We start from the raw sequence: 57,671 nt of genomic DNA on the forward strand, positions 1-57,671 counted from the left end.
CAGATATGCGAGATTCTATTTCTTTTGATCCTCGTGCATTTTGCGGATCAATTCATCAATCTTACTGCCGTACGCTACCGATTCATCACGTTTAAAAAACAATTCCGGGGTCTTGTAAAGTGACAGACGCGTTCCAAGTTCTTTGCGGACAAGACCAGTTGCCTTGTCCAAACCTTGTTGCGTTTTTTCGCGATCGCTGGCAAGTTCCGATAAGGTGCTGTAATAGATGGTTGCTTGTTGCAAGTCACCGGTGATTTCCACATCCGTTATGTTCACATTCGCAACACGCGGATCTTTTACACGCTTAGCCAGGATATCATTCACTTCGCGTTGAATTTCTTGTTTGATTCTTCCTGCTCTGAAATTAGCCATTTCGGTTCACCTCTCACTAGTTCGATTGCTGTCGAGTATTATTTTTTGATTTCAACCATATGGTACGCTTCGATGACGTCATCGATGCGGATATCGTTGTAATCTTCGATCATCACACCACATTCAAAGCCTTTTTTAACTTCTTTGGCATCATCCTTGAATCGCTTCAAGCTGGCAAGTTTGCCGTCGAAAATGACGATGTTGTCTCGGATGATACGGATACTGCTGTTTCTTCCGATATAGCCGTCGGTCACGAACGCGCCACCGATTGTACCGACTTTAGATACTTTATAGGTCTCGCGGATAAGCGCTTGACCGGTTACTTGCTCTTCAAATTCAGGATCCAGCATCCCTTTCATCGCTGTTTCGATTTCATCGATGGCGTTGTAGATGATGCGGTGCAGACGGATGTCCACATTTTCGCTTTCAGCTTGGATCTTCGCTTGAGGAGTCGGGCGGACGTTGAAACCAATCATGATCGCATTGCTGGCTGCAGCCAAAGTAACATCACTTTCGTTGATTGCACCCGCTGCCGAGTGGACGATTTTGACGCGTACACCCTCAACCTCGATCTTTTGCAAGCTTGCTGCCAAGGCTTCAACTGAACCTTGTACGTCAGCTTTAATGATGACATTGACTTCCTTCAGTTCTCCGTCTTTCAAACTGGAGAACAAGTTATCCAAGGTCACGCGGTTTTGCGTTGAACGCTGCTCCATAAGGGCACGTTTCGCACGTTCTTCACCTGCTTGACGTGCAGTCTTCTCGTCTTCAAAGACGACAAAGTGATCACCCGCTTGCGGTGCTGCATTCAAGCCTGTAATTTCGACAGGCATGGCAGGTCCAGCCGTTTTTACGCGTCTGCCTTGATCGTTGGTCATTACACGGACACGTCCGTGTGTATTGCCGACTACAATCGGATCGCCGATTTTCAAAGTACCCGACTGAACCAATACGGTAGCGATCGGGCCTTTTGATTTATCCAAACGAGCTTCGATGACAGAACCGATAGCTAAACGATTCGGATTAGCTTTCAATTCCTGGACTTCAGCGACCAACAGAATCATTTCCAACAATTCATCGATACCTTGTCCGAACTTGGCCGAGATGTTGACGAAAATCGTTTCTCCGCCCCAAGCTTCAGGAACCAGACCTTGATCAGATAACTCCTGCATCACGCGATCTGGGTTTGCTGTCGGTTTATCGATTTTATTGACTGCAACAATGATAGGAACATCTGCCGCTTTTGCATGGTTGATTGCTTCGATAGTTTGCGGCATCACACCGTCGTCAGCTGCGACAACGATGATCGTGATGTCTGTGACATCCGCTCCGCGGGCACGCATTGTCGTAAAGGCAGCATGTCCAGGTGTATCCAAGAAAGTGATCGGTTTTCCGTCGATTTTGACCTGGTAAGCGCCGATATGCTGCGTGATTCCGCCTGCTTCGGTTTGAATTACGTTCGTGTTGCGCAGTGAGTCCAAAAGCGTCGTTTTACCGTGATCGACGTGACCCATGATTGTGACAACAGGTGGTCTTGAAACTAATTCTTCCGGATTCTCTTCCATTTCGAAATAGCTGTTCAAATCGGAAATATCCTGCACGATTTTTTCTTCAGCTTCGATGCCATAATCGGCAGCCAACAATTCCAAAGCGTCTTTTCCTAATGCCTGGTTTTGTGTGACCATGATGCCCATCAGGAATAACTTCTTGATGATTTCAGCCGGTTCGCGATGCAACTTTTTGGCAACTTCCATTACATTCATGCCGTCTGTATAGACGAAAGTTTCCGGTAACTCGCGGAATTTACGTGGCGGTACTGCCGGTCCTTGCTTCGTTGTGCCTTTTTTGAACTTCGACCGTTTATTTTTATTGTAGGGATTGTTGCCTCTCCCTTGATTTCCTTGGCTGCGTGGATTGGAACCGCCGGAATTTTGACCGTATGCTGGACGGTTTGATTTAGCTGGGGCATTAGTAGTGGAAGTAGTGTTTGCAGTTTTCTGCACTGGTTTGTCATTTGATTTGTTTGGCGAAACAGAGTCAACTCGATTCATTTTAGTATTTGGACGATTTTGTCCAGCTTGGCTTGTGGCTTGCGCCGGCCGTTTTGCATTTTTGTCTGTAGTAGTTTTTGCATGTCCTTTATTTTCGGAACCGTTGTTTTGATTCGAAGAAGGATTCGATGGTTTATTTTTCATGTCTGTGTTTTTCCTCAGTTCACTCTTATCAGTAGTTTTATGTATTTTTGTTGCAGGCGCCTTTTTGTTTTCTGCTGGTTGCTTTTTCTGTGTCGCATTGGATTGCTGTGCACTCGGCTTGGCAACCTGATTTTCAGCAGTGGAAGAGATGGATTGGTTCAACTTTTTGATGTCTCCGTCTTCCATGGTTGACATATGGCTATGATAATCGATCCCCAATTGTTTTGCTTTATCCAACACCGTTTTGCTTGATACCTTGTGTTCTTTTGCATATTCGTAGACACGTTTTTTTTCCATGTCATCACCTTCCTTATCTCATTACTTTGTTCCTTTCAGCCGCATGAAACTTTTGGCGAATCCTCTATCAGTCAAGGCGCAAATGGAACGGGACTTGCCTATTGCTTGACTGATTTGTTCCGAAGTGAAATGCACCAGGAACGGGACTTCATAGTAGCGGCATTTGTTTTCTAATTTTTCTTTGGTGTTAGTGCTGCAGTCTGTCGCACAAAGCACAAAGACTGCTTCATTTTTTTGGATGGACTTGATGGTCATTTCTTCACCTGTGATCAACTTGCCGGCGCGCAATGACAAACCCAGCAAATTCAACATCTTGTCTTCAGGTGTCATAGCAGGCTCCTTGCTTTTTGGTGTTCGACATAATCGAACAACTCCTGATAGAACGCATCACTGATCGCGATCTCAAGGTGTTTTTCCAAAATATGCTGTTTCCAGGCCTTCTGTACCAATGCAGGTTCCATAGAGACATAGGCTCCTCGGCCATTCATGCGGCCTGTGGGATCGATGGCTATTTCACCTGCTTGATTTTTTACGATGCGGACTAATTCTTTTTTTGGCTTCATCTCATTGGAGACGACGCATTTCCGCATCGGAATTTTTCTTGTCTTCATAAACTTTCACCTCACTGATTAGTCTTGAAGGTCCTTTGTTAATTCATCATAGCTTTCTTCCGGATCTGTCTCGACTTCCGATATCAATTGCTCGACATCTTCAGGATCAAGGATTTTTTCATCATCTTCGTATTCTTCCGTGTAATCCGTATCTTCCGTTGGGACAGCAATGTCATCAGCAACTTCCTCTGCCGTGAAAATTTTGTCCAAGCCAGCGAAAGAATGAAGCGTGTCAGCATCGTCTTCATCGGATGCAACTTTTTGGGCACCGGATTCCATCAATAACTTATTATACTCCGTTTCGGACTTAATATCGATTTTATAGCCTGTCAATTTAGCCGCTAAGCGTGCATTTTGACCTTTCTTACCGATTGCCAGTGATAGTTGATAATCAGGAACGATCACTGTGCAACTGCCGTCTGCTTGATGGAAATCAACGTTCACGACTTGTGCCGGATTCAACGCATTTCCGATGTAGATCGATGGATCTTCGTTCCACTCAACGATATCCATGTTCTCTCCGCGCAATTCGTTTACGATCGCTTGGACACGCTGGCCTCTTGGTCCTACGCAGGTGCCGACAGGGTCGACGTTTTTATCGCGGGAGCGCACGGCTACTTTTGACCGGTCTCCGGCTTCACGGGCGATCGAGACGATTTCGACTACTCCGTCGAAGATTTCCGGAACTTCTTGTTCGAACAAGCGCTTCAGCAAGTCGGGATGGCTACGACTGACAAAAACCTGTGGCCCTTTTGAAGTGTTCTCGACTTTTGTGACGTAAACTTTGATGCGGTCATGCGGCTGGAACGTTTCATTCGGTATTTGTTCCTGCTTGGATAATACTGCTTCAATTTTTCCAAGGCTCACATAAATATAGCGGCTATCCATTCTTTCGACGACACCCGTCAAAATATCATTTTCATAAGCGATGAATTGATTGTAGACGATGCTGCGCTCCGCCTCACGGATGCGTTGCATGATGACTTGTTTGGCTGTTTGAGCGGCAATCCGTCCAAAATCTTTCGGAGTAACCTCAAAACGGATCTTATCGCCTAGTTCGTAAGCTTTGTTGATCTGCAGAGCATCCTCCAAACTTACTTCCAAAGTCGAATCGAACACCATATCCACTACTTCTTTAACTGCGTAAACATGGATGTCCCCTTTTTTAGTATCAAATTCCACTTCAACGTTTTGGGCTTGTCCGTAATTACGTTTGTAAGCAGACACAAGCGCAGCTTCCAACGCACTGATGACAATCTCTTTTGAAATACCTTTGTCTTTTTCCAACACTTCAAGAGCACTTAACATTTCTTTGCTCATATTACTCGTTCACTCCTATCTCAAAAAATGATTAAAATTGGATAGCCAATCTTGCGTTTGCGATCTGTTTTCTTTCGATTTCGATATCTTTTGTTCTGGTTTTGATTCTGATCGTCAATACAACGGAGTCATCGTTTACTTCCTTCAACGTTCCTTCATAGAATTTCTCGCCATCTATTGCTTGATAGAAGGACAGATGCACGTATTTGCCGATTGCATTCTGCATATCTGCTTCCGTCTTCAATGGACGTTCTGCACCTGGCGAGGACACCTCCAGGAAATATGCCTGAGGGATCGGATCTGGATCAATAGCGTCCAGTGCTTCACTGACTTTTTCGCTGATCAATGCACACTCTTCAATATCGATGCCGCCTGGCTTATCTATATAAATTCTGAGAAACCAGTTTTTCCCTTCCTTCAAAAACTCCATATCCACTAATTCTAAATTCTGTTCATCAACTATTGGTTGAACCACTACACGAACTTCATCTACTACACGACTCACAGAAATCCTCCTTTATCAATCCTACACCACTGTCATACATTGGCTGACTGCGTAAAAAGAGTGAGCGTTTCCGCTCACTCCTTCCGACGACTTATTCTTTTATAATCATACACCATTGTGTCAGTAAATGCAAGGACCTACCAACCTAACGGCTTTGGAATAGCCTTTCCTTAAAAATCAAATAAAGAAAGTTGATTTTCATCGGGTAAGTTTTTCAACACTCCGTTTTCATTCATGTAATCAATGATTGTCTTTGAAACTTTCCCTCTTGTCGCCAAATCTTCTTTGGATAAGAACGGTTGGTTTTCCCTGGCTTGAACAATCTGGTTCGCCACGTTGCCGCCTAGTCCCGGAATAGCCCGGAACGGCGCAATCAGCGTATCCCCCTCGATCACGAAATTATTCGCGTGCGATTTGTCAAGATCGACCATTTTGAAATTGAAGCCGCGCTCCACCATCTCGTTCGCCAATTCCAGTACGGTAAGCAAACTTTTTTCCTTGACTGAAGCTTCCAACCCTTTATCCATGATTTCTTTCATGCGGGTCTTGATCATTTCTTTCCCTTGCGTCATCGCGACTAAATCGAAATCCTGCGCGCGCACGGAGAAGAAAGCACAATAATAACGGATCGGTTGGTGCACTTTGAAATAAGCGACGCGCAAAGCCATCAATACATATGCCGCAGCATGGGCTTTCGGGAACATATATTTGATCTTCAGGCACGATTGGATATACCATTCAGGTATTTCTTTTGCCCGCATCTCCGCCTGCCAATCGTCTGGGATCCCTTTCCCTTTCCGGACACTTTCCATGATTTTGAAGGCCAAACCATCATCCATACCGTGATGGATCAGATAGACCATGATGTCATCACGACAACCGATAACATCCGCCAGCGGGATATTGTTCTCGCGGATGAGTGTTTCGGCATTGCCCAAATAAACATCTGTTCCGTGGGAAAGACCGGAAATCTGCAGCAATTCCGCAAATGTGTTCGGACTTGTCTGCTCCAGCATTCCCCGGACAAAGCGCGTCCCGAATTCGGGAATTCCGAGTGTACCGGTTTTACTGAATATTTGTTCAGGCGTGACACCCAATACATCAGTACTGCCGAAAATCTTCATGACATCCGGATCATTGGGTGGGATCGTCTGGGGATCGATTCCGGATAGATCTTGCAGCATCCGGATTACAGTCGGATCGTCGTGTCCCAGTATATCCAATTTCAGCACGTTATCATGGATAGAGTGGAAGTCAAAGTGGGTCGTTTTCCATTCAGAATCTTGGGCATCGGCCGGGAACTGGATAGGTGTAAAATCATAGACATCCATGTAGTCCGGAATGACGATGATACCGCCTGGATGCTGTCCCGTCGTCCTTTTTACTCCCGTGCAGCCTTTTGCCAACCGATCGATTTCCGCTGACGAGAATCTGAAATTGTGATCCCGCTCATAGGCTTTGACATAGCCAAAAGCTGTTTTATCAGCCACTGTACCGATTGTTCCGGCACGGTACACATATTCCTCACCGAAGAGCTCCTTGGTGTAAGCATGGGCGTGGGCTTGATATTCCCCTGAAAAGTTCAAGTCGATATCAGGTACCTTGTCCCCGTAGAATCCAAGGAAGGTTTCAAAAGGGATGTCGTGCCCGTCTCGGTCCATATCCGCTCCGCATTTCGGGCAGTCCTTCTTTTCCAAGTCGTAGCCGGAACCGATCGAGCCATCTTCATAGAAGTAGGAATATTTGCATTCCGGACACCGGTAATGCGGCGGTAAAGGATTGACTTCCGTTATACCGGTCATGGTGGCTACAAAACTTGAGCCAACCGAGCCCCGGGATCCAACCAGATAGCCGTCCTGGTTGCTTTTCAGAACCAGTTTTTGGGAAATCAGATAGATGACCGAGAAGCCGTTTCCGATGATCGAATTCAGTTCTTTTTCCAGCCTTTTTTCGACCAGTTCAGGGAGTTGTTCTCCGTAGAGGCGTTTGGCTTCATCATAGGAGAGCCTTGTGACTTCCTCATTCGCCCCCTCCATGTTCGGCGTGTACAACTGATCCTTGATTGGGATTATTTCATCGATGCTGTCGGCAATTTTTTGGGAATTAGATACAACGATCTCCTTGGCTTTTTCTTTGCCGAGGAAGGAGAAACAATCCAACATCTCGTCTGTCGTCCGGAAATGGGCTTCCGGCAGATGCAGGACTTTTCCTTGATTCACCTTCAAAGACCCAATCAATATTTCCCGGTAGATGGCGTCTTCCTTGTTCAAGTAATGCACATTCCCGGTTGCGACGACCGTCTTGCCCAATTCATCGCCGATGGCAACGATTTGAGAGATGATCTCTTCCAGATCGCTTTCATTCTTGACCAGTTCTCTTGTGATGAGCGGCGCATAGACCTCTTTGGGCATCACTTCGATGTAATCGTAGAACTTGGCTTTCGCCTTTGCAACCTCTGCCCCTTTTTGCATCATCGCCTCAAATATTTCGCCTTCGCTGCAGGCGGAGCCGATCAATAAGTTTTCCCGGGATGCTTGCAGAACGCTGCGCGGCAGACGCGGTGTCCGGTAATAATAATCAATATTAGAAGCAGAAATGATTTTGAAAAGGTCCTTCAGCCCATCCTGGTTTTTTGCCAAAATCGTTGCATGGAACGGCCGCGCTCGTTTGTATGAATCGCCGCCGCCGATGTATTTGTTCAGTTCATCATGAAATAGAATGTTGTGTTCTTCGCGGGCTTCCTTCAGGAATATCCAGCAGAGGGCGCCGGTTGTTTCGGAATCATAAACGGCCCGGTGATGCTGTTCCAAACCGACACCATAGCGTTTCGCCAACGTATTCAAACGATGGGATTTCAATTGCGGGTGCAAGAAACGGGACATCTCCAAGGTATCGATTACAGGTTGTGGCGCTTCGGCCATACCATAGCGTTCATAGCTGTTGTTCAAAAAGCCCATGTCAAAGCTGGCATTGTGGGCTACAAGAATGGTCCCCTCGGCGAATGCAGCGAACTCCTCGAGCACCGTTTTTTCCGGCTTGGAATCGCGGACCATATCATCGGTTATGCCCGTCAATTGGATGGTCGTCTGCGATAACGGATGGCCCGGATTGATGAATTCTTCGAATGTTTCGATGACATTTCCTTTGTACATTTTTACGCCAGCCAGCTCGATGATCGTGTCGTAAACTGCCGATAACCCCGTTGTTTCAACGTCGAATACGACATAGGTCGCTTCACTTAGATCCTCATGGACCGGATTATAGGCTATCGGAACGCCGTCATCGACGACATATGCTTCAATTCCGTACAATATTTTTACGTTATTCGCTTTTCCGGCTGCGTGAGCATCCGGATAGCCTTGCGCAGCAGCATGGTCGGTCAGAGCGATGGCCTTATGTCCCCATTTTGCCGCTTGTTTGACAAAATCACCGATCCCATTGGTGGCATCCATCTGACTCATATTTGAATGCAGGTGCAATTCCACCCTTTTTTCGTCTTCAGGCGCACGATCTTTCCGTTCCGCATGAGCAACTTCGTTCACGTCTCGGCCGTTCACAACCAGATCCCGCATGAAAGTGTCTTCTTGGACACTCCCGCGCACGCGCACCCAGATTCCTTTTTTGACAAGCTCAAAGTTCTGTTCATCCGTTTCATTCGACGAAAACAGTTTTACCGAAAAGGAAGAGGTATAATCCGTCATTTTAAATACGAGCAGTTTCCGCCCGGACCGCAATTCGCGGATTTCACTGTCGAAAATATAGCCTTCAATGACCACCGAACGCTCTTCTTCGGTGATTGAGGCCATCTGCTTGATTTCTTCCTTGCTGGAAATCTGTCTGCCGATCAGCAAGGGGCCGTTATTGCTGCCTTTAGATTGTGAGCCGTCGCTGCGCTGTCTATCCTGCTGATTTTGTTTGATGGCTTCCTCTGCTTGTTTGACCAACATTTCATCCTGTTCTTGTTTTCGGGCCAGATATTGTGCCATTCTGGCTTCGGATGCTGCCTCGTCCACTTCGATTGTGATCTGGAAACTCGGAAATCCCAAGACCAGGTAATTCTGTTGGATAATGGACAAGTAGTTGTCTGCCAAATGATTTTTGGTGATTTCGTTTTCAACACTGATAACGACTTTATTGTCCAAAACAACGGGTGTATGTTTGGCAAAAAGACTCAGAACCAGTGGTGATGATATATTGCTACGTTGGACGACTGTTTCCCAATAGTCCAAGATGCTCTCATTCGTCAAAATCGGTTTCCTGGTTTTGATCTGAAAATCGATTGTGGCGATGGATTGGAATTTTATTTTCATGTGGTTCATCAAAGCAGTGAACACTTCGAAAGGCAGAACGTTATCAAAAACGAACTGAAATGACCATAATTTTGATTTTTTATGCACGATGACTTGTTCGATTTCCCCGTTTTCAAAATACGGTAGATACTCCGGCTGGTGATGCAAATTTATCTGTTCCAACATCTGCTGGAACAATTCATGTTTCGATAACGACATTTGATCTCTCCTTCTCAACTAACAAACAAAAAGATTCAAAGAATGAACGTTCCTTTCTTTGAATCTTCTTATTTTCTTCCTATCATTGGCCAAAGAAAAATCTTTGAATATCATTCCAAGTGACGATGACCATCAGCAGAAGCAACAGCCCCATTCCGATAGCCGTGATGATGCCTTCCTTCTCTGGATCCAACGGCTTGCCTCTGATTCCTTCAACTAGGTTCAGCAGTAGTTTCCCGCCATCCAATGCTGGAATCGGCAATAGATTCACGACTCCCAGATTGATGCTCAAATAGGCCAGAAAACTGAGTACGCTCAGAAAGCCATAATCAACGACTTGCTCGGTAGCCGCATAAATAGCGACAGGCCCGCCGAAGGAATCAGCCTGAAAGCCGGTCCTGAACATGGCAAAGACCAATCCGAAAATGGAAGTGGCAATCACCCAAAATTCTTTGAATCCGTAGCTGATTTTAGCCATCAGCGTGCGATCCATCGGGACAGCGACACCGATCAAACCGTACTCATTGCCTTGTTCATCAGTTTTCGTGTCAGGTGTGACGAGGACATCACGCGCTTCTTCTCCATCAGTCACGACTGTAAGTGTGATTTGGTTGCCCGGATTGGCTTGGATGGACGTAACCAGTTCCGTCCAGTCAGCGGTTGCATCACCATTAACAGCCAATACTTCGTCATTCTCCCGCAATCCGGCTGCTTCCGCCGGGCTGTCAGGTTGGATTTCTCCCAAGCGACTCTCGTTTACTGTAACGCCGCCTTGCACGAACGCAATCGCGATGAATACCGCGATACCCAAAATGAAATTATTCATCGGTCCGGCGAAGTTTGTCAGCATCCGTTTCAGCAAAGGCGCTGATTGGTATTGTACATCGATGGGAGCGATCTGAACTTCTGTTCCGTCGGTCTCGATGATTGTCGCATCGCGTTTTACTGCGTATCTAACGGGTTCTGAACTTCCCGGAATGATTCCTTTTATGAAAAGTGCGTGTTCCAGATCAGCCTCCAGTAATTCTATCGGCACAGCCTGCAAATGCTGTTTGTTGCTCAAATCTATTTGAATGACCTGTTGCTCTTCATCAAGGGTGATGTTAAGCGGCATACCCGGTTTCAACTCGGTGTCCTCATCCCCGATGCCGGCCATCCGCACATAACCACCGATGGGCAGCATCCGGATTGTGTAGGTTGTCCCGTTATTGCGATGAGAGAAGATTTTCGGTCCCATGCCGATTGCGAATTCACGAACCAGAATGCCAGCTTTTTTCGCAAAATAGAAATGGCCGAATTCGTGGATGATCACTAATATGCTGAACACGATGATGAACGTTATGATTGTCTGAAACATATAATCCCTCCCTTTTTGTAGCGTGTCTTCGCTTTGTTAAAAGATGAAATGCAGAAAAATATGGAACACCGGCATCACAAAAAGCGTGCTGTCAAAACGATCAAGCATGCCGCCGTGTCCGGGTAATATCTTCCCGGCATCCTTGACGCCAAAATAACGTTTGAATGCCGATTCTACCAAATCCCCCATCTGGCCACAGACCGAAAGTAAGGCTGCCAGCATGATCTGGAGTCCTAAAGATAACTCCAGCGGATTGTAGTAATGGAAAAATACGATGGCGATCAGCACAGCGGCTATCGAACCGCCGACAGATCCTTCGATTGTTTTATTTGGGCTGATAGCCGGAGCCAACTTGTTCTTGCCAATTTTTCTTCCGATCATGTATGCGCCGATATCCGTTCCCCAAATGATGAACAACACTAAGAGCACCATCCAAAAACCGATGTCCCTTGTCTGCATGAAATAATAAAATCCTCTCCCGACATAAAGGGAGGTCAGGACAGAAGCGGCTGCATCGTCGAAGGTAAAATCATTCCGCGAGAACACAGTAAAAATGAACAGTACCAACGCCTCCAGATAAATTAAAAGCATCGCATCGATGCCATCGGGGATGAACTGCAGATAAGATTCCGGCAACATCAATAATACGGTCGCCAAAGCAGTGATGATACCTTCCACACTGAAGATGGACAGCTTTTTCATCTTCAATAGTTCTTGAACAGCGATCAAACCGATTGCTGTCATGAGCAGTTGCAGCGGCAGTCCCCCAAGCCACAAGAATGGGATGAATACTGCGGCAGCCACTAGGCCTGTGATTACTCTTTCCTTCATAATATCCTCCCTATATGCCGCCGAAACGACGATTGCGATGCTGATATTCTGCTAAAGCCGCCCGCAAGCTGGCTATCGAAAAATCAGGCCAAAATTCTTCCGTAAAGTACATTTCGCTGTACGCTGCCTGCCACAGCAAGAAGTTGCTGAGACGGATTTCTCCACTGGTACGGATCAGCAAGTCAGGATCCTGCCATTCACCAAGACCGCTTGTGAATAGGTAACCAGAGAATACGTCATCAGTGATTGCGTCTGCCGAGAGTTTTCCTGCTGCGACATCGTGCGCAATCATCGTTGTAGCTTGAAGGATTTCAGCCCTGGAACCATAATTCAACGCAAAATTCAAAATAAGACCGGTATTGTCCTTTGTCTTTTCGATTGCATTTTGCACGACTTTAAGCGTCTTCTCGGGCAACTGATCGATCCAGCCGATGGTCGTCACTTTGATGTTGTTCTGCATCAACTCCGGCATAAAGACATCAAAAAAATCGATGGGCAATCCCATCAAAAAATTGACTTCGTCAGTCGGACGTTTCCAGTTTTCAGTCGAAAAGGCATACAGCGTCAATACCTTCACATTAAGGCGGCTTGCCTCTATGGTTATCTTTTTAACCGTATTCATACCCTCTTTGTGTCCGTAAACCCGTGGCATCAGTTTTTTCTTTGCCCAACGGCCGTTCCCATCCATAATGATGGCAACATGAGCTGGAATGATGCCATTTTCGTCAAACTGCAAATCTGTTTTTGGATTCTCACTCTTGAATAGAGCCATGCTTTATCCCTCACTTTTTCATAACTCTTTTTATTTTAACAAAAACCCGCCTGAATTCCTATGATTAACCGGAATTTATATAATTTTTAAAAAGAGCCAGGGCACAAATCATTCGAAATGATTTGTGCCCTGGCTGCTTTCCAACGAATGGAATGTTAAACGTCCAAAATTTCTTTTTCTTTGTCCGCCGTTATTTTGTCGATTTCTTTGGAAGATTTGTCGGTGAACTCTTGTACTTTCTTTTCATAAGTCCGTAACTCGTCTTCTGTGATTTCTTTGTTCTTTTCTGCTTTTTTCAACGCCTCGATGGCATCACGGCGAATATTGCGGATAGAAATCTTAGCTGCCTCGTTTTCTTTGCCCACAGTTTTTGCCAACTCTTTACGACGCTCTGAAGTCAATGCCGGAATCACCAAACGAATAACGTTGCCGTCATTGGCTGGGTTGATGCCCAAGTCGCTTTGGTAAATCGCGCGTTCGATATCACCGATACTGGATTTGTCGTAAGGTGTGACCAACAACATGCGTCCTTCAGGAATCGTGATGGATGCTAATTGATTCACTGGTGTGCTCGTTCCGTAGTATTCAACTTCGATACGATCCAATAAACTCGCATTCGCGCGGCCTGCTCGAATCGAGCCTAGTTCGCGGATCAGTGCAGCTTCCGTTTTTTTCATTCTGTCGATCGCATTATCAAGGATTTCTTTAACCATAATTATTTCCCCCTAACAGTCGTTCCGATATCTTCTCCCATTATAACACGGCGAATATTCCCTTGTCTGTTTAAGTTAAATACAACCAGCGGGATGTCGTTATCCATGCTTAATGAGCTTGCTGTAGTATCCATTACTTGCAATCCTTTGGAAATAACATCCAAATGAGTCAATTCAGAGAATTTAGTTGCATTCAAGTCCTTCATCGGATCGGATGAATAGACCCCATCAACATTGTTCTTAGCCATCAAAATAACATCAGCATTGATTTCAGCGGCACGAAGGGCTGCTGTCGTGTCAGTAGAGAAGTATGGATTGCCGGTACCGGCAGCAAATATCACTACGCGTCCTTTTTCAAGGTGACGGACAGCTCTTCTGCGGATATACGGTTCGGCAATTTGTCTCATTTCGATGGAAGTCTGAACACGGGTAGGAACCCCTTCATTCTCCAAGGCATCCTGAAGAGCCAGAGAATTCATGACAGTCGCAAGCATGCCCATATAGTCGGCTTGCGCTCTCTCCATACCCATTTCAGCGCCTGTCGTGCCGCGCCAAATATTGCCGCCGCCCACAACGATAGCTATCTCCACACCCAAGTCATGTACTTCTTTGATTTCTTTTACGATTTCTTCAATCGTCGGTGGGTTAATTCCGAAACCGGTGTCGCCCGCTAAAGCTTCACCACTTAGTTTTAAAACAACGCGTTTGTATTTTGGTTCACTCATTCTATATTTCCCTCCGTAATTGGCTGACCCCTGATTAATCAGGCTTATGACTATGATAAAAAAGCCCCAATTAAGGGGCAATTTTCATTATTTTTTAACTTGGCTCATTACTTCTTCTGCAAAGTCCACAGAGCGTTTCTCGATACCTTCGCCTACAGCGTAGCGAACGAATGATTTAACAACGCCGCCTTTTGAAGCAGCAAATTGTGAAACTGTTTGATCTGGATCTTTAACGAATGGTTGGTCGTTCAATGAAATTTCGCTCAAGAATTTGTTCAAACGGCCTACGATCATTTTTTCAACGATGTTAGCTGGTTTGCCTTCGTTCAAAGCTTGTTCAGTCAGAACTTTCTTTTCATGCTCAAGTTCTTCTGCGGAAACTTCGTCGCGAGAAACATATTTAGGATTGATGGCAGCGATGTGCATAGAAATATCTTTAGCAGCATCAGCATCCGTAGAGCCTTCCAAAACTGTCAATACAGCGATACGTCCGCCTTGGTGCAGGTATGCGCCGAAAGCATCAGCATCTGTTTTTTCAACGATAGCAAAGCGACGCAAAGTAATTTTTTCGCCGATTACAGTAGTAGCATTCAAGATGACATCGTTCAATGAGCCGTCTGCAGTTTCGATCGCTAAAGCAGCTTCCAACGTTTCTGGTTTGTTTTTAGCGATGATTGCTGTAATATCAGCTACCAAGTTTTGGAATTTGTCATTTTTCGCAACAAAGTCAGTTTCGGCATTGATTTCAGCGATAACAGCTGTATTTCCGTCAACATATACGTTTGCAAGTCCTTCAGCAGCGATACGGTCAGCTTTTTTGGCTGCTTTTGCCATACCATTTTCTCTTAGGTAGTCAACCGCTTTGTCCATGTCGCCATCGACTTCTACTAGAGCTCTTTTAGCATCCATCATGCCTACGCCTGTCATGTCGCGTAATTCTTTAACCATTTTTGCTGTTACTTGTGCCATTTTATGATTCCTCCTGAATATTCTTTTTCATAAAAAAAGCTGCCCCAAAGAGATAGAAAAGATGTCGGCTACCTAATTGGCTATATCTTTCTTCTTTTCTGAGACAGCTCATTGCTTCAAACTAAATAGGAAATATTATTCGTTGTCGCCTTCAACGACTTCAACGATTTCTTCTAATGAAGTTGCTTCGTCAGCTTCAGCCGCAAAAGTTTCTTCAACAGAAATTTCAGCTTGATCATTTCCTTGGTTGCCTTCGATGAAAGCATCAGCCATTTTAGCAGTGATCAATTTAACTGCACGGATAGCATCATCATTTGAAGGGATTACTACGTCGATTTCATCTGGATCACAGTTAGTGTCAACCATAGCGACGATAGGAATGTTCAATTTGTGCGCTTCTTGAACAGCGATTCTTTCTTTTCTTGGGTCAACGATGAACATTACATCCGGGATTCTAGGCATATCTTTGATACCGCCCAAGAATTTTTCCAAACGTTCTTGTTCTTTTTTCAAGATTGAAACTTCTTTTTTAGGAAGTAGTTCGAAAGTGCCGTCTTCAGACATTGCTTCGATTGATTTCAAACGTTTGATACGTTTTTGGATAGTATCCCAGTTAGTCAAAGTACCACCTAACCAACGGTGATTTACGAAGAACTGACCTGAACGGATAGCTTCGTCTTTAATTGAATCTTGCGCTTGTTTTTTAGTCCCTACGAATAAAGCTACGCCGCCTTCTTCAGCAACATTAAGCATATATTTGTATGCTTCGTCTACTAATTTTACGGTTTTTTGCAAGTCGATGATGTAGATACCGTTTCTCTCTGTAAAGATGTATCTCTTCATTTTTGGGTTCCAACGACGAGTCTGGTGACCGAAGTGTACGCCTGCTTCCAATAATTGTTTCATTGAAATTACTGCCATGTTTATTTCCTCCAAGTTTGTTTTTATTTTCCTCCCCCGATTTCTTCTACAGCAGAAACTCATCTTACGATAAGCAACGTCCGCCGTATCGATCAAGGTGTGAAATGTGGTTTTGCACCGTTGATAATTATATCGAATTACGCTGAAAGAAGCAAGCCTTTTTTCTGAAAATGAATAACAGAAACTTTTTTATAGGATATATCAGGATTGTATCCCCAGAATCTGCTTGATATCATCATTCGTCAACCGTTGTCTGTTGAGCGCTTCTTCCCCTTCCGATACGACCAACTGATCAAAGAGCATTTTTTTATCTTGCTGGAGTTGATTGATTTTCTCTTCGATGGTTCCCTCTGCAATGAAACGATACACTTGCACGTTTTTCTTTTGTCCGATGCGATGCGCTCTGCCTGCGGCTTGCTCTTCGACTGCCGGGTTCCACCACAGATCGAAAAGGATGACAGTGTCAGCGCCAGTCAGGTTCAGCCCGGTGCCGCCCGCCTTCAGTGAAATCAAAAAGACGTCCGTATTGCCTTCGTTGAACTGATTTACGAGCGTAATTCTTTCTGCAGGTGGGGTTTTTCCGCTGAGGTACAGATGACTTAAGTTTTCCTTGGCCAATTCCGCTTCAATCAACTTGAGCATGGAAGTGAACTGTGAAAAAACCAAAACATGCTGGTTGTTTTCTTGAGCATTCCTCAATATTTCGACCAGTTGCTCCAATTTTCCGGATCCTCCCTCATAAACCGGATCCACCAAACGGGGATCACAGCAAATTTGACGCAAACGAGTCAACCCGGCCAAGATTTCCATCCGGTTCCGTTGGAAATCCTCACTGTCATAATCAGATACCTTTTCCTGCAGTTGCTGCAGATAAGCCAAATACATGACTTTCTGTTCACGGTTTAGACTGCTGTATATGTCCGCTTCCGATTTCTCCGGCAGGTCGCCCAACACATCCGCCTTCAACCGCCGCAACATAAAGGGTTTGGCTGTTTTCGAAATATCTTCGAGTGGCATTTTTTTGAATTCCTGCAATTTTGGAAATAACCCAGGCAGGATCAATTGGAATATCGCCCAAAACTCCGTTACGCTGTTCTCGATCGGCGTACCGCTCAATGCTATGTTGACTCGGGCGTTCATTTTCGCAATGGCACGGAACGTCTTGGTGTTATAGTTATTGACGTACTGGGATTCATCCAGAATCATCGCATAGAAATCACACTTTTGATAAGATTCGATGTCCTGACGGAAACTTTGATAAGATGTGATTGCGATACCGCTCTCCGGCAGTTGGGACAATTGCTCTTCCCGTTCCTTTTTCACGCCGCTGATGACGCTGATCTGAAGCAAAGGTGCGAATTTCTGGAATTCGTACTTCCAGTTGTATATCAGCGAAGCCGGAGCGATCACGAGAGCAGGTTTATTTTCGTTTTTGCCTTCTTCTACTTCACTGAGCAAGAAGGTGATCAGCTGTAGCGTCTTACCGAGTCCCATTTCATCAGCCAAAATACCACCCAAACCATAGTTGGCAAGGAACTTTAGCCATTTGAAGCCGGTCGCTTGATAGGGACGCAAATCCGCTTGCAACGATTTCGGCAGTTCAGCGGGAAACTCATCCGGGTGCTTGATGAAATGATAAAGTTCATTAAGGAAAGCTTGACTGCCTACCTCAGGGTTCAAGTCATTGATTTCTTTTTCAAGCGTCAGGCTTTTTATCATCGGCATGGACAGAGTCCCCTCACGAACTTGTGACTCATCTTTGATCAACGAAAGGAAGCGATTCATCTCCCTCATTGTTTCCGTCTCCAAAGACAACATTCGCCCGTCCTCCGTCTTGTAATAGGCGTCATTTTTTTTTAAACTGTTCAGTAATTTGTCTATTTCATTATCCGAAATTCCGTCAACATCAAAACGAATATCCAAAAAAGAATCCCTTGTTCTGCGTTGGACTGAAGTTGACACGACTGTGTCCTCGACTACCAGGTTCTGCAGATCCGGACTTAATTCCACTTCAGCATAGCGGCGCAATGTTGGTACTTTTCTGTAAAGAAAGCTGAATAGGTCGATATCTTTTGCAGCCAGGAAAGATATTTGGTTCTCGATGATGTTGAATTCCAAAGCTTCCAACACCTGCAGGATTCTCTCTTCCGCTATTGTGTCTCTGATCAAGAATTGGGAAGCCGTTTTGGCGGCGTGGTTTTGATTGAAGACTGTTTCTCCGTATTTGAATAAAATTTCCCCTTTTATCCTTTTTGCCGGGCCGCGGAAATGGATTGAGACAGTCAATGGTTCATCAATGATGTTACGTTCCAGTTCATCGCTGAAGTGCACTGTTCCTATCTGTTTCAACAACGGGATAACGTAGGTCAGCAAATCCGATACATCGGACTCTTCGACTCCGATCACATCTGAGTCCTCAAAACGTTTCTCAAAAAATGAGAGGTATCCTAACAGTTTATGCTGTTGCGCACTGAGCGGATGGATTTTGTTGGCTTCGATTAACCAGTCGTACTCCAATAGATGAGTAATGTTGTCGCGCTGGATGCGAAGCTCTATTCCTCTGCCTTTTTTTCCCAACAGGAATTGATAACCCGGTTTTTCGGGACTGATCTGTACATCCGGATATGTATCATCACCGTCAATCCATTCCACCCTGCCGGTTTGGATTAAATCTTCCAAAAGGGAGTGCGCTGAACTCGGCGGAATAATCAGATAGGAATCTAATTTTCTGGCCGTGACATTCAACAATTGCTTGTTCAACGCCGCGGGTTGCTCTTCCAACAATTTATGCAGTCGATGGATGATGGCTTGGTCCGATTCTTGTATCTTCACAGACCGAAAGTCGATCGCATCTCCAAGACGGTAATCCCATTTTTCTTGTTTGGTGAATTGTTCCGTAAATTGTTCTATATTTGTAACCATATACGATTTATCAATCCCTGCACGCAAGGAAAGAGCTAATACATGTTCACCTGTGTTTTGCATCAGATTATTTGGTTTCATGCGGAGAATCTGCAGCGTATACTGCACTAAAAAATCAGCTCGGGTCGTCAGGCTCTGGGCACCTTTATTTTCTTGGAAGAAAATCTGCGTCAAGTCATTCACAAATTCCTGACCGGCCGTTTCTGCATCTACCTGAAACTGCTCTGCACTGCTTTCCGTCAAAATTCGGGTGCCGCATTTCTCCTTCAGATATAATTCAACAGCGATCGTATGCTTGCAATACTGATGGTTTTTCCAGTATTTACACTGGCATAGATCCTGTTCTCTGGCTGTACCATCTAAGGTGACATGATACATTTTACTGCCGAGCACTTCACAATGCCAAACCTGAGTGTGGAAATCCGGTTGCACGGATAGCACACGGTCCTCATTCACATATTCGCGTCCCTCTTGTATCAACTTGTCCGGCATACTCCATTTCACGCTATCACTTCCTCTGCTTCTTGCTGTCCACTCTTTATTGTACTGCAATTCCGTCGAAAAATATACCTTCCTCCCCATTGACGCTTGCCGGAGATGAATATTTAGCTTGAAATATTACACAAACTATCACATACTAATTAGCATAATGCTAAAGCAAAAGGAGACCTGTCATGTTTTTTAAAGCAATTGTTAACATTGTGAGATTTCTGGTCTGGATAGTGAACGGCAAGACCGAAATCCAAAACAAAGAGTACATTCCAAAGGATACAGTCTTCATCCTTGCAGCACCCCACAGAAGTCTGCTGGATCCAGTTTTTATTTCTTTTGGTGTTTACCCGCATATCTTTTCCTCAATGGCGAAGCAAGAGCTTTTCAAGGGGAAATTTATCACCTGGGTACTCACTCATATGAACGCGTTCCCTGTCAATCGTGAAAACCCGGGTCCGAGTGCACTGAAACAGCCTGTTTCCATCCTGAAAGAAGGAAAAACCAATCTGCTGATTTTTCCGACCGGATCGAGACATTCCACCGAAATCAAAGGTGGGACTTCATCCATAGCCAAATTGGCCAATGTACCGATCCTCCCAGTTGTCTATCAAGGCCCGCTCACATTCAAAGAACTTATTTTGAAACGCAAAAAAGCGACAGTCCGCTTCGGCAAGCCCATTTACCTGCCGAAGGAAAAGCGGATCTCCAGAGAAGAATTGGCGGCCTACGACGAATTGCTCGGGAGTACTTTCCGTCAGTTGGATCAGGAAATCGATCCGAACTTTGTGTATGTAGCGAAATAAATCAGCTGATGTTTGATGTCAAGTATGCAGCAGCTATCAAAAAAAACAGCACCGGAAAATTTCCGGTGCTGTTTTTTGGCATTGCTGCCGATTCGTTTGGTCAATCGTTCATTGACTGGAGCATGTACATGTCATAATAGGTTCCCCGCTTGGCGATCAGTTCTTCATGTGTGCCTCTTTCGATGACGCGCCCTTTGTCCAGCACTAGGATCAGGTGAGCATCCCTGATGGTCGACAAACGATGTGCGATCGCAATCGTTGTTCGGCCTTCACGCATCTTGCGCATGCTTTCTTGGATCAACAGCTCCGTTTCGGTGTCGATATTGGCTGTTGCCTCATCGAGGATGAGCACTTTTGGATCCCGTAAAATCGTACGGGCAAACGAAATCAATTGCCGCTCGCCGCTTGAATAGCTGGCTCCTCGTTCAATCACTTTTGCGTGGTAACCTCCGGGAAGCGACTCTATGAATGAATCGGCATGCACAAACGCAGCCGCAGCCTCTATATCCCGATCGGTGTAGTCCTTATTCATCAATCGGATATTATGCGAGATATCCCCGTAAAAAAGGAAAGAATCTTGAAGGACCAAACCTATTTTCGAACGAATTTCCTCGATTGGATATGCCTTTATCGATTTCCCATCAATCAAAATATCGCCCTTCTCGAATTCGTAAAAACGCAGCAACACATTGATGATCGAGCTTTTACCGCTGCCGGTATGCCCGACCAACGCTACCGTTTCACCCGGATTGGCTGTAAAGCTGATGCCTTTCAGCACATCCTGTTTCCCGTCATAAGAGAAAGATACATCTTTAAATTCGATTCTGCCCTGACTGATCTCCAATTCCGAATCTGCGGGTTGATTTGGCGCCAATTCGGCGTTATCCAATACACTCAGGACCCTGGAACTGGAGACGATACCGTCCTGAAGGGCGCTGAGGTTGTCCATCATCATTCCCATAGGACGGAAGAAATTTTGGATATAGGTAGTGAATGCATAGATGACCCCCAACTCCACAACGCCGTTCAAAGTCTGGTAGCCAAATAACCAAAGGACAATCGCCAAAGCAATTGCCTGCAATAGGTTGACGACCGGCATCAACATCAAAGCATTCATCTGGACCATCGCTACGCGACCTTTACTGTAATCATCATTGATTGCATCAAATTCTGCGCGCAGACGTTTTTCTTGGCGGAACTGCTGAATGATTGCCATACCGGAAATGGATTCATTTAATTTCGTATTCAGCTGGCTCAGTCTTTCACGCATCGTCCGGTAAACACGTGTGCTGTATTTTTGATAATACCAAATCAGACCTGCCATTATCGGGACAAAAACGATGAAGAGCAAGGAAATCTGCTTGTCCAATGTCCACATGGCGATGAACACGGTAATGATGCTGAAAATCCCTTCTGCCAAAGCCAAAAACACATTCCAGAATTCTTTGATGGTTTCTGTGTCATTGGTGACGCGAGACACAATCGAACCAGCTGGAGTTGTATCATAATAACGCATCCCCAATTGATTGATTTTACGGAAAACAGCATTTCGGATATTCTCGACAGTTTGTTCGGATGCCATGCTGAATATATAACGCTGCAGATAAGTGACTAACATCTTCAGCAGTATGGATCCCAGATAGGCCATCGCAAAAAACAGACTGATATTGGTCGTGACATCGCCCACAGCCAGATAATCATCCATATAAATTTGGATGATTCGCGGGGCCACAACATTCACCAACGATAACGCGATACTGAAAAGCAAGGCGATGAAAAATTGATAACGAAAAGGATGGGCAAATCGGAAAATTCTTTTGATTACCCGTAGCTGTTCCTTCAATGGGATTGTCTTAGACCATGCTGATCCACTCATGCTTCATCCTTCCCTTCCAATTTTGTTTCGAGTTGTTGTTTCTCATACATTCTTCGGTACCACCCGTTCAATTCCATTAACTCATGATGAGTCCCGCGTTCGACGATGCGTCCTTCATCAAGAACGATGATTTCATTCGCATGCATCACACTGCTGATCCGATGGGCTGCGATGATTGTTGTCTGATCGACTCGTTGTTGCTTGAGTCCCGTCAAGATTGCTTCTTCGGTTTTCGCGTCCACAGCAGATAAAGAATCATCCAAAATAAGCAGTTCTGGTTCGGTGACTAAGGCTCGCGCAATCGCTATCCGTTGTTTTTGCCCACCTGACAGAGAAACACCTCTCTCGCCGACCATCGTATCGTATCCAGCGGGGAAGCCAAGGATATCATGATGAATGGCCGTCAAGCGCGCTGCCTCCTCCACCTTTTGCTGGCTGATGGATGGATCAGCGAAACGGATATTTTCCCTGACGTCAGAAGAAAACAGAAAGTTGTCTTGGGGAACGTAACCGATTCCGCTCAGCAATGCATCCAATGAATAATCGCGAATATCGATCCCATTGTAGTTGATGCTGCCTGTATATTGGTCATACTCACGCAACAGCAGACGGAAAATCGTACTTTTGCCCGATCCAGTTCTGCCGACAATCCCTAACGTTTGCCCCCGCTTTAAATGGAAGGTGACATCATGGAGGCTAATTTCTTTGCTGTTTGGATAGTTGAATGAGGATACCTGAAAATCCAAATCGCCTGAAACCACAGTCCGGATGGCATTTTTCTGCTCCTGGATCGTTGATTTTTCCTTCAGAAGCTCATCAATCCTGCTATAACTGGCACTGCCTCGCTCAAGTACATTGAAAAGCCTACCCACTGCCAACATTGGCCACGCCATCATTCCGATGTAACTGATGAACGAAACCAACTGACCGATACTGATGCTGCCTTCCACGACAAAGCGACCTCCGAATATGATTGTCAGCGCAAATGAAAGTCCTAAAATAAGTTGGATAGCTGGATCAAATAAGGCATCAACCAGATAGACAGATTTATTTTTTGCAACGACATCTTTTGTCATTGCTTCGAAATCACGAATATCCTCTTCTTCTTCACCAAAAGTTTTGATGACTTTGACGCCGGATACGCTCTCTTGCGTTTTGTCATTCAAACTCGAGAAAGCGGCCTGTGCTTTGCGGAATCGTTTATGCATCTTTTGTCCGAGGATTCGTGACACCAACGTCAAAGCCGGCAATGGGATCATAGCAATGAGCGTCAAACGCCAATCGATCAAGAAGAACATCGTAAAGAGCGTGATCCCGCCTGAAGAAATTGAATCTGCCAATGTCAGGATACCTGCGCCGGCGACCATGCGGATGGCATTCAAATCATTCGTCGCATGCGCCATCAGATCGCCTGTCCTGTACTTTTGGAAGAAGACAGCATCCATTTCGGTGAAATGCTTGAACAATCTTGACCGAAGTATCTTTTCCAGTTCTGCTGAAGTTCCCCAAATCTTCATCCTCCAAATATAACGGAAGAGGTACTGCAGCACGCCCGCTATCAATATGATCACTGTCCACTTCCACAAAGAAGCCATCGTTAACGTGCCAAGTGCAATTTCATCGATAATGATTCCGACGATGCGCGGCGATACAACCTGAAGTATCGCCACAATGATCAGGAAAAAGACGCCCACAAAATAGGCTTTCCATTCCTGACGAAAAAACCAACTCAATTTTTTGAAAATACTCACGGATATTTCCCCTTTCTTGCGTTTATTCAGACAAAATAAAAATGTGGAACCGTAAAGATCCACATTTTGTATATTATTTCATTAGTCTATTTCTTTTTCTTTGTTGATTGTGCTTTCATCGAAGCCATAATTTGTTTAACTTTTCTTTCGGATGGTTTTTGACCCATCTGCATCATCATAGAACGCAACATTTCTTCATTGATCGGTGGATTTTCTTCAAAATATTTTACCATATAACGTCTTGCAAGGAAAAATCCGCCAACCGCTCCTATTACTATTCCTAAAATAACCATCATTACCCATGCTGTTGTTGACACGTATTCATCCCCCTTTCCAAAGCATTCATTCATTAATTGTACTAAAGATTATGAGAAAAAGAAATAGCAATCACGGATAAATTTAGCGATTTTTGGAAAACGCTTCAACATTTGCTGTATTTGTGGCAATACTAGGCATATTCTAACATAATTTTCAAAGAACATGCGAACATCTGTTTGATTTTTTGAGGGATTAATGGTATCCTAAACGATATAAATATAGGATTACGGAGATGATGATCTCATGGTTAAAAATAAAGATTCACGCCAAATTGAAGTGCTTCAATACATTTATGAAGAAGTCCAGGAAAAGGGCTACCCGCCGACCGTAAGGGAAATCGGAAATGCGGTAAAACTGTCATCTACATCTACGGTTCATGGCCATCTGTCGCGTCTTGAAAAAAATGGTTTTATCCAGCGGGATCCTACAAAACCCCGTGCGATAGAATTGACCCAAGCAGGTCTGGACAAATTGGGGATCCTATCAGATAAAATGCCGTTGTTGGGTACTGTCACAGCCGGAGCGCCCATACTTGCCGTAGAAGAAGCAACCGACTATTTCCCGGTTCCCCCGGATCTGCAATCCAATGCGGGATCTTTATTCATGTTGAAAATCCGCGGAGAAAGCATGATCGATGCCGGCATCTTCGATGGCGACTCCGTCATTGTCAGAAAACAGAACACGGCTGAAAACGGAGATATCGTCATAGCCATGACGGACGATGATGAAGCGACCTGCAAACGTTTCTACAAAGAAAATAACTACTATCGTCTGCAACCTGAAAATTCGAGCATGGATCCGATCATCCTGGATTCTGTCCTCATCCTGGGTAAAGTAGTCGGCCTGTACCGGAACCACATCATTTAAAGAACAGTCCTCCAACTGACGCAAAAAGGCTGCCAACCGGCAGCCTTTTTGCGTGTCTATGCTTATTTAGGATTACTTCTCTTAGTATTCCATCAGCGTGAAGATGTCATACCCTTGGATCAGATCTCTGCCCTTTAAATCCAGCAACTCGATCAAGAACGCCAAGCCCACAACTTCTCCGCCTAATTTTTCAACCAATTCTATAGTCGCGGCTGTAGTGCCGCCAGTAGCCAACAAATCATCACAGACCAGCACTTTATCGCCAGGCAAGATGGCATCTTGATGCAGTTGCAATGTCGCTTTCCCGTATTCCAGCCCGTAGGATACTTCAACTGTTTCGCGGGGCAATTTGCCTTTTTTGCGGGCCATCGCGAATCCGCAGCCTAATTCCACAGCCACAGGGCAACCGACCATGAAGCCACGCGCTTCAGGTCCGACTACTTTATCAACATTCAAGTCTTGAGCATATTTCACGATTTCCTTGATTGAATAACGATAGGCTTCGCCATTTGCCATCAAAGGGGAAATATCGCGGAAAATGATGCCTTGTTCCGGAAAATCTTTTACGTCAGCAATATATTTTTTTAAATCCATTTTTATGTTCCTCCTAATTATTGAACCATCATCTGTTCATTCAACCATTTTGTCAGTTGCGAAAACGGGCTGTAGATGAATATTTTTTCAGCTTCCATTTTCTGCAGGCGATCTTTGTATACTTGTGTATCAGCCAAAGCCCTTTTGACGGGATTCTTGACCTCATTGATGAAACCATTGTCTATTGTAACAAATCCCGCCTCCAAAAACACTTGAATCATGAAAATGGCAAGATTTTTCTTGATTTTTAAATATTCTGCCAAAGCATCTAATCGATTTCTCACGTCGATATCCTTATGCGAACGGATATACTGGTAAAATTTTGCAAACTGGTCTTTAGGAGGAACGCCATCTGCGTATACGCCATTCGATTCATGAGAGACGACATACACATTTTCGAACTGATTACTCTTCAGGAGATTCGCCAAAAGGTTCAGCTTCAAAGGACATTCGAAGAGCACGAGATTCTTGGCGCTGACGGCCTGCAAGGCATCCACTGTATTGTCTGTGAGCAAGGCCGCATTCGAACTGCTTGGAATACGCTCATAAAATTGTTTCATGATGTTGGAAGTCGAAAATAGATACAAGGCATCTTCCACAGCCAATACCGATTCTTGGATGACCGAACTCCTTTTGTCAAAAAACTGAACATGTTTATTTTTAATGTCCCTCAACTGCAGTTGAGGCTTCGCGCTGTCCCGCCAAACATTAATTGAAAGCTCGCCGATTAGGGAAACGACATCCGCCTCATTCAAATGATTGCTGATGCTCCCCTTATTGAAGCCGATCACATCCAGAAAGAGCTCCTTATCCTTAAGCTTGAACTTTAGATGCTTGTTGTCGGCACCGATTTGTCTGATGTCTGTCAAAGGTACATTTTGGAAGCCGAATATCGGCTTCGGATTGTCGGTACCATATGGTTTCAGCAACTCCAATTCCTTCAAAAACGGCAAGGTGACGTCAGCAAGCGGCAAGATGGCGTCTATATAAATGGATTCGCCCAGCACGATTGCATCATGATAGCGAGCAGCATAGTTGTTGATCTTTTCAGAGAAAGCGGCTAAATCAGCAGCAGGAAGACTCATGCCTGCTGCCATTTTGTGCCCACCGAACTTCGTAAGCGAATCCTTTGCATCTGCCAATGCAGCATAAATGTCCAACGCCTCGGTGCTGCGGGCTGACCCTTTCGCGATACCGGTTTTTTCGTCGATATTAAATAATACGGTTGGCCGTCCAAATTCCTCGACCAATTTGCTTGCCACGATTCCGAGAACGCCCTGATGCCAATTCTTGTGGCCTAACACAACAACGTCCGGCAAATTTTCATTCTTCGCCAATTGGATACGGGCTTCTTCATGGATGGACTGAACTATGTTTTGTCTCTCGACGTTTTTTTCCTGAATATAGGCAACCAATTCAGCAATTTTTTCTTCGTCGAATGACAGCATCAATTCAGCGCCCGGACCCGCATCTTCCAATCGACCGACTGCATTCAAACGTGGTCCGATGATGAAACCGATGCTCTCTTCGTCCAAAACAGCCGTATCTATTCCAGCGGCTTCCATCAATGCAGCCAACCCGAGCCGATGCGCTTGTTTCATGACTTGTAGTCCTTGTTTCACGATCCAGCGATTTTCGCCTGTCAAACTAACAAGGTCCGCAACAGTGCCGATAGCAGCCAGGTCAAGTGATTCAAAGGGCATTTCCCCCAGAAGGGCCGCCGCGATTTTTAGGGCGACGCCAGCTCCGGAAAGATCCGGGAAAGGATAGGACCCGGCAGGATGTTTCGGGTGGATGACAGCATATGCATCAGGTAAGACAGCCGGCAATTCATGGTGATCGGAAACAATGACGTCTACCCCCATTTTTTTTGCCATCGCTATTGGTTCGTGACCGGAAACTCCGTTATCGCAAGTCAGGATCAGTTGCGCCCCGTTTTCGATCAGTTTTTTGAATGCGGCGGCATTTGGGCCGTAACCATCCGTGAAGCGATTCGGCAAATAATAACCGACATTGCCTCCCAACACTTCAATGGTTTCCACGAGTATGCAAGTACTTGTGATGCCATCCGCATCGTAATCACCATAAACAACGATTTCTTCCCCTGATTCAATAGCTTCAGTCAAACGATGGACGGCTTTATCCATATCGTGCAGCAAATATGGATCATGGAATTCCATTTGGGTCCCTTCGACGAATGCTGTGATTTGTTCCTTTGTTTCAAGTCCGCGCTGCATGCACAGTAGGACGAACTTTTCTGATAAGCCCGTAGCCTGACTGATTCCCAGGCTTATAGATGCATCAATTTCTGATTTGCGTATTTTCCAATTCATCTTTGACGATAACAATTTACCGACTCCTTACTTTGTAAACTATATAGAAGCACTGCAGCCCCCTTAACCGAAAAAAGACTAGAAGCTAAACCCGTTCTAGTCTTTTCTTTCTAACTTGAAGTAGCCATCAAATGAATCTCCAGCTCTGTTTTTATCAAATTTTGCTCGGTTGATCTGGGTTACCAACAGTCAGCTTTTTTATCAACTCTTCTTCAAGCGAATTGATTTTGCTGTCTTTCTGGGATAACTGCATCCGCAGATCGCTCAGTTGCTGTTCGTATCCGGCTTTTGCAGTATCTACGGCTGTTTGGATCTCTTTGCTTTTTGCGTCGACTTCGGCACGCATCTGTTTGAACTCTTTGTTCTTCTTCGTCGCACTCCCTGTCGCAACCAATAAAGTGATGAGCGAGCCCATCAGAAGTGAAACAAGAATGACGATGATCAGAGGTCCATCCAAGACGGCGAACCCAAAATTGACCGGCACAGAATCAACGTTAAAAACGGCAAACAACACAATGATGATGATCAAAATAATACCTGCTACTAATCTCCATTGATTTTTCATTATAATCGCCCCACTCATTTTGATGTTTACACACTCTTATTATCATCTTTTTGCCGATGCATCGTCAACTTACAACCCTTGAGAACAATAGTGAGTATGTTCTCAAGGGTTCCGGCAATCATTTCATCAGAGCAATGTCGAACTCGTCATAGTCATTGACAAGTTTTGTATTCTGAAAGACTTTACGGGCATCCCGCTGCAGCTGATGCGCATTGCCGTTCAAGTAACGCGCACTGATGTGGGTCAAATAAAGTTGCTTTACGTTTGCTTCTTTTGCTACATTAGCGGCATCGATGCACGTTGAGTGGAAATAATCAGAAGCTATCGCTTGGTCTTCTTTCCCAAAGGTACTCTCATGAACCAACACATCGGCATCTCTGGCTAAAACGACTGTATTTTTCGTTCTTCTTGTGTCGCCTAAAATCGTTACGACGCGTCCTTTAGTTGTTTTTCCAATAAAGTCCAGTCCGTTGATGGTTCTTCCGTCAGGCAAAACAACAGTCTCGCCGTTCTTGAGTTTTCCATAGAGCGGTCCTGCGGGAACATCCATCTCTTTGAGTTTATCGGCCTGCAATTCTCCTGGATAGTCTGCTTCTTCAACACGGTATCCATACGAAATGATACCATGATTCAGCTTTGCACAACTGACGCGAAATTGCTCATCTTCAAACACAACGCCATCTTCCGTTATTTCGTGGAAAAAGATCGGATAGCGCAAGTGCGACTGGGATATACGCAGACTGGTCAAAACAAATTCCTTTATTCCGACAGGGCCATAAATGTTCAAGGGAGTATTGCCGCCTTGAAAAGCCCTACTGCTCAAAAAGCCAGGCAGTCCGAATATATGATCTCCATGCAGATGGGTGATGAAGATTTTTTCCACTTTCCTGGGTCGGATAGTTGTTTTGAGTACACGCTGCTGTGTACCCTCCCCGCAGTCAAAAAGCCAGATGGCATTGCGTTCATCCAACAGCTTCAATGCTATACTGGAAAGATTTCTGCTGGTGGAAGGAACACCTGCTCCTGTGCCTAAAAATTGAATTTTCATAATCAATTGCTCCCATTTTCATCATTTAATTCTTGATAGATTTGCTCTGCCACAAAAAGGGCTAATTGTTGAGCGCCAGTCGGATTCGGATGGACTTGGTCCTCCAGAAGCCAATCGCCATGCCCGCTGCTGTAGGCATTCCAATCCAGAAGATGGACATTGGAATGCGTGCTTTCGGCAAGTTCCAATTGCTCATTCACGCTGTCCTTCCAGATTCTCGGAACATTCGTGGTGAGAAAAAACAAATCCTTGGATGTCCCGATTTCCTCTATGAAGCGTTCTATTTGCGTACGGGTGAAAGTCCCGTTGGAACCAAGAAAGACAACAACCGTATCATGTAATTGCTCCCGTTTTTTTAAATCAGCAATCACCTCAGTAGTTTGGTAAAGCTGTCTGCTGACTGCACCTTCGACAACTGCCCGACCAAAAATTGTAACCAGCTGATCCGAAACCGAGAGCAACACAGAGTCGCCTATGAAGGTAATATCAGCATCATGGGCAAATAAAACTACCTCTCGTTCCAGCCCTTCAATATTGTTGATGGCCCTGCTGCGGGCGGAAGCATCACGATTGATTTCTTCCATCTTACTCTGGCTGGCTGCGATCTGCTCTCGCAATTCCTGCACATCGGCATTTTCGCCGGATTTTGCCTGGACCAAACCAGTCAGTGCAATCAGCAGCAGGCAAACACTGCCGGTTGCAAAGATTTTTTCCGAAAAATACCCGGTGAAACCGAGGGATCCTGAAAGTTTTCTTTTGGAAAAAGTATCCCCAAGACGCCAAGACGGCCCAAACGGTATTTTCCGCCGCTCTTTTTCGAATAGTTGGTAACCTATTTCGGAAAGACAGAGGATGAGTACCAGTTGGATCAAAACATGGCGACCGGGATCAACGCTTGTATCAACTACTTTTGCTTGATAAAGGGAAACGACCGGATAGTACCACAGATACAACAGGAAACTCCGCCTGCCGATCCACTGAAACGGCTTGAACCGCAGTATTTTTGAAATGAAATTTGCCGGATGTGCTGTTAAGACAACCGCAATGCCGATCATGACACTGTTGAGGAACATCCCGCCTCTGTAAGTGAATGCCTGACTATCCAACATGCTGCTGAACATGACGCCGAGAACAGCGTAGCTCAATAATCCGGCGAGCGTCAATCTTCGACCAATCTGCTTCGGCACCGGTTCGTCCAGCCTCTCCAACGGCCAGACAACCGAAAGCGCGCTGCCGATCATAAACGAAAATAAACGCGTATCCGTCCCGTAATAAACGCGTGAAGCGTCCTCTCCAGGTACGTACAACATCCCCATCGCAAGAGCAGAAACCAAAGAAAGTAAGACCGCTGTGTAGAGGATTATCCGTTTATCTTTGTACAACGCCAACAGCAACAACACAACCAGTGGCCAGATGATATAGAATTGGCTTATGACCGAAAGAAACCAGAGATGCATGAACGGTGACTGCACATAGAATTGTTCAAAATAAGAAGCTCCAACAGAAATTTGCCACCAGTTATTGAACATCCCTAATGAAGAAAGGATCCATGGCCGTAAATTCAGTAAGAGTCCTCTTTGGAACAAAGTGATATATGCGGTCACTACTATCATCATCGATAGCAACGGAAAGAAAAGCTTGTGGAACCTTCTGGACAAATAGCTCTTGTAAGCCAGTTTGCCCTTTTCGCTGTATTCTTTGATCACCGACGCTGTAACGAAAAATCCGGTCAGGATGAAAAAAATGTTAACTGCTAAGTAGCCACCGGGCAAAACATGAGGCATCAAATGATAGAAAATGATGGCAATAATCGCAAGCGCCCGCATCCCATCCAATGGAACGGAACGTTTTTGTACTGTCACGATAATTATCCCCCATTTATTGATACTGATGTTACTTTTTAATCGACGAACTCAAAATGGTAAGTCATGATGCGGACCATGTCGCCGTCTTTCGCTCCCTTGGCCCTCAGTTTTTCATCCACACCCATTTGGCGCAGTTGACGCGCGAAACGCATGATGCTTTCGTCATGAGCAAAATTGGTCATGTTGAATAATTTTTCCAGTCTTTCGCCACCCAAAACCCATGTGGAATCAGGATCGCGTCCGATAGTGAATTGTTCTTGATTTTCTTCGAATTTGTAAAGGACGGATGATTCGACTTCTTCTTCGTCGAATAATGGGAACTCCGGCGTTTCTTTCAGAACTTCTGCAGTGTAGTCCAACAATTCGGCTACGCCGGTCGTTGACCAAGCTGAAATCGGGAAAATTCTTGGCGCTTCGTCTTCGCCGAATTTTTCGGCGATTTTCTGTTTGAAGACTTCAAGATTTTCTTCCGCCTCCGCCACGTCCATTTTGTTGGCTACGATGACTGTCGGTCTTTCCAGCAAACGCAATTGGTAACTTTCCAATTCCTTATTGATTTTTTCATAGTCATCGAAAGGATCTCTGCCTTCCGTGCCGCCCATATCAATGACATGCAGAATGACTCTTGTGCGCTCGATGTGGCGCAAAAATTGGATCCCCAGACCTACGCCTTGGGACGCGCCCTCGATCAATCCAGGTAAATCGGCCATGACAAACTCTTCTCCACTGCGGGTTTGTACCATACCTAAATTGGGCACGAGCGTAGTGAAGTGATAAGCTGCGATTTTTGGTTTCGCTTTTGACACAATCGACAGCAATGTCGATTTACCGACTGACGGGAAGCCCACTAAACCGACGTCCGCGATGACTTTCAGCTCAAGCTCCAACTCCAGCTCTTGCCCGGGTTCACCATTTTCGGCGATTTCGGGTGCAGGGTTTCTCGCAGTGGCAAAACGGTTATTCCCGCGTCCGCCACGTCCACCTCTTGCGACTACAGCCTGTTGGCCAGCTTCAGTCAGATCAGCGATGAGTTCTTTTGTTTCCGCATTGCGCACAATCGTACCCGGCGGCACCCTGACTATCGTGTCTTTTGCTCCACGGCCGAACATACTCTTACTCATGCCGTTTTCACCGGGCTTGCCCCTGAAATTGCGGTTATAACGGAAATCCAACAACGTGCGCAGGCCTGGATCCACTTCGAAAATGATGCTTCCCCCACGACCGCCGTCGCCACCTGCAGGCCCCCCATCGGGAACATACTTTTCGCGACGGAAAGCTACCATACCATCGCCGCCTTTACCGGCTTTTACATGCACTTTTGCATGATCTAAAAACATTGACATCTTTTTTCCCCCTTGGAAAACTGTTCGGCACTCTATATGCCGAACAAAATGATTCGATTGGCCCAACATTTCCAAATGCGCTTCCGCAGACAAAAAGTAGGACCGTTATCTTTAACAAATAATTTGCGCTTCTTTTTTCTGAACCGCTCATTCTTCCCTCTTAATTTACCATATTAACCAAAAAACGAAAAGAAAATACAGTATGGGAGGTATTGATCCCGCCAGCGCTCGGCGAAAAACAAAATGATGGAGTCGGGAGTAAACAATGTTAGCCCCGCCTCCATCACTTCACTATTTAAGGATCAATTTTCTGACATCAGCAAACTGCATAATGCTCAACGTCAGGTTTCCGAGCGTGTTCAAACGGTTACTGCGGATCGCAATATCCTCGACCATTACCATGTTTTCATCGAAATAAGCTTCAATGTATGGCGCAATCGCAGCCAAGGCCGCATAATCCGCTTCCGGATCGCCGTGTGAAAGAGCCAAATCGAGATGGTTAATCTGTACGTACAGATTCTTTTCGCTGGCTGTTTCAAGAAGATCTTTCTGAACAGGAATCGATTCATCAGGATTCCCGGAAATGTTTACGACACGCGCAAGAGCTTCCATGATCGCCTTGAACGATGCCTCTTCACTGTGCGCCTGCAATACTTTTGCGTTTGCAAACAAAATGTTGACATCTTGTTCTCCGGATTGCAACACAGCTTCCACTATATCATATCGGATGCCGTAGTTTTGAAGTTTCTGTTGGATACGGGCTTTTGCAAAAACAGCAAGTTCATTCATTGTTTTGGAGAACGATTCTGTATCTTCAACCGCATACACCTCTACCAACAAGCTGGAGAGCAACTCTTCCAATGAAAACGACCATTGGTATTTTTCGATGATCTGAATGACCCCGATCATTTGACGGCGCAAAGCATAAGGATCATTCGATCCCGTCGGAACCATTCCTTGCAAGAAGAAGCTGATGATGCTGTCCAATTTGTCCGCCATCGCCAAAACTGCTCCGACTTGGGTCTCCGGCAATGCACCTTCACTGGACACAGGGAGATAGTGTTCGCGGATTGCGGTCGCTACTGCTGCGGTTTCGCCTTGTTGTAGCGCATAGACTTCACCCATGATCCCTTGCAATTCCGTAAATTCGGAAACCATATTGGTTACCAAATCAAATTTATAGATGGAAGCCGCACGTAACAATTGCGTTTTGTCATCCTCTGCCAAATCAAGCAAATCAGCAAGGTGAGCAGCAATTTTAGCTGTGTTGTCCATCTTATCATGAATGGACCCGATTTTCGAATGGAATGTGACTTTTTTTAATTTTTCGACCGACTGCGCAATAGTGATGCGTTGATCTTCGTTGAAGAAGAATAAGCCATCCTCAAGTCGTGCTGTCAGGACCTTTTCATTTCCTTTCTTAACGTTATCGATGAATGCGCCATTCCCGTTGCGTACGGATATGAAGTACGGCAACAGTTTCCCGGATTTATCCTTCACTTCGAAATAGCGTTGGTGGTCCTTCATCGATGTGATCAATACATCTGCCGGCAACGTCAAATATTTGCTGTCGTATTCCCCGAAAAAGGCAGTCGGGTATTCGACCAATGATGTAACTTCTTCCAACAAGGTTTCATCGTTAGGGATGATCCAGCCGTTTTCAGATTCAATCTGCTGGAATTGGGCACGGATCATGTTTTTTCTTTTGTCCTGGTCGGCGATGACGTGTTGTTCCGCTAATTTTTCTGCGTACTCACTTGCATGCGCAAGCATCACTTCTTTGCCCAAGAAACGATGTCCGCGCGTGGTCCGGCCTGAAACGACATCCAAAACTTGGAATGGGATGATTTCATCGTCAGCAAGGGCCGCAATCCAATGGATCGGTCGGATGTATTTGAAGTGATGGTTGCCCCAGTGCATCGAAACAGGGAAAGTCATCGACTCAACAACTGTGTTCAATTCCTTCAGGACTTCTGAGGAAGCTTGTCCGCTCGTTTCCTTCTTGACGAACACATACTCTACACCATTCAGTTCATCAAAGAAGATATCTTCAGGCGTCAATCCTTGCCCGCGGACAAAACCTAGTGCAGCTTTTGACCAGCTGCCGTCCGCCTGCAAAGCGATTTTTTTTGCGGGTCCTTTGACGATTTCAGCCAAATCCGCCTGTTTATCACTCACTCCGCTGGCGATGACCGCCAATCGTCTCGGTGTTGCATACATTTCGATTGCATCAAAGCTGATGCGGTTATCTTCCAAAAAAGCAATCATCTTTTCTTTCAGTTGGATACTGCTGCTGCGCACATATTTCGCAGGCATTTCTTCCAGTCCGATTTCTAATAATACAGTTTGACTCATCAATTTAGTCCTCCTTCAGGGCAAGTTCTTTTTGATCATCCGAAAGCAAAGGGAAACCCAATTCTTTTCTCTTTTGGACAAAAGCTTTCGCCAATTGGCGTGCCATATTGCGGATCCGCGCGAGATAACCTGCGCGGTCTGTAGCAGAAATGACCCCTCTTGCATCCAACAGATTAAAGGCATGCGAACTCTTCAGGACATAGTCATACGCCGGATGCACAAGACCATTTTCGATCTGTTTTGTCGCTTCTGCTTCAAACGAATCGAACAGTTGGAACAATAAATCAACGTTGCTCTCCTCAAACGAATATTTGGAATGTTCATATTCCGGCTGGCCGAAGATTTCGCCATATTTCACGCCCTCTGTCCATTCAAGATCGTAGACACTGTTCACATCCTGGATATAAGAAGCCAAGCGCTCCAGCCCATAAGTGATTTCGCTCGTGACAGGACTGCATTCCAAACCGCCCACTTGCTGGAAATAGGTGAACTGGGTTACTTCCATCCCGTCCAACCAGACTTCCCAGCCCAAGCCTGCGCAACCCAATGAAGGGTTTTCCCAGTTGTCTTCTACAAAGCGGATATCGTGTTCGATCGGATCGATGCCCAGCACCTTCAGACTTTCCAGATAGAGTTCCTGGATATTATCCGGTGATGGCTTCATGACCACCTGGAATTGGTGATGCTGGTACAGGCGGTTGGGATTCTCACCATAACGGCCGTCAGCAGGACGACGTGAAGGCTCCACGTAAGCGGCATTCCATGGTTCTGGTCCGATTGCGCGCAAGAAAGTGTACGGGCTCATTGTTCCGGCACCCTTCTCCGTATCATAGGACTGCATCAATAGGCAGCCTTGATCTGCCCAAAAATTTTGTAGCGCTTGAATCATTTTTTGCACAGTTAATTTGTTTTCCATCATAATTCTCCTCCACTTGAAATAATACATAAAAAAAGTCCCTATGCATCAAGTTTCCTTGAAACATAGGGACGAATATTTTCGCGGTTCCACCCTAATTCCGGCTGATGCCGGCACTTCGTTACAGGACTCGGATACGCCTTTCCGCAATAGTCTCCCGCTTTGGCTCACACTATCCCAAATTCGCTTTTCGGTACTGACCAGAGGTACTTTTATCTTCAACGTCCAGTATTTAGTTATCCTCAATATTAGCCTTGTTTATGCAGATTGTCAAGAATTACTTGGATCGGACTGTACGCTTTCGTTCGGCTTGTTTGGCTCCGGTTCGGTAGCGGAACGGAACGGGATTTCAACCTTTGTCTCCCAAGCGTACATCTGATCGATGAAGCTCTTGCTTTTCAGGCGGATCCCGACATATTCTTCATATAATTCGTCGATGAAGGCTCTGAGCGCCTGTTTTGTCTCCGGTTTTATTTTTATGTTCCCGACTTGCTTGGGCGTTACCAATTGGAAAATACGGGCAAAATGGACAGCCGCAGGGCTTGCATGTGATCTTCTGGGATCCTCACCGTAATGTTTCTGGCATAGCGCTCCGGAATATTTGACCGAAAAATCGAATGGTTCCTGTTTGCTGTGACAGACAACGCATTCCTGCAGTTGCGGAGCTGCTCCGAAATATTTCAATACCCGCATCTCGAAAATGTTCACTATGACTTCCGCATCCATCCCGTTCTGCATGGCGACCAGAGATTCCTCGAGCAGATCGTAGAGGTCGGCTGCCTTGATGGCATCATTAATGGCCGCATCGGCTAAGTTGTTCAAATAAGTCGCATAGGCATTCAGGTGGATGTCCGTTTGCATGTTGGAAAAATGGGAGATATCGCGACTATCCTGAAGGAAGCTGAGTCCGTCATCTTTGATGCGGCCAAGATAGGTCGCTTTCGTGAATGGCAGCAACGCTGCTTTCAGGGAATGGTTCGGATTTTTGATGTTCTTTACAAAAAACATCCGTTTTCCATGTTCACGCGTAAATATTTTTACCAAAGCATCCTTTTCCCTGTGTTTTCGGATCGATAAGACGATGCCATCAAATTGCTGATATGTCTCCATGTCGCATCCTTTCAAAAACAGAAGAGCCCGGAAGGCAACCTCCCAAACTCTTTCTGATTGCTATACGAGTACCTTTAGCGCACGAGCTGATCAATCGTAATCTTTTTGGCGGTAACCGTAGTCCTGCAGATAACTCTGTTTGTCGCGCCAATCTTTTTGGACTTTCACCCAAAGTTCGAGGTAGATCTTATCACCAAGCATCGCTTCGATATCGCGGCGTGCACGGACACCGATTTCTTTCAACATTTTCCCGCCTTTGCCGATGATGATGCCTTTCTGGCTAGCGCGATCGACGATGATGGTTGCGTGTACGTGCACTTTATCATCTTCATTGCGCAACATCGATTCCACGACGACTGCCACGGAATGCGGCACTTCTTCTTTGGTCAACTGCAGGATCTTTTCGCGGATGAATTCGGACACGACGAAGTATTCCGGATGATCCGTCACTTGATCGTCCGGATAGAATTGCGGTCCTTCCGGCATGTATTTTTTGATGGTGACCATCATTTCATCGACATTGTTCCCTTGAATGGCGGAAATCGGAATCACTTCATTAAATTCATTGTCTGACGTATAGTCCATAATGATTTTAAGCAATTCCTCCGGCTTGACCTGATCGATTTTGTTGATGACCAAGAATTTCGGCGTGCGCAGATTTTTGAGTTTCTCAAGGATAAAATTATCGCCCGCTCCTCTTTTTTCTGCCGCATTCACCATAAAGAGAACCAGGTCCACTTCATTGAACGTACTGTATGCGCTCTTCAGCATAAAATCGTTCAAACGCGTCTGCGGTTTGTGGATTCCGGGAGTGTCGATGAACACAATTTGGGAATCATCCGAAGTGACTACTCCTTGGATTTTGTTCCGTGTAGTTTGCGGGACATCGCTCATGATAGCGACCTTTTGACCGACAATACGGTTCAGTAGGGTAGATTTTCCTACGTTCGGTCTCCCGATGATGGAGACGAACCCAGATTTGAAACCTTCTTTTTTATTCATACAAAACTCCTCAAATTAACTTATAATATAATTCCAAAAACTCGGGCAAAAAAATGATAGCTGCAATAACAATGGTAAAGAGTACTGTAACCAAGACCGCTCCGGCAGCGATATCTTTTGCTTTCTTTGCCAGAGGATGATATTCGTAATCCGTAACCAAATCGACCACATTTTCAAATATCGTATTCAAAAATTCCATGATGATGACCAAAAATATGCAGAAGATGATCACGATCCATTCCGTTGTGCTCGATTCGAAAATCCATGCCAACAGAAGCGGTATCAAGCCCAACAAGGCATGGCTGCGCATATTCTTTTCTTCTTTGAGGATAATGCCGATGCCATCCAAAGCATGCCTAACTGAAGCGAAAAAATTTGGATTCTTGCCAACTTTCCCCATTTTTTCCTTACTCGTCTCTTTTAAGTCCATAAGCATCCAATATCTCTTTCTGAAGACCAAACATTTCCTTTTCGTCTTCCTCCGTCATGTGATCATAACCATTCAAATGCAGGAAACCATGCAAAGCAAGGAAACCCAGTTCTCTTTCGAAACTGTGACCATAGGACTCCGCTTGTTCAAGGGTCTTTTCGGTTGAAATGATGATATCGCCAATGTTGGTGGGGAACAATCCGGATATGCTTTCCATATTGATTGGGAAGTCATCATCCATGTCATCATTCAGCGCAAAGCTGATGACGTCCGTCGCTTGATCTTTGTTGCGGTATTCTCGATTGATCTCCTGGATACGATTGTTGTCCACAAACGTGATCGACAATTCGGTATCCGGTGCCAACTTCAAATACTCCCCCGCAAAGGAAATCAGGGAATGGACCAACTCCGTGTGCTCTTTTTGTACAGATTCGGTTTCATCAAAAATATCTATTTCCATATAATCGCTCACTTTTCTATGTTGTGTTTTGTTTCCTCTTTGACATCATATGCTTTGATGATGTTCGCAACGACCGGATGCCGCACGACATCATAGGTATCAAAGGTGACAAAAGCGATATCCGGGATGCCCTTAAGTTTCTTCTCGGCATCAATCAATCCTGACAGCGCCCCTTTCGGCAAATCGATTTGGGTCTTGTCACCGTTGACGATCATTTTTGAACCGAACCCGAGCCGCGTCAGGAACATCTTCATCTGTGCGACGGTCGTATTTTGAGCCTCATCAAGGATGATGAAGGCATCTTCCAGCGTCCGTCCACGCATATAAGCTAGCGGCGCAATTTCGATGACTCCCCTGTCCATCAAACGTGTGGTGTGCTCAACCCCGTAGATTGCATAAAGCGCATCATAGACCGGACGCAGATACGGGTCAACTTTTTCCTTCAGATCTCCGGGTAAAAATCCCAGATTTTCACCAGCTTCAACAGCTGGACGTGTCAGGATGATTTTTTTTACTTTACCGTTCTTCAGAGCCTCAACAGCCATCACTACGGCCAAGAACGTTTTCCCGGTCCCGGCAGGACCTATTCCGAAAACAACATCTTTATTCTTGACGGCTTGCACATATTGTCTTTGGCCGAAATTTTTTGCCCGGATAGGCTTGCCTGCGTATGATCTGCCTATTTCCTCTTCGTAAAGGTTAATAAAGAAGTCAAGGCTTCCGCGTTCCGACATTTTTATAGCTGTGACGATATCTGTTTGTGAAATAGGGATGCCGCGCGCTGACAGTTCCAATAGTTGCTTAATCAGGGAGCGGGCTCTGTCGACAGCTGGCCCTTCACCACTGATTTCAATTTTCATGCCGCGGCTTGTAATGGTCACATGCAGAGCATCTTCCAGCATCCTCAGATGCTTATCCTGCGATCCAAATAATTGAGGCAAGACGGATGCGTCCGTCACTTCAATTTTCTCTGTTTTATTCACTTTATCGGTCAAACAAGCTACACTCCTCTTTTTGGGGATTTTTTTCACTGCTCATTGCCTACATTATAACATAAAGCGGCAAGGCTTATGAAAGTATTTATCCCTCTTACGTTCAAGGTGATTCTGCAGAACGACAAAAAAATGGAATGATACGGAGATCATCCCATTCTTTATCGATAAGTCTCTAAGAATTTTAGAATGTGAGCATCTGACTGTTAGAATTTACGTTTTCTGGCAGCTTCAGATTTTTTCTTGCGTCTCACACTTGGCTTTTCATAAAATTCATGTTTACGAGCGTCTTGTAGAGTTCCAGTTTTTGAAACAGTACGTTTAAAGCGACGAAGAGCATCATCAAGAGATTCGTTTTTACGAACAACTGTTTTTGACATTAAATATTCCCTCCCTCCGAGCATTAAAAGTAACGTTTCCTTTTGAAAGTAAGTAATCAAAATGAAATTGTTCTTTTGATATTATATCATAGAAGAAAGCAATTGCAACGTTTTATTGTAAAACAACAATAGGATTTCTACCATCAGAATAAACCTGAGTTTTCTGTACTGACTTTCGCGCTATCCGGCAGTCAGACAGTTCTTGCAAACACCAAATATTTCGAAGCGATGCGAAGAAATCTGGCATCCTTCCAACTGTTGCTCGAAGAAATCCATCGGACACATCTGCAAAGCAATCGTCATTCCGCATTGTTGACAAATAAAGTGATGATGATGGTGTCCCTCGTGCAGACAAGTGATCCGGAAAAGTTTTTCGTTGTTCAATTCTGTTTCTTCCAAGATTCCAACTTCAACAAAAGTGTACAGATTGCGGTATATCGTATCATAGCTGAGTGTCGGATATTCCTCCTCCAAAGCCTGTAAAACTGCTTTTGCCGGAAGGTAGCGGTTCTCTTCCACAAAGACAGTAATGATATCTTCTCTTTTTTGAGTGTATTTATAACCGTGCTTTTTTAATCGCTGCAGTGCAATTGTTACGGTATCTACTGGCATCATTTTCCCTCCCGACTCTATCATTTTCAAATTGACTATAGTATATTATTAGTGAGAATGCAATGATTAAGATTCAGGAAGGACGAAATTATATGGAACAACAAGAGCAACAGGACCTACATTTTGTCATTATATCCGATTCAGTGGGAGATACGGCCAGGAAAGTCCTTCAGGCAGTCTTGGCGCAATTCCCATCACTGACAGTTCATATGTATCACTATCCGTTCATCAGAAAAATGAAGGATCTGGAGCCAGTATTGGAAGAGGCCAAAGAGCTGAAAGCATTTGTCATCCATACTTTGGTCGTCGAAAATTTGAGTGAGTTCACAGACGATTTCTGCGAAGCAGAGAATTTGCCTTGCTATAACATACTGAAAGACTTGGTCAAGGATATTTCCAAAGCAACGGGACAACTGCCACTCAAGAGGGCGGGCGCTTTGCACCGTCTGGACGACGAATATTTCAACCGGATCAGCGCTATCGAATTCGCTGTCAAATATGATGACGGGAAAGATCCAAAAGGCTTTTTGGATGCGGATCTCGTCCTGCTGGGCGTTTCGCGTACTTCAAAAACCCCACTTTCCATGTTTTTGGCAAACAAAAACATCAAAGTAGCAAACTTGCCGATTATGCCGGAAGCCTCAGTGCCCGAAGAGATTTGGCAAGTGGATCCGAAGAAAATCGTCGGATTGACCAATGATGCCGAGGTGTTGAATAATTTCCGAAAAGAACGGATGATCGCCTACGGATTATCGCCTGAAACCATCTATTCGGACATGGATCGTATCCGGGCTGAATTGGAATATGCGTATGATTTGTACAACAAATTGGGTTGCATTGTCATCAATGTATCCAAACGTTCTATAGAAGAAACAGCCGCGATCATCATGAGCAGCATCGAAATCTCCGATACAACCATCATTCCGTAAAACCAAAAGAAGAGAACCCGTTGATTCATTCGGGCCCTCTTCTTTTTTCTATTTTGCAGCCGGGCAGTTTGGTCAGAACCCTCTGCTGGATCCACCGCCTCCGGAAGAACCGCCGCCTCCGAAGCCGCCACCACCACCAAATCCACCGCCTCCAAATCCGCCTCCGCCATATCCGCCACGATGATTGTTACCGCGGTAACTGCTCCCGCCGCCTCCACTAAGAAGCAACCACCACAACGGGTTCATTCCACCACCACGTCCACCGCGACCGCCTCTGCCACCAAAAAAGAAGGACAACAGCAAAAGAATAAACAGGAATTGGATAAGGGATGCGAAGAACGACGAATCATCCTCCACATATTGCGTCGTATTGACAGGATAACCGGAGAAAATCACTTCATCATCATATTGATACTCCTGATTGATGACAACTGCCGCCTCCGTAAAGATTTCTTTCAGGCCACCATCGAAATCATTGGCCGAAAGATACTGCAGATGATTATCCAGAATTCTGCCCGTTCTACTGTCCGTCAGGGCACCTTCCAGACCATACCCGATTTCGAAGCGGATTTCCCTTTCTTCCAGAGCCAACAAAATCAGTACACCATTGTCAGCATCCGCTTGACCGATTTTCCATTTTTCAAACAGATCGACAGAATACTCCTCGATTGTCTCGCCTTCCAGTGAATCAACCACTGCCACGACAACCTGAGGTTTCTCCTCGGTCAATTCGTACTGCTCATTCACACTCATGATGAATGTTTTTGTTTCTTCGGAGAGCGTACCGCTTGGATCATAGACATAAAATTCGCTAGTCGGATCTGGTAACTCCTGCGCGTTTTTGGATGGTGCGAACATCATCGAAAAGAAGAATGCTCCCAAAACCAAAAGTAGTTGCCATCGCACCTTTTTTCTCATTTGAAACAAAGCATCCTCAACCCCTCAATTATTCGTCATCTGTATTCAGATCTACACTAGGTGCGGTTTCAGCGCCGCTGACTGCTTCAAAATAAGATTTTTCATCAAATCCGAAAAGTCCGGCCATGAGCGACCCAGGGAAGCGTTTGACTTTGTTGTTGTATTGTTGCACAGATTCGTTGTATCGATCCCTTTCGACAGAAATTCTGTTTTCTGTGCCCGCCAACTCATCCATCAAAGCCGTCACCTGCTCATTCGATTTCAATTCCGGATAGTTCTCGACAATCACCAACAGACGCGATAGTGCAGATTCCATTTCGTTGCTGGCGGCAACCTGTTCTTCGGTCGTTTGGGCACTGCCGATTCTGGCACGGGCATCAGCGATTGCGCCGAACACTTCCTGTTCCTGTTCCATGGCTCCTTTTACTGATTCCACCAAGTTGGGGATCAGATCATAACGTCTTTGGAGCTTGGTTTCCACATTCGCCCATTGCACATCGACATTGCTTTCCTCAGTCACCAAACCATTATAAGAGCTGATCAATGGCACTCCCAACAACAACACTGCAATAAAAACACCAATTAAGCCTTTCAACCAACCTTTCATCTTCCCATCTCCTTCATTCATTTATTTTGTGCTTGTATATAATTATCCCTGATTCCAGACAAAACCGCATCCATCCAAAGATGTATTTCTTACTGGTTCAATATGTCTTCTAATAAGCCCGGATTGAATGTCTGCGACTTCAGCATATCCAATTCGAATCTGTAAGGCGCCTTTTTGTTCTTTTTGTCCTCGCCCACGAACGGCGTTTCCAATATTTTCGGCAAATCCTGCAGTTGCGGATGGTGAACGATTTTATTCAGAGTTTCGAAGCCGATGGTGCCGAACCCGATATTCGCATGTCTGTCTTTGTGGGCCCCTCTCTCGTTTTTTGAGTCGTTGACATGAATCATTTTCAAACGTTCCAGGCCGATGATGCGGTCGAATTCTTCCAACACACCATCGAAGTCCTCTTTGACGTTATAGCCCGCATCATTCGTATGGCACGTATCCAACGTCACCGAAAGTTTGTCGTTATGGACTACCCCATCCATGATGGCAGCCAGCTCTTCAAACGTCCGGCCGATCTCTGTGCCTTTTCCGGCCATCGTTTCCAATGCAATCTGCGCTGTCTGACTAGGCTCCAGCACTTCATTCAAGCCCTTGATGATCTGTTTGATGCCTATCTCAGAACCTGCGCCGACATGCGAACCTGGATGCAACGTGATTTGTTTTGCACCAAGCGCTTGAGCCCGCACGATTTCTTCGCGCAAAAATCCGATCGCAAATTCAAAATGATCCGGTTTCGTTGTATTCGCCAAATTGATGATGTAGGGTGCATGGACGACCAACTCGACCAGACCATGCTTCGCCATATAATCCATTCCTTCCGGAATATTCATCTCATCGACACTTTTTCTCCGGGTATTCTGCGGAGCGCCTGTGTAAATCATAAATACCGAAGAACCGTATGACGCTGCCTCCTCTGCTGAACCCAACAGCATTTTTTTGCCGCCCATAGAAACATGTGAACCTATCTTTAACATATCTTCACCCTTTTATTGTGTATTATCCTAAAAAGCAATTCCGCCTAATCCAAAGCAACAGACGAAAAAAACAGCCTTATGATACGATTATTGTATCATAAGGCCTGTTTTCATTACCATCAGATGCTCTTTTTAGTTCAATCGCTAATCCAAGGTTAGTCCAAAGAGGCGATTTTCAGGCTCAATTCTTTCAACTGAGCTGCGCTTACTTCGCTTGGGGCGTTCGTCATCGGGTCGAAAGCTTTTCCGTTTTTAGGGAACGCAATCACTTCGCGGATGTTCGATTCACCAGCCAACAACATGACCAAACGATCCAACCCTAAAGCGATGCCCCCATGAGGTGGGAACCCGTAATCGAATGCATCCATCAAGAAACCGAACTCCTCTTCAGCCTCTTCTTTACTGAAGCCAAGTGCCGCAAACATCTGCTCCTGTACTTCTCTTGTGTGGATACGCAACGAGCCTCCGCCGATCTCATAACCGTTCAGGACGATATCATAGGCTTGCGCATAAACTTCTTCCGGATGTTCGGCTAATTTGCTAAGATCTTCATCATTCGGACGAGTGAATGGGTGGTGCATTGCAGTGTAACGTTTTGCGTCCGCATCGTACTCAAGCAATGGCCAATCCACAACCCAAACGAAAGCGAATTGGGATTTGTCGATCAGATCAAGATCGCGGCCAAACTTCAGACGCAACTCTCCAAGCGCTTGATAGACGATTTCTTTTTTATCAGCAACAAACACAAGCAAGTCTCCAGGCTCAGCATCCATCAGTCTGATCAATTCATCGCTGTCTTCGGTAAAGAATTTCGCCACGGCGCCTTTCAATCCATCTTCTTCGACTTTCATCCAAGCCATGCCTTTTGCGCCGTATTGTTTGGCGTACTCGATCAGGTTATCCATGTCTTTGCGTGAATAAGCATCGGCTTTACCTTTAACGTTCAAGCCACGGACTTGTCCGCCGCTTTCACTTGTTGCTTTGAATACGTTGAATGAAGAAGTTTTCGCAAATTCGTTCATGTCGATCAGTTCCAACGCGAAACGAGTATCCGGCTTGTCACTGCCGAAACGGTTCATCGCCTCATCATAGGAGATGCGAGGGAATGGAGCCGGAATATCTTTGCCCAGAACGTCCTTCATGACTTTTTGAAGCATGTTTTCGGTAATTTCCTGAATCTCCTCAGCAGAAAGGAAACTTGTTTCGATATCCACTTGCGTAAATTCTGGCTGTCTGTCACCGCGCAAATCTTCATCGCGGAAGCAACGAACGATCTGGTAATAGCGGTCAAATCCAGCGCCCATCAGCATCTGTTTGAACAGTTGCGGCGATTGTGGCAGTGCGTAAAATTCGCCTTGGTGGACACGGGATGGAACGATATAGTCACGCGCACCTTCCGGAGTCGATTTCGTCAAATATGGTGTTTCGATATCCATAAAATTCAAGTCATCCAAATAATTACGGACAGTACGCGTCGTTTGATGGCGAATTTTCATGTTGTTCATCATTTTGTCTCTTCTTAAGTCAATGTAACGGTATTTCATGCGCAGTTCATCCGATACGTTCAGATCGCCTTCGATATAGAACGGCGGTGTTTTTGCTTTCGCCAAAATTTCCACGGATTCCGCTTCAATTTCGATCGTTCCTGTACCGATATTCGGATTAATTTGATTTTCTTCACGTAGGACTACTTTCCCTTTGACTTGCAGGACATATTCTCCACGGATCGTTTCTGCAATACGGAAGGCTTCTTCGCTGAATTCCGTGTTGAAAACGACTTGGACGATGCCTTCACGGTCACGCAGATGGATAAAGATCAATCCACCCAAGTCCCTTCTTTTGTTTACCCAACCATTGGCGACGACAGTCTGCCCAACCGATGCTTCTGTCAATAATCCGCAATACTCTGTTCTTCTTTCCATTTTCACTACCCTCTTCTGTATTTTCTAGTCTTCTTTTCCAAAAAATTCATTAAAAGCCGTCATATCGGCTGTCTGTGTTTTGTACACTTTATCGAAATCAGCATAAATTTCAGCCAATGATAAAGTCTGTTCTTTGCCGGTTGACATCACTTTGAATTGCACCTGTTTGTTATTCAATTCATTCTCGCCGATTGTCAGGACCACTTTGGCTCCATTTTTCGTAGCGGTTTTGAATTGGGCTTTGGCTTTGCGGTCATGGAAGTCTCGATCCGCCGAATACCCTGCTTGGCGCGCATTTTGGACCAATTTCAAGGTTTCGATGTTCGTAGCTTCTCCCAGACCGACCACATAAACATCCAACTCGGATAATTTTGGCACATCGACTTGCTGGTCCTTGATCAAAAGGATCAGCCTTTCCAAGCCCATTCCGAAGCCAAATCCAGGAACCTCCGGCCCGCCGATTTCCTGAACCAAGCCATCATAGCGGCCACCGCCGCAGATGGTCGTTTCGGCTCCGAAGACTGCGGACGAAGTCATAATTTCAAAGATAGTGTCTTGGTAATAGTCGAGTCCGCGGACCATATTGCTGTTGATAGTGAACGGAATTTCCAATGCCTGAAGCATTTCCTGAACCGCCTCAAAATGTTTCCTTGAATCATCCGACAAGAACTCCAAGATGCTTGGTGCCTGGGCAACGATTTCCTTGTCGCGCTTGTCTTTGCTGTCCAACACGCGCAACGGATTCTTATGTAAACGAGTCTGGGAATCTTTGCTCAGTTCATCATGGAACGGTTCTAGGTAGGCGATCAGCGCTTCGCGGTATCTGATCCGGTCTTCAGTTTTCCCCAAAGAATTGATGACCAATTTCAGATCGCTCAATTCCAATTCCTTCAGTATATCCCATGCCAATGCCATTGTTTCGACATCGGTCGCCGGATTCACGCTTCCGAAAACTTCCACACCTAATTGGTGGAATTGTCGCATTCTTCCGCCTTGTGGTCTTTCGTAGCGGAACATCGGGCTGATGTAATAGACTTTCAGCGGTTTTGGATGTTCAGGACCGAACAGTTTGTTCTCAACATAAGCCCTAACCACCGGGGCTGTTCCTTCCGGTTTCAATGCGATATGGCGTTCGCCTTTGTCGAAGAAATCATACATTTCTTTCGATACGATATCGCTCGTATCGCCAACGCCTCTGGAAAACAACTCATAGCTTTCAAACATCGGCGTGCGGATTTCCGAAAATTGATAGTCATGCAATAAGATTCGGGCTGTCTCTTCCACATATTGCCAAATTTCTGCTTCCTGCAAAAATATGTCAGCAGTCCCTTTTGGTTTTTGTATCATTTTTATAACCATTCCTTTCGCTTCATACTGTTTTTTGTCTGAAAAAAAGCAAAAAAATAGCCCTCTTTCCATCATGGAAAAGGACGATTAGTCAGACGTGGTGCCACCTTTATTCGAAAGCATAGCTTTCCTTTAACGAGTAACGTTCGTGGCGTAATAGCTTTTCACTATTAATCCTCCAACCTGTCTTTCAAATAAACGTTTGGGAGTGCTCTCAGCCGCGGCAATCCTCTCTGAATCAAACCAATCTATTCTACTTCGATCTTCACTGGACATTTATAATTTCCTTAACGATACAAGATAAGCTTCGAATTGTCAATACTGTTTTCATCATATTTTCATCTTGATGTACTTCCCCCCTGTCCAGATACAGCACAACTTTATAATTTCTGAAAAGGCTTTGCATTGGATAACGTATCTTTGCTATAATGATAGAAGAATTGAACAATTTTTGTAAATTTTATGCATCCCAAACCAGAAAGGAGACAATCAGTGAAAACTATCGGAAAAAATAGACATCTGTTCTTCTTGATGCTTGTTTTGCTATTTGTTGGATTGGGCTCCTTCGGTACGGTAGCATTAGCCAACTATACTTCGGTCAGCATCTCCGCCAGCATCGTAAACGTCCGGTCCGGTCCGGGCTTATCTTACGATATTATGACGCAAATACAAGGCGGATCCTCTGTCAACGTTTTAGCGGATAAGAACGAATGGTATAAAGTCCGGTTATCGGATGGAAGAATCGGTTGGGTAGCAAGCTGGCTGATCAACAATACCGAAATCGCGGCAACCTCCGAATTGCTGGCAACGGTCCTTGTACCCTCCGCCAATATCCGGCAGGAGAACAATGAAACATCTGAAGTCGTCGGAACGGCTATTGCAGGTGAAAAATTCGCCCTATTATACGAAGAAAACGGTTGGAGCCAAATCCAATACAACAACAAAGTTGCTTGGATTTTGTCTGAGCTGATCGAAATTTCACCAGGCAGCATTCAGTTGGCGCCAGAAACAGTCGATACCACTGCCGTTGTTGCAGACGACACTAATCCGAAAGTGATCATCACGATGGATGGCGTAAATGTCCGCAGCAGTGCTTCGACAGGCAGCGATATCCTGTTCATTGCCGAAAAAGGCGAAGAGTACGAACTGATCAGCGAATCCGGTGATTTCTATAAGATCCTATATGAGGTAAACAAGGAAGGTTACGTCGCCTCCTGGTTGGTGGAAACATCCGAATCACTCGGTGCGCCAGTCACTGCGTCATCGACCACCACGCTTGCAGAAGCGACAATCGTGATTGATCCGGGCCACGGAGGAGAAGATCCGGGTGCGGAAGGTACTTATATTTATGAGAAGGAAGTCACACTCAAAACCGCTCAAGCTGTGGCGGAAAAATTACGCAGTGCCGGAGCCAACGTCATATTGACGCGCACCTCGGACATCTATGTCACTTTGGAAGATCGCGCAGAAATGAGTAATGTCAACAATGCTGATTTATTCATCAGTCTACATTACGACTCCACCGCAAGCGGTACTTCAGCGACTGGCTTTACGACTTATTATTACGCAGATGAGGATATCCCGTTAGCCAATCTGGTCGATAATCACCTGACTGACACCTTGCCGTTGCAGGACAACGGATCCAAGTTCGGAGATTTCCTGGTTACACGCGAAAATGATCAGCCGGCCTTGCTGTTGGAGCTTGGCTATATGAACAACGAATCCGACGTCAAGACCTTCAATTCCGACTACTATCGCTCGCTGGTGGCAGAAAGCATCTACCAAGCATTGACCGAATATTTCCAATAAGAAAGCGGAACGGGTTCGTTCAGCCCTGAGTAAGGAAACACTGTGACCTAATCGGTCAAGTATATCATGCCTCTAAGCGATTGAAATCGCAAGAGTCATGACAATTTAGGAAATCGTGCCGACTGAGCATCGTAGAGCGCAATATGCTAAGAGACTTCCTGCATCAGCAGGTTAGTCGAATAGTATCCTTGGCTCGCAGAGACAAGAGGTTCCTTATTCTTCTTTCCGAAGGGCTAACCCGTGAAGCTAGCCATCAAAATAACAGAGTCTGCAGCTTGAACCGCCAATGGTTCAAGCTGCAGACTCTGTTATTTATTTTTGGAATCGATGATTATGGTTACAGGTCCATCGTTGACCAAAGAAACCGCCATGTGCGCCCCGAACTTACCGGACGCCACTGAGAATCCTTCAGCTCTTAACCGTTCATTGAACTCTTGATAGAGCGCCTCGCCGGTTTCGGGGGCGGCCGCATTGATGAAGCTTGGACGATTGCCTTTTTTGGTATCAGCGAATAAAGTGAACTGGGATATGGAAAGAATGTCTCCACCCACATCCTTCAAAGAACGGTTCATTTTCCCCTCTTCGTCCTCGAAAACCCTGAGATTCGCAACTTTACGAGCAATGTAGCACACATCTTCTTGCGCATCCTCCTTACCGATACCGACCAAAAGCATGAAGCCTTTACCAATTTCTCCTATGATTTCCCCACCGACCAAGACGGCTGCTTCCGTCACTTTCTGCACAACTACACGCATATATTCCCTCTATTCACTTTGATTAATCAGGATATGACCCTTCTGACTGTGTACACATCCGGAATATTTTTTATTTTATCAACGATTTTGTCCAGTTGACTCAAATTCTGAATTCCAATTTTCAACGTAATGACCGCAATCTTATTGCTGTCGACTTTCCCGTTGACGCTGCTGAGATTTTTGGTCATTGTGTTCACCACATGCAGAATTTCATTCAAGAGGCCGGAGCGATTATAGCCTTCTACTGTCAACTCGGTTTCGTAATCGATAGTGGACGTGCCGGTATCCTCCCATTCGACTTCAATCAGCCGATTGCCATGTTCTCCCGATACCTGCACATTCGGGCAATCTTTCCTGTGGACTGAGATGCCGCGCCCTTTTGTGATGTATCCGACAATTTCATCTCCTGGGACCGGATTGCAGCAGTGGCTGATGCGGATGAGCAGATTATCTACACCTTGAATGACTACACCGCCCTCGTGGCGGATCTTCATTTTAGGGTTGTCTTTTTTCGTTTTTTGCTCGATTGTGTCCAACTGTTGTTCCGCTTTGTGTTTGTCCCGCTCCCGGCGTGCTTTCTCGGTCAAACGGTTGGATACAATAAACGCGGACAATTCACCGAACCCGATGGCTGCATACAGATCATCCTCTGAATTGACATTGAAGCGATTCAATAAATCTTTGATTGCTTGTTTCGTCAGGAATTCTTTTGGTGAAAATTCCATTTCCGTCAGTTGTTTTTCCAGCATATCGCGGCCTTTGATGACGTGTTCATCACGGTCCTGCAGCTTGAAGTAGCGTTTGATTTTGTTTTTTGCCTTACTGGTAGAAACCAAGTTGACCCAGTCCCTGCTCGGACCGAATGAGTTCGGTGATGTCATCACTTCGATGATATCGCCATTCTGCAGTTTGTAGTTCAAAGGGACAATCTTGCCATTGACTTTTGCCCCAATGGTTTTATGTCCGATTTCAGTATGGATATTATAGGCGAAATCCAAAGGGCCGGCACCCGATGGCAATTCGACGACATCGCCTTTCGGAGTGAAGACATAAACCTTGTCCTTGAAGATATCCTCCTTGACGCTTTCGACGAACTCACTAGCGTTCTTGGAATCATCCTGCAAGTCGATCAGATCACGGAACCAATCGATCTGATGGGGCATCTTATCGGGATCGATTTTTTTGGTGATACCCTCTTTGTATGCCCAGTGAGCCGCAACCCCGTACTCCGCGACTTGGTGCATTTCGATTGTCCGGATTTGGATTTCGACTGGCGTTCCTTGTGTCCCGATAACTGTCGTATGCAGCGACTGATACATATTCGCCTTAGGCATGGCGATATAGTCTTTGAACCGACCCGGCATCGGTTTCCATTTTGTATGAATAGCACCCAAAACGGCATAACAGTCTTTGATGGAATGGACGATGACGCGGATAGCCAAAAGATCATAGATTTCCGTGAATTGTTTCTTTTGGTCCTTCATTTTCCGATAAATGGAGTTGATATGCTTCGGCCTGCCGTAGATGTCGGCCTCAATCTCTAATTCATCGATTGAGTCTTTGATTTTGTTGATCGTGTCCTTGATGTAGAGCTCCCGTTCATCGCGTTTGCTGTTCATCAAGTGAACAATCCGGTAATATTGCTGTGGATTCAAATACCTGAGCGACGTATCCTCCAATTCCCATTTGATCCGGTTCATCCCCAGGCGGTGGGCCAAGGGTGCATATATCTCCAAAGTCTCATTTGAGATGGTCCGTTGTTTTTCTGGCTTGTGATATTTCAATGTCCGCATATTGTGCAATCTGTCCGCTAGTTTCACCATGATGATCCGTAAATCCTTCGCCATGGCCATCAACATTTTGCGGTGGTTTTCAGCCTGTTGCTCTTCATGCGACTTGTATTCGATTTTCCCTAACTTGGTAACGCCATCCACCAGAATGGCGACGGTTTTGGAGAATTCCCGTTCGATATCATCCAAAGTAAATTCTGTATCTTCCACAACATCATGCAAAAATCCCGTTGCGATCGTTTCTGGATCTAATTTCAAATCTGCCAATATCGCTGCGACTTGAGTCGGATGAACGAAGTATTCCTCACCGGACTTCCGCATCTGTCCGCTATGAGCCTCCCGGGCAAAATCACACGCTTTTTGGACAAATGCCACGTGGGTTTCATTCATATATTCCGCGCATAGCTGCACAACCTCTTCAGGTGAATAGGTTTTGATTTTCGGCATGTTGTCACTCCTGACTCTTTAAGATTATGTATTTCCTTACTGCAGTTCCATTCTCAGACGGAACCAATACCGAACATACGCTGTTCCGTAAATAAAAAAATGAATATTTCCTTTTATTATACTTTAAATCGGAACGATGCGCCATCAACAATTATCCTCGGTTCACGAGCTTTATGCACTATAAAAAACCTTGAAGGACAGCTTCATAAAAAAAGCAGTCATTCAAGGTTCCTTGATCATTTAATTATTCGGATGCAAACGGAGCACCCCATGCATTTATCTGACCGCAAGCCAACCTTCGACGATTTTCTTGCCACTGGAAGTGCCCAAACGAGTCGCGCCGGCTGCAATGAAAGCCAAGGCGTCTTCGTACGTGCGCACTCCACCGCTTGCTTTCACATCCATCACGGGACCGACAGTTTTACGCATCAGTGCGATATCTTCCAAAGTTGCACCACCTGTTGAAAAGCCGGTGGATGTCTTGACAAAGTCGGCACCAGCCTTTTGGGCCAACTGGCAAGCGATGACTTTTTCATCATCGGTCAACAGACAGGTCTCAATGATGACCTTCAGGATCGCTTTGCCTTTTACGGCTTCGACCAAAGCTGCGATTTCATGTTCGACAGTCTGATAATCGCCATCCTTCAAAGCGCCAATGTTGATGACCATATCGACTTCATCAGCACCGTTCTGGACCGCCTGTTTCGCTTCGAAAGTCTTCACTTCAGCCGTATTGGCACCATGCGGAAACCCAACAACCGTACAGACAAGCACATCCGAGCCGGTCAGGAAAGCTTCCACCTTTTTGACCCAGTAGGGTTGCACGCAGACAGACTTGAAGTCATATTCCCTCGCCTCTTCGCAAAGGGCTTTGATTTCCTCCTCTGTCGCATCTTGTCTTAATAATGTGTGATCGATATACTTGTTTAATTTTTCAACCATTTTTATCCGCTCCTTTTCTTAATTCCATTTCATAGGATACTGCCGCCAACGCATATAAAGGGGCTGTTTCGGCCCGCAAAATCCTCGGTCCCAAAGCACAGCTCTTATGACCGGCTTGTCTGAACGCCGCCAGTTCTTCCGGCGCTAATCCGCCTTCAGGACCAAATACAAACAACAAAGAATCGCCTGGTTCAAGATTTCCCAGTGTGTTCACCAAGATGCTGCCCTCACCGACCTTTGCATCCTCTTCATAGGCAATCAATACTTTACTGTATTTTTCCGCTTCCGCCAACAACTCTTTGAGGTTGTGCACAGGATGCACAAAAGGCTCTTTTTGGCGGTGCGATTGCTCCGCGGCCTCTCTCGCAATTTTCTGCAGACGCTGCTGTTTTTTTGCGCTTTTGTCCGCTGTCCACTTCACAACCGCATTTTTTGCTGCGAAAGGCAGGAAGGCTGCCGCGCCCAACTCTGTACCCTTCTGTACGATATATTCCAGCTTGTCGCCCTTCGGCAAACCGCAGGCAATCGTAATCTTGACCGGAAGTTCCGTTGAACGGTCTTCATCAGCCACCCATTTCAAACTGACCGTATTTGCGGATATGTCAATGAGCTCCGCAACGAACGAAATGCCTGAATTGTCGGCCAAATATACTTGCTCCCCCTGCTTCATGCGCATCACATGCACCATATGGTGATGGAAATCATCCGACAAAATGATCGGCTGCGTTTGATAATCTCTTGTCAGCGGCGGAATGATGTATCGTTGCATGCTTCAATCCTCCAGGTTTTTAGTGCAGATCAGGCAAACCCAATCTTTCATTTGCTTTTCTTGTTCGATCTCAAAGCCATTGCTGATCAAAGCAGCGATCAGTTCCGCTTTCTTCGATTCGATGATGCCCGAAAGGATGAAATAGCCATCATCCTTAAGATTCTTGTAGGCATCAGGAAGCAACAGCAGAAGAATTTCCGCCAAGATATTCGCAACGATGATGTCCGCTTCTTGATCAGCGATCCCTACCAACAGGTTGTTCTCTTTGACGATGACGTCCGAAGCATAAGCATTATAAGCAATGTTCTCTTTGGAGACGCGTGTTGCGATTTCGTCGATATCGTAGGCATAGACAGTGTCTGCGCCCATTGCCTTGGCTGCGATGCTCAAAACGCCCGATCCGGTACCAACATCGATCACTTTTTCGCCGCCCCGCATCACTGCTTCGAGTGCTTCGATGGACAGACGCGTGGTTGGATGCGTGCCGGTACCGAAGGCCATGCCTGGATCCAATTGAATCAGCATTTCTTTTTCATCTTCAGGTGTGTATTCTTCCCAATAAGGTACAATCGTCAAAAAGCGGGTCAAGCGAATCGGATGGAAATATTCTTTCCAAGAGTTTTCCCAATCCTCTTCCTTCACTTCGTTGATCTGCAGCTCATTCCTCCCGATTTTTAGATCGATCTTTTCCAGTTCCGCCAGCTGTTCTTTGATGAACAACACAGTGTCCTGAAAACCTGCGTTGTTCGGATAATAAGCCATGATATAAACGGCATGCCCTTCTTCAGGCAACGCACGTTCCTCCTTTATTTGCCCGAAACCGTCGTCCTGAAGATTGACGAAGTCCAATTCGTCATCTATGGCGACACCTTTCGCACCAGCTTCCATCAATATATTCGATACAGCCTCAACTGCTTCGGTAGCAGTCACAACCTTCACTTCATTCCATTCCATTTACATTCACCTTTCCTACCATCAAGGATAACGATAATACGTTTCATCAAATCTTCCTAATTCCTTCAGTGTTTCGATTGTCTGCATAAAATTCAGCTCATTCCAATGCAATTCGAAGCTGGACTCACCCTCGTCTTTCAGAAAATCCCTGAGTTTAGTGTTTGCTTCTCCGACCGTCAAGCGAATATTCTTAACGACCGCTTCCGCCAATCCTCCCTGAATCCCTTTTTTCCGATCGAATGGGATACCCGTTAAATACTCCTCCGTTTTGATTTTTGAAGACGCGCGATCATAAAACAAAACAGAATCTTCAAAAATGAACCGATCTTCGTGATTCGAGTGGCCAAATATGTCAGAAATACTATTGTCTGGAGGATAACTGACTTCTAATAATAACACAATTTCGACTGTATGGAACGGTTTATGCCACTCCAATCGCCATTCACAAGGCAAGTGTTGTTCTTCCAGTTCCTCGTGGAGTTTGTCGATCATACTTTTGTTCATTCTCTTCCTCCTCGTGCCCTCATTTCGGCTGATCTTTACTGGCTCTGTGCCGCCTCCGGATGATGCTCTCCATCCATTGTAGCAAATAATGAGAAAAAGATATATTCCGGGCTATGCATCAGCAAATTATTTTAGTGAAAATCAGCCCCGGATTATTGAGGGAACGATTTCTAAAAGATCCGGTTTATGATATATTTAGTCTAGGCAAAAAGTTGGAGGGATATTTCATGACAGAACACTCAGAGATCAGACAATCCATCGATTACTTGGTCGCGCGCATCGCACGTGATTACCAAAAAGAAGAATACAAAGACTGCTTAAAAATCCAGATTCCGTTCGGTCGTAGGGCTGAAATACTTTTGGCTGACGATTACCTCACTCCGGATGAAAAAATCATTTTTGAGGATGGTATCGATCCGGCCATAAAAAGCGAACTCTTCAAAGAGGTCCTGCAAGCTAAAACGGATAAGGTCTTCAAGAGTTTTCTATTGGAGATATTCGGCAAGCAGCCGGTTCTTAATGAAAATTTATCCATCACAACCACTAAATCGGGCGACAAGCAATACATCATCATCAATTTTCAAGGAGCCTTGCCATATTAAGCTTTCCATTTACGCAGAGGCTTTATGATCCGCGGCTGAAGCAAGAAAAAATTAAGTTGAGTTTATGCGAAAAGCCTGATATGATGTTGATTAGAATATTTGCTTATTAATATTACTTTTTTATGCTATACTGTTTAGGTAACAAGGACAACTAACGAGGTGTGCAAATATGGCAGATAAAAATCTAACAACTAAAGATATTCTGCAAAAAGAATTCAAAAGCGCTATGAGAGGCTATAATGTTGCAGAAGTCGATGAATATCTGGATATGATCATAAGAGATTATGAATCTTATCAAAAAGATCTTTCTTATCTTCAAAGCGAAAATGAACGTTTGATGAGCCGTGTGGATGAGTTGACGAAGCAAGCAGTTTTAGCTAAGCCGACCCAATCGAATATATCATCAGTCGGCAGCGGTGTAACGAATTTTGATATTCTGAAACGCCTTTCCAACTTGGAGAAACATGTATTCGGTTCAAAATTGGATGAAACCAACGAAGAAGCAAACTAGCATCAATAGACATTTGTAAATTTCGGGTAATTGCGGTCTCCTTCATGGAGGCTGAGGAAAGTCCATGCTCGCACAAGCTGAGATGCTTGTAGTGTTCGTGCTTAGCGAAACAATAAGCTAAGGCAATCGAGAGATTGACGGCAGAAAAAATGGCTAAGGGCTCTGCCTATGCCTGAGTATTCTTGAAAGTGCCACAGTGACGAAGCAGACGGGGAAACCTTTCTGGTGGAACGCGGTAAACCCCTCGAGCGAGCAACCCAAACTTTGGTAGGGGCACTCTTTCCAAGGAAATGAACGAGGGAAAGAGGCAGAAATGCAGATAGATAATTACCTCCGCCATCAGAGGCCTGGCTCCGATGGCGTGACAGAACATGGCTTACAGAAATTTACAAATCAGGCTTTTTTTCTTCAAAAAGAATACGATCGAGGATGGGACAAGCTAATTTTTGTCCCATTTTTCGTGCATTACCCGGCAATTTCTAAGGCAAAACAATAAGGAGCACTAAATGAAAACTTATCAACTAATGGCTACGGCCGCAAGCGGCATCGAAGCCATCACCGGCAATGAGCTGAAAAAAATGGGCTACAATGTCCAAGTAGAGAACGGCAAGGCCTACTTCACCGGTACGGAAGCGGACATCATCACCACCAACCTGTGGCTGCGCACCGCTGACCGCATCAAAATCGTTTTCGGCAAATTCGAAGCAAAAACCTTCGATGATCTTTTCGAGCAAACGAAAGCTTTGCCGTGG

At 45.3% G+C, this 57,671-nt stretch carries 51 protein-coding genes and 1 other RNA gene (1 of these 52 cut by a window edge); 8 read left to right on the plus strand and 44 right to left on the minus strand.

Annotated features, from left to right (window positions below):
• Positions 1–15: 15 nt before the first annotated feature.
• The 15 genes from rbfA to ACKPCD_RS09230 form a co-directional block, all read right to left on the minus strand.
• The gene (gene rbfA, locus ACKPCD_RS09160; RefSeq protein WP_321433023.1) at positions 16–372 is read right to left on the minus strand and encodes a 30S ribosome-binding factor RbfA; all 357 of its coding nucleotides are present in this window, start codon (positions 370–372) and stop codon (positions 16–18) included.
• Between the two features lie 38 nt (positions 373–410).
• Positions 411–2,864 (minus strand): translation initiation factor IF-2, encoded by a 2,454-nt coding sequence (infB, locus tag ACKPCD_RS09165; protein ID WP_321433024.1) that lies wholly within the window; start codon positions 2,862–2,864, stop codon positions 411–413.
• A gap of 21 nt (positions 2,865–2,885) precedes the next feature.
• On the minus strand, positions 2,886–3,194 hold the full coding sequence (locus tag ACKPCD_RS09170) for a L7Ae/L30e/S12e/Gadd45 family ribosomal protein (protein ID WP_068559591.1): 309 nt from the start codon (positions 3,192–3,194) through the stop codon (positions 2,886–2,888).
• Entirely contained in the window at positions 3,191–3,475 is a 285-nt protein-coding gene (gene rnpM / locus ACKPCD_RS09175) for an RNase P modulator RnpM (RefSeq protein ID WP_068559593.1), read from the minus strand. Before rnpM ends, ACKPCD_RS09170 begins: the two co-directional genes overlap by 4 nt.
• A gap of 18 nt (positions 3,476–3,493) precedes the next feature.
• The gene (nusA, locus tag ACKPCD_RS09180; RefSeq protein WP_068559595.1) at positions 3,494–4,795 is read right to left on the minus strand and encodes a transcription termination factor NusA; all 1,302 of its coding nucleotides are present in this window, start codon (positions 4,793–4,795) and stop codon (positions 3,494–3,496) included.
• A gap of 31 nt (positions 4,796–4,826) precedes the next feature.
• Positions 4,827–5,300, minus strand: coding sequence for a ribosome maturation factor RimP (rimP, locus tag ACKPCD_RS09185; RefSeq protein ID WP_068559597.1), 474 nt, complete (start codon positions 5,298–5,300; stop codon positions 4,827–4,829).
• 170 nt (positions 5,301–5,470) lie between these two features.
• Positions 5,471–9,808, minus strand: a complete 4,338-nt coding sequence (locus ACKPCD_RS09190; RefSeq protein ID WP_321433025.1) for a PolC-type DNA polymerase III — start codon at positions 9,806–9,808, stop codon at positions 5,471–5,473.
• An 82-nt stretch (positions 9,809–9,890) separates the two neighbouring features.
• Positions 9,891–11,165 (minus strand): RIP metalloprotease RseP, encoded by a 1,275-nt coding sequence (gene rseP, locus ACKPCD_RS09195; RefSeq protein ID WP_276641994.1) that lies wholly within the window; start codon positions 11,163–11,165, stop codon positions 9,891–9,893.
• Positions 11,166–11,201: 36 nt separating this feature from the next.
• Complete coding sequence (locus tag ACKPCD_RS09200; RefSeq protein WP_086988034.1) at positions 11,202–11,996, minus strand: phosphatidate cytidylyltransferase; 795 nt, start codon at positions 11,994–11,996, stop codon at positions 11,202–11,204.
• 10 nt (positions 11,997–12,006) lie between these two features.
• Positions 12,007–12,768 carry an undecaprenyl pyrophosphate synthase gene (locus ACKPCD_RS09205; protein ID WP_068559606.1) on the minus strand — a complete coding sequence of 254 codons (762 nt, stop codon included), beginning with the start codon at positions 12,766–12,768 and terminating at the stop codon, positions 12,007–12,009.
• Between the two features lie 155 nt (positions 12,769–12,923).
• Positions 12,924–13,481 (minus strand): ribosome recycling factor, encoded by a 558-nt coding sequence (frr, locus tag ACKPCD_RS09210; protein WP_068559612.1) that lies wholly within the window; start codon positions 13,479–13,481, stop codon positions 12,924–12,926.
• 2 nt (positions 13,482–13,483) lie between these two features.
• A complete protein-coding gene (gene pyrH / locus ACKPCD_RS09215; RefSeq protein WP_068559613.1) occupies positions 13,484–14,206 on the minus strand; it encodes a UMP kinase in 723 nt (240 codons plus the stop codon).
• A gap of 87 nt (positions 14,207–14,293) precedes the next feature.
• Entirely contained in the window at positions 14,294–15,175 is an 882-nt protein-coding gene (tsf, locus tag ACKPCD_RS09220; RefSeq protein WP_068559614.1) for a translation elongation factor Ts, read from the minus strand.
• Between the two features lie 135 nt (positions 15,176–15,310).
• Positions 15,311–16,096: a 30S ribosomal protein S2 gene (gene rpsB, locus ACKPCD_RS09225; protein WP_068559617.1), complete on the minus strand. Its 786-nt coding sequence runs from the start codon at positions 16,094–16,096 to the stop codon at positions 15,311–15,313.
• Between the two features lie 201 nt (positions 16,097–16,297).
• Positions 16,298–19,522 carry a DEAD/DEAH box helicase gene (locus ACKPCD_RS09230; RefSeq protein WP_321433026.1) on the minus strand — a complete coding sequence of 1,075 codons (3,225 nt, stop codon included), beginning with the start codon at positions 19,520–19,522 and terminating at the stop codon, positions 16,298–16,300.
• A gap of 170 nt (positions 19,523–19,692) precedes the next feature.
• Here ACKPCD_RS09230 and ACKPCD_RS09235 point away from each other — a divergent pair, with 170 nt between their 5' ends.
• Positions 19,693–20,313 carry a lysophospholipid acyltransferase family protein gene (locus ACKPCD_RS09235; RefSeq protein ID WP_321433027.1) on the plus strand — a complete coding sequence of 207 codons (621 nt, stop codon included), beginning with the start codon at positions 19,693–19,695 and terminating at the stop codon, positions 20,311–20,313.
• Between the two features lie 100 nt (positions 20,314–20,413).
• On the opposite strand, the gene ACKPCD_RS09240 is transcribed toward ACKPCD_RS09235, so the two are convergent.
• The 3 genes from ACKPCD_RS09240 to ACKPCD_RS09250 form a co-directional block, all read right to left on the minus strand.
• Positions 20,414–22,189, minus strand: a complete 1,776-nt coding sequence (locus tag ACKPCD_RS09240) for an ABC transporter ATP-binding protein (protein WP_276641983.1) — start codon at positions 22,187–22,189, stop codon at positions 20,414–20,416.
• A complete protein-coding gene (locus tag ACKPCD_RS09245) occupies positions 22,186–23,940 on the minus strand; it encodes an ABC transporter ATP-binding protein (RefSeq protein ID WP_321433028.1) in 1,755 nt (584 codons plus the stop codon). The genes ACKPCD_RS09240 and ACKPCD_RS09245 overlap by 4 nt, the downstream gene beginning before the upstream one ends.
• Positions 23,941–24,026: 86 nt before the next feature.
• Positions 24,027–24,257, minus strand: a complete 231-nt coding sequence (locus ACKPCD_RS09250) for a YneF family protein (protein ID WP_068559628.1) — start codon at positions 24,255–24,257, stop codon at positions 24,027–24,029.
• A 244-nt stretch (positions 24,258–24,501) separates the two neighbouring features.
• On the opposite strand from ACKPCD_RS09250, the gene lexA reads away from it, so the two are divergent.
• Entirely contained in the window at positions 24,502–25,125 is a 624-nt protein-coding gene (gene lexA / locus ACKPCD_RS09255) for a transcriptional repressor LexA (protein ID WP_068559629.1), read from the plus strand.
• Between the two features lie 81 nt (positions 25,126–25,206).
• On the opposite strand, the gene ACKPCD_RS09260 is transcribed toward lexA, so the two are convergent.
• The 15 genes from ACKPCD_RS09260 to ACKPCD_RS09330 form a co-directional block, all read right to left on the minus strand.
• On the minus strand, positions 25,207–25,719 hold the full coding sequence (locus ACKPCD_RS09260) for an adenine phosphoribosyltransferase (RefSeq protein WP_068559630.1): 513 nt from the start codon (positions 25,717–25,719) through the stop codon (positions 25,207–25,209).
• Positions 25,720–25,736: 17 nt separating this feature from the next.
• Complete coding sequence (gene recJ / locus ACKPCD_RS09265) at positions 25,737–28,067, minus strand: single-stranded-DNA-specific exonuclease RecJ (RefSeq protein ID WP_321433029.1); 2,331 nt, start codon at positions 28,065–28,067, stop codon at positions 25,737–25,739.
• Between the two features lie 139 nt (positions 28,068–28,206).
• Positions 28,207–28,617, minus strand: a complete 411-nt coding sequence (locus ACKPCD_RS09270) for a LapA family protein (RefSeq protein ID WP_068559634.1) — start codon at positions 28,615–28,617, stop codon at positions 28,207–28,209.
• 118 nt (positions 28,618–28,735) lie between these two features.
• Positions 28,736–29,665, minus strand: a complete 930-nt coding sequence (gene rnz / locus ACKPCD_RS09275; RefSeq protein ID WP_086988042.1) for a ribonuclease Z — start codon at positions 29,663–29,665, stop codon at positions 28,736–28,738.
• A 2-nt stretch (positions 29,666–29,667) separates the two neighbouring features.
• Entirely contained in the window at positions 29,668–31,527 is a 1,860-nt protein-coding gene (locus ACKPCD_RS09280; protein ID WP_321433030.1) for an acyltransferase family protein, read from the minus strand.
• Positions 31,528–31,565: 38 nt separating this feature from the next.
• The gene (gene obgE / locus ACKPCD_RS09285) at positions 31,566–32,873 is read right to left on the minus strand and encodes a GTPase ObgE (RefSeq protein WP_086988044.1); all 1,308 of its coding nucleotides are present in this window, start codon (positions 32,871–32,873) and stop codon (positions 31,566–31,568) included.
• Positions 32,874–33,164: 291 nt separating this feature from the next.
• Entirely contained in the window at positions 33,165–35,228 is a 2,064-nt protein-coding gene (gene glyS, locus ACKPCD_RS09290; RefSeq protein WP_321433031.1) for a glycine--tRNA ligase subunit beta, read from the minus strand.
• 4 nt (positions 35,229–35,232) lie between these two features.
• Positions 35,233–36,144 (minus strand): glycine--tRNA ligase subunit alpha, encoded by a 912-nt coding sequence (gene glyQ, locus ACKPCD_RS09295; RefSeq protein WP_068559829.1) that lies wholly within the window; start codon positions 36,142–36,144, stop codon positions 35,233–35,235.
• 270 nt (positions 36,145–36,414) lie between these two features.
• On the minus strand, positions 36,415–37,254 hold the full coding sequence (gene recO / locus ACKPCD_RS09300) for a DNA repair protein RecO (protein ID WP_288925163.1): 840 nt from the start codon (positions 37,252–37,254) through the stop codon (positions 36,415–36,417).
• Positions 37,255–37,344: 90 nt separating this feature from the next.
• Positions 37,345–38,256: a GTPase Era gene (gene era / locus ACKPCD_RS09305; RefSeq protein ID WP_321433032.1), complete on the minus strand. Its 912-nt coding sequence runs from the start codon at positions 38,254–38,256 to the stop codon at positions 37,345–37,347.
• A gap of 10 nt (positions 38,257–38,266) precedes the next feature.
• Positions 38,267–38,692, minus strand: a complete 426-nt coding sequence (locus tag ACKPCD_RS09310; protein ID WP_321433033.1) for a diacylglycerol kinase family protein — start codon at positions 38,690–38,692, stop codon at positions 38,267–38,269.
• A complete protein-coding gene (ybeY, locus tag ACKPCD_RS09315) occupies positions 38,664–39,146 on the minus strand; it encodes an rRNA maturation RNase YbeY (protein ID WP_086988102.1) in 483 nt (160 codons plus the stop codon). The genes ACKPCD_RS09310 and ybeY overlap by 29 nt, the downstream gene beginning before the upstream one ends.
• An 8-nt stretch (positions 39,147–39,154) precedes the next feature.
• Positions 39,155–40,141, minus strand: a complete 987-nt coding sequence (locus ACKPCD_RS09320; RefSeq protein ID WP_321433034.1) for a PhoH family protein — start codon at positions 40,139–40,141, stop codon at positions 39,155–39,157.
• A 203-nt stretch (positions 40,142–40,344) separates the two neighbouring features.
• The gene (gene rpsU / locus ACKPCD_RS09325) at positions 40,345–40,518 is read right to left on the minus strand and encodes a 30S ribosomal protein S21 (protein WP_068559653.1); all 174 of its coding nucleotides are present in this window, start codon (positions 40,516–40,518) and stop codon (positions 40,345–40,347) included.
• Between the two features lie 180 nt (positions 40,519–40,698).
• Complete coding sequence (locus ACKPCD_RS09330; protein WP_143148176.1) at positions 40,699–41,130, minus strand: Fur family transcriptional regulator; 432 nt, start codon at positions 41,128–41,130, stop codon at positions 40,699–40,701.
• Positions 41,131–41,222: 92 nt separating this feature from the next.
• On the opposite strand from ACKPCD_RS09330, the gene ACKPCD_RS09335 reads away from it, so the two are divergent.
• Positions 41,223–42,059: a pyruvate, water dikinase regulatory protein gene (locus ACKPCD_RS09335; protein ID WP_068559656.1), complete on the plus strand. Its 837-nt coding sequence runs from the start codon at positions 41,223–41,225 to the stop codon at positions 42,057–42,059.
• Positions 42,060–42,131: 72 nt separating this feature from the next.
• On the opposite strand, the gene ACKPCD_RS09340 is transcribed toward ACKPCD_RS09335, so the two are convergent.
• The 5 genes from ACKPCD_RS09340 to hisS form a co-directional block, all read right to left on the minus strand.
• The gene (locus ACKPCD_RS09340; RefSeq protein ID WP_321433035.1) at positions 42,132–42,977 is read right to left on the minus strand and encodes a TPM domain-containing protein; all 846 of its coding nucleotides are present in this window, start codon (positions 42,975–42,977) and stop codon (positions 42,132–42,134) included.
• A gap of 28 nt (positions 42,978–43,005) precedes the next feature.
• Positions 43,006–43,584, minus strand: a complete 579-nt coding sequence (locus ACKPCD_RS09345; RefSeq protein WP_068559660.1) for a LemA family protein — start codon at positions 43,582–43,584, stop codon at positions 43,006–43,008.
• An 89-nt stretch (positions 43,585–43,673) separates the two neighbouring features.
• A complete protein-coding gene (locus tag ACKPCD_RS09350; protein ID WP_068559662.1) occupies positions 43,674–44,567 on the minus strand; it encodes a deoxyribonuclease IV in 894 nt (297 codons plus the stop codon).
• A 155-nt stretch (positions 44,568–44,722) separates the two neighbouring features.
• Positions 44,723–46,489 (minus strand): aspartate--tRNA ligase, encoded by a 1,767-nt coding sequence (gene aspS / locus ACKPCD_RS09355; RefSeq protein WP_068559664.1) that lies wholly within the window; start codon positions 46,487–46,489, stop codon positions 44,723–44,725.
• A 24-nt stretch (positions 46,490–46,513) separates the two neighbouring features.
• Entirely contained in the window at positions 46,514–47,836 is a 1,323-nt protein-coding gene (hisS, locus tag ACKPCD_RS09360) for a histidine--tRNA ligase (RefSeq protein ID WP_068559833.1), read from the minus strand.
• A gap of 492 nt (positions 47,837–48,328) precedes the next feature.
• On the opposite strand from hisS, the gene ACKPCD_RS09365 reads away from it, so the two are divergent.
• Positions 48,329–49,645, plus strand: a complete 1,317-nt coding sequence (locus ACKPCD_RS09365; protein ID WP_321433036.1) for an N-acetylmuramoyl-L-alanine amidase family protein — start codon at positions 48,329–48,331, stop codon at positions 49,643–49,645.
• Positions 49,646–49,953: 308 nt separating this feature from the next.
• Here ACKPCD_RS09365 and dtd read toward each other — a convergent pair whose 3' ends face one another.
• The 6 genes from dtd to ACKPCD_RS09395 form a co-directional block, all read right to left on the minus strand.
• Positions 49,954–50,400 (minus strand): D-aminoacyl-tRNA deacylase, encoded by a 447-nt coding sequence (gene dtd / locus ACKPCD_RS09370; RefSeq protein ID WP_086988052.1) that lies wholly within the window; start codon positions 50,398–50,400, stop codon positions 49,954–49,956.
• A gap of 26 nt (positions 50,401–50,426) precedes the next feature.
• Positions 50,427–52,637 carry a RelA/SpoT family protein gene (locus tag ACKPCD_RS09375; protein ID WP_321433037.1) on the minus strand — a complete coding sequence of 737 codons (2,211 nt, stop codon included), beginning with the start codon at positions 52,635–52,637 and terminating at the stop codon, positions 50,427–50,429.
• A gap of 276 nt (positions 52,638–52,913) precedes the next feature.
• Complete coding sequence (gene deoC, locus ACKPCD_RS09380; protein ID WP_321433038.1) at positions 52,914–53,579, minus strand: deoxyribose-phosphate aldolase; 666 nt, start codon at positions 53,577–53,579, stop codon at positions 52,914–52,916.
• Positions 53,572–54,348: a 16S rRNA (uracil(1498)-N(3))-methyltransferase gene (locus tag ACKPCD_RS09385; protein WP_086988055.1), complete on the minus strand. Its 777-nt coding sequence runs from the start codon at positions 54,346–54,348 to the stop codon at positions 53,572–53,574. The genes deoC and ACKPCD_RS09385 overlap by 8 nt, the downstream gene beginning before the upstream one ends.
• A gap of 3 nt (positions 54,349–54,351) precedes the next feature.
• Positions 54,352–55,302: a 50S ribosomal protein L11 methyltransferase gene (gene prmA / locus ACKPCD_RS09390; RefSeq protein ID WP_068559675.1), complete on the minus strand. Its 951-nt coding sequence runs from the start codon at positions 55,300–55,302 to the stop codon at positions 54,352–54,354.
• A gap of 21 nt (positions 55,303–55,323) precedes the next feature.
• A complete protein-coding gene (locus ACKPCD_RS09395; RefSeq protein ID WP_086988056.1) occupies positions 55,324–55,806 on the minus strand; it encodes a DUF3013 family protein in 483 nt (160 codons plus the stop codon).
• A gap of 227 nt (positions 55,807–56,033) precedes the next feature.
• Here ACKPCD_RS09395 and ACKPCD_RS09400 point away from each other — a divergent pair, with 227 nt between their 5' ends.
• The 4 genes from ACKPCD_RS09400 to ACKPCD_RS09415 form a co-directional block, all read left to right on the plus strand.
• Complete coding sequence (locus tag ACKPCD_RS09400) at positions 56,034–56,408, plus strand: hypothetical protein (protein WP_068559679.1); 375 nt, start codon at positions 56,034–56,036, stop codon at positions 56,406–56,408.
• Positions 56,409–56,577: 169 nt separating this feature from the next.
• Positions 56,578–56,919, plus strand: coding sequence for a cell division regulator GpsB (gene gpsB, locus ACKPCD_RS09405; RefSeq protein ID WP_321433039.1), 342 nt, complete (start codon positions 56,578–56,580; stop codon positions 56,917–56,919).
• Positions 56,920–56,937: 18 nt separating this feature from the next.
• An RNA gene (gene rnpB / locus ACKPCD_RS09410) (RNase P RNA component class B) lies at positions 56,938–57,303 on the plus strand.
• A gap of 122 nt (positions 57,304–57,425) precedes the next feature.
• Positions 57,426–57,671: the 5' end (the start) of a THUMP domain-containing class I SAM-dependent RNA methyltransferase gene (locus ACKPCD_RS09415; protein WP_068559684.1), read on the plus strand. 927 nt of this gene lie beyond the right edge of the window; only the first 246 of its 1,173 coding nucleotides appear in the window; it begins with the start codon at positions 57,426–57,428; its stop codon lies beyond the right edge, outside the window.

The organism is Trichococcus flocculiformis (genome assembly GCF_963662535.1).
Lineage (GTDB): Bacteria > Bacillota > Bacilli > Lactobacillales > Aerococcaceae > Trichococcus > Trichococcus flocculiformis.

Excerpts from the sequence above, each read along its gene's own strand:
- rbfA (WP_321433023.1), bottom strand. The coding sequence starts at position 372 with ATGGCTAATTTCAGAGCAGGAAGAATCAAACAAGAAATTCAACGCGAA.
- infB (WP_321433024.1), bottom strand. The coding sequence starts at position 2,864 with ATGGAAAAAAAACGTGTCTACGAATATGCAAAAGAACACAAGGTATCA.
- ACKPCD_RS09170 (WP_068559591.1), bottom strand. The coding sequence starts at position 3,194 with ATGACACCTGAAGACAAGATGTTGAATTTGCTGGGTTTGTCATTGCGC.
- rnpM (WP_068559593.1), bottom strand. The coding sequence starts at position 3,475 with ATGAAGACAAGAAAAATTCCGATGCGGAAATGCGTCGTCTCCAATGAG.
- nusA (WP_068559595.1), bottom strand. The coding sequence starts at position 4,795 with ATGAGCAAAGAAATGTTAAGTGCTCTTGAAGTGTTGGAAAAAGACAAA.
- ACKPCD_RS09190 (WP_321433025.1), bottom strand. The coding sequence starts at position 9,808 with ATGTCGTTATCGAAACATGAATTGTTCCAGCAGATGTTGGAACAGATA.
- rseP (WP_276641994.1), bottom strand. The coding sequence starts at position 11,165 with ATGTTTCAGACAATCATAACGTTCATCATCGTGTTCAGCATATTAGTG.
- ACKPCD_RS09200 (WP_086988034.1), bottom strand. The coding sequence starts at position 11,996 with ATGAAGGAAAGAGTAATCACAGGCCTAGTGGCTGCCGCAGTATTCATC.
- ACKPCD_RS09205 (WP_068559606.1), bottom strand. The coding sequence starts at position 12,768 with ATGGCTCTATTCAAGAGTGAGAATCCAAAAACAGATTTGCAGTTTGAC.
- frr (WP_068559612.1), bottom strand. The coding sequence starts at position 13,481 with ATGGTTAAAGAAATCCTTGATAATGCGATCGACAGAATGAAAAAAACG.
- pyrH (WP_068559613.1), bottom strand. The coding sequence starts at position 14,206 with ATGAGTGAACCAAAATACAAACGCGTTGTTTTAAAACTAAGTGGTGAA.
- tsf (WP_068559614.1), bottom strand. The coding sequence starts at position 15,175 with ATGGCACAAGTAACAGCAAAAATGGTTAAAGAATTACGCGACATGACA.
- rpsB (WP_068559617.1), bottom strand. The coding sequence starts at position 16,096 with ATGGCAGTAATTTCAATGAAACAATTATTGGAAGCAGGCGTACACTTC.
- ACKPCD_RS09235 (WP_321433027.1), top strand. The coding sequence starts at position 19,693 with ATGTTTTTTAAAGCAATTGTTAACATTGTGAGATTTCTGGTCTGGATA.
- ACKPCD_RS09240 (WP_276641983.1), bottom strand. The coding sequence starts at position 22,189 with ATGAGTGGATCAGCATGGTCTAAGACAATCCCATTGAAGGAACAGCTA.
- lexA (WP_068559629.1), top strand. The coding sequence starts at position 24,502 with ATGGTTAAAAATAAAGATTCACGCCAAATTGAAGTGCTTCAATACATT.
- ACKPCD_RS09260 (WP_068559630.1), bottom strand. The coding sequence starts at position 25,719 with ATGGATTTAAAAAAATATATTGCTGACGTAAAAGATTTTCCGGAACAA.
- ACKPCD_RS09270 (WP_068559634.1), bottom strand. The coding sequence starts at position 28,617 with ATGAAAAATCAATGGAGATTAGTAGCAGGTATTATTTTGATCATCATC.
- rnz (WP_086988042.1), bottom strand. The coding sequence starts at position 29,665 with ATGAAAATTCAATTTTTAGGCACAGGAGCAGGTGTTCCTTCCACCAGC.
- obgE (WP_086988044.1), bottom strand. The coding sequence starts at position 32,873 with ATGTCAATGTTTTTAGATCATGCAAAAGTGCATGTAAAAGCCGGTAAA.
- glyS (WP_321433031.1), bottom strand. The coding sequence starts at position 35,228 with ATGAGTCAAACTGTATTATTAGAAATCGGACTGGAAGAAATGCCTGCG.
- glyQ (WP_068559829.1), bottom strand. The coding sequence starts at position 36,144 with ATGGAAAACAAATTAACTGTGCAAAAAATGATTCAAGCGCTACAAAAT.
- recO (WP_288925163.1), bottom strand. The coding sequence starts at position 37,254 with ATGGAGACATATCAGCAATTTGATGGCATCGTCTTATCGATCCGAAAA.
- era (WP_321433032.1), bottom strand. The coding sequence starts at position 38,256 with ATGAATAAAAAAGAAGGTTTCAAATCTGGGTTCGTCTCCATCATCGGG.
- ACKPCD_RS09310 (WP_321433033.1), bottom strand. The coding sequence starts at position 38,692 with ATGCTTATGGACTTAAAAGAGACGAGTAAGGAAAAAATGGGGAAAGTT.
- ybeY (WP_086988102.1), bottom strand. The coding sequence starts at position 39,146 with ATGGAAATAGATATTTTTGATGAAACCGAATCTGTACAAAAAGAGCAC.
- rpsU (WP_068559653.1), bottom strand. The coding sequence starts at position 40,518 with ATGTCAAAAACAGTTGTTCGTAAAAACGAATCTCTTGATGATGCTCTT.
- ACKPCD_RS09330 (WP_143148176.1), bottom strand. The coding sequence starts at position 41,130 with ATGCCAGTAGATACCGTAACAATTGCACTGCAGCGATTAAAAAAGCAC.
- ACKPCD_RS09335 (WP_068559656.1), top strand. The coding sequence starts at position 41,223 with ATGGAACAACAAGAGCAACAGGACCTACATTTTGTCATTATATCCGAT.
- ACKPCD_RS09340 (WP_321433035.1), bottom strand. The coding sequence starts at position 42,977 with ATGAGAAAAAAGGTGCGATGGCAACTACTTTTGGTTTTGGGAGCATTC.
- ACKPCD_RS09345 (WP_068559660.1), bottom strand. The coding sequence starts at position 43,584 with ATGAAAGGTTGGTTGAAAGGCTTAATTGGTGTTTTTATTGCAGTGTTG.
- ACKPCD_RS09350 (WP_068559662.1), bottom strand. The coding sequence starts at position 44,567 with ATGTTAAAGATAGGTTCACATGTTTCTATGGGCGGCAAAAAAATGCTG.
- aspS (WP_068559664.1), bottom strand. The coding sequence starts at position 46,489 with ATGGAAAGAAGAACAGAGTATTGCGGATTATTGACAGAAGCATCGGTT.
- hisS (WP_068559833.1), bottom strand. The coding sequence starts at position 47,836 with ATGATACAAAAACCAAAAGGGACTGCTGACATATTTTTGCAGGAAGCA.
- dtd (WP_086988052.1), bottom strand. The coding sequence starts at position 50,400 with ATGCGTGTAGTTGTGCAGAAAGTGACGGAAGCAGCCGTCTTGGTCGGT.
- ACKPCD_RS09375 (WP_321433037.1), bottom strand. The coding sequence starts at position 52,637 with ATGCCGAAAATCAAAACCTATTCACCTGAAGAGGTTGTGCAGCTATGC.
- deoC (WP_321433038.1), bottom strand. The coding sequence starts at position 53,579 with ATGGTTGAAAAATTAAACAAGTATATCGATCACACATTATTAAGACAA.
- ACKPCD_RS09385 (WP_086988055.1), bottom strand. The coding sequence starts at position 54,348 with ATGCAACGATACATCATTCCGCCGCTGACAAGAGATTATCAAACGCAG.
- prmA (WP_068559675.1), bottom strand. The coding sequence starts at position 55,302 with ATGGAATGGAATGAAGTGAAGGTTGTGACTGCTACCGAAGCAGTTGAG.
- ACKPCD_RS09395 (WP_086988056.1), bottom strand. The coding sequence starts at position 55,806 with ATGAACAAAAGTATGATCGACAAACTCCACGAGGAACTGGAAGAACAA.
- ACKPCD_RS09400 (WP_068559679.1), top strand. The coding sequence starts at position 56,034 with ATGACAGAACACTCAGAGATCAGACAATCCATCGATTACTTGGTCGCG.
- gpsB (WP_321433039.1), top strand. The coding sequence starts at position 56,578 with ATGGCAGATAAAAATCTAACAACTAAAGATATTCTGCAAAAAGAATTC.